General features: G+C 59.4%; 54 protein-coding genes (1 of these 54 cut by a window edge). 26 read left to right on the top strand and 28 right to left on the bottom strand.

Annotated features, from left to right (window positions below):
* Both ABRP86_RS07055 and ABRP86_RS07050 read right to left on the bottom strand, forming a co-directional pair.
* Positions 1-52, bottom strand: partial view of a catechol 1,2-dioxygenase gene (locus ABRP86_RS07055; RefSeq protein ID WP_349852938.1) — the beginning only. Its footprint begins 164 nt before the window's first position; the window shows 52 of its 216 coding nt (coding positions 1-52); the start codon lies at positions 50-52; its stop codon lies off the left edge, out of view.
* 304 nt (positions 53-356) lie between these two features.
* The gene (locus ABRP86_RS07050; protein ID WP_349863359.1) at positions 357-839 is read right to left on the bottom strand and encodes an SdpI family protein; all 483 of its coding nucleotides are present in this window, start codon (positions 837-839) and stop codon (positions 357-359) included.
* 200 nt (positions 840-1,039) lie between these two features.
* On the opposite strand from ABRP86_RS07050, the gene ABRP86_RS07045 reads away from it, so the two are divergent.
* Complete coding sequence (locus tag ABRP86_RS07045; protein WP_349863357.1) at positions 1,040-2,251, top strand: dicarboxylate/amino acid:cation symporter; 1,212 nt, start codon at positions 1,040-1,042, stop codon at positions 2,249-2,251.
* Positions 2,252-2,343: 92 nt separating this feature from the next.
* On the opposite strand, the gene trpA is transcribed toward ABRP86_RS07045, so the two are convergent.
* Genes trpA through ABRP86_RS07015 form a run of 6 tightly spaced genes read right to left on the bottom strand, consistent with a single transcriptional unit; the run spans position 2,344 to position 9,034 of the window.
* Positions 2,344-3,186 carry a tryptophan synthase subunit alpha gene (gene trpA, locus ABRP86_RS07040; protein ID WP_349863354.1) on the bottom strand — a complete coding sequence of 281 codons (843 nt, stop codon included), beginning with the start codon at positions 3,184-3,186 and terminating at the stop codon, positions 2,344-2,346.
* Positions 3,187-3,188: 2 nt separating this feature from the next.
* Positions 3,189-4,391: a tryptophan synthase subunit beta gene (gene trpB, locus ABRP86_RS07035; RefSeq protein WP_349863351.1), complete on the bottom strand. Its 1,203-nt coding sequence runs from the start codon at positions 4,389-4,391 to the stop codon at positions 3,189-3,191.
* A 2-nt stretch (positions 4,392-4,393) separates the two neighbouring features.
* On the bottom strand, positions 4,394-5,821 hold the full coding sequence (gene trpCF / locus ABRP86_RS07030) for a bifunctional indole-3-glycerol-phosphate synthase TrpC/phosphoribosylanthranilate isomerase TrpF (protein WP_349863349.1): 1,428 nt from the start codon (positions 5,819-5,821) through the stop codon (positions 4,394-4,396).
* Between the two features lie 23 nt (positions 5,822-5,844).
* Complete coding sequence (gene trpD, locus ABRP86_RS07025; RefSeq protein WP_349863346.1) at positions 5,845-6,864, bottom strand: anthranilate phosphoribosyltransferase; 1,020 nt, start codon at positions 6,862-6,864, stop codon at positions 5,845-5,847.
* Entirely contained in the window at positions 6,864-7,511 is a 648-nt protein-coding gene (locus ABRP86_RS07020) for an anthranilate synthase component II (RefSeq protein WP_349863343.1), read from the bottom strand. Before ABRP86_RS07020 ends, trpD begins: the two co-directional genes overlap by 1 nt.
* Complete coding sequence (locus tag ABRP86_RS07015) at positions 7,508-9,034, bottom strand: anthranilate synthase component 1 (protein WP_349863340.1); 1,527 nt, start codon at positions 9,032-9,034, stop codon at positions 7,508-7,510. The genes ABRP86_RS07020 and ABRP86_RS07015 overlap by 4 nt, the downstream gene beginning before the upstream one ends.
* 310 nt (positions 9,035-9,344) lie before the next feature.
* Between ABRP86_RS07015 and ABRP86_RS07010 the strand changes: the two genes are divergently transcribed.
* Positions 9,345-10,820, top strand: a complete 1,476-nt coding sequence (locus ABRP86_RS07010; RefSeq protein WP_349863338.1) for an NAD-dependent succinate-semialdehyde dehydrogenase — start codon at positions 9,345-9,347, stop codon at positions 10,818-10,820.
* A gap of 220 nt (positions 10,821-11,040) precedes the next feature.
* Positions 11,041-12,225: an MFS transporter gene (locus ABRP86_RS07005; RefSeq protein ID WP_502880309.1), complete on the top strand. Its 1,185-nt coding sequence runs from the start codon at positions 11,041-11,043 to the stop codon at positions 12,223-12,225.
* Positions 12,226-12,251: 26 nt separating this feature from the next.
* Here the strand turns inward: ABRP86_RS07005 and ABRP86_RS07000 are convergent, their stop codons facing one another.
* From ABRP86_RS07000 to ABRP86_RS06990, 3 genes are all read right to left on the bottom strand, one after another.
* On the bottom strand, positions 12,252-12,884 hold the full coding sequence (locus ABRP86_RS07000; protein WP_349863333.1) for an MOSC domain-containing protein: 633 nt from the start codon (positions 12,882-12,884) through the stop codon (positions 12,252-12,254).
* A gap of 1 nt (position 12,885) precedes the next feature.
* Positions 12,886-15,471, bottom strand: coding sequence for a hypothetical protein (locus tag ABRP86_RS06995; RefSeq protein ID WP_349863330.1), 2,586 nt, complete (start codon positions 15,469-15,471; stop codon positions 12,886-12,888).
* Positions 15,472-15,582: 111 nt separating this feature from the next.
* Complete coding sequence (locus ABRP86_RS06990; protein ID WP_349863327.1) at positions 15,583-17,136, bottom strand: alkaline phosphatase; 1,554 nt, start codon at positions 17,134-17,136, stop codon at positions 15,583-15,585.
* A gap of 321 nt (positions 17,137-17,457) precedes the next feature.
* Between ABRP86_RS06990 and leuS the strand changes: the two genes are divergently transcribed.
* The 5 genes from leuS to ABRP86_RS06965 all read left to right on the top strand — a co-directional run bounded on the left by leuS (position 17,458) and on the right by ABRP86_RS06965 (position 23,321).
* Complete coding sequence (leuS, locus tag ABRP86_RS06985; RefSeq protein WP_349863325.1) at positions 17,458-20,304, top strand: leucine--tRNA ligase; 2,847 nt, start codon at positions 17,458-17,460, stop codon at positions 20,302-20,304.
* 3 nt (positions 20,305-20,307) lie between these two features.
* Positions 20,308-21,042: a metal-dependent transcriptional regulator gene (locus tag ABRP86_RS06980; protein WP_023024532.1), complete on the top strand. Its 735-nt coding sequence runs from the start codon at positions 20,308-20,310 to the stop codon at positions 21,040-21,042.
* A gap of 135 nt (positions 21,043-21,177) precedes the next feature.
* Positions 21,178-21,666 (top strand): class Ib ribonucleoside-diphosphate reductase assembly flavoprotein NrdI, encoded by a 489-nt coding sequence (gene nrdI, locus ABRP86_RS06975; protein WP_349863323.1) that lies wholly within the window; start codon positions 21,178-21,180, stop codon positions 21,664-21,666.
* Positions 21,667-21,705: 39 nt separating this feature from the next.
* Positions 21,706-22,719, top strand: coding sequence for a class 1b ribonucleoside-diphosphate reductase subunit beta (gene nrdF, locus ABRP86_RS06970; protein WP_349863321.1), 1,014 nt, complete (start codon positions 21,706-21,708; stop codon positions 22,717-22,719).
* Positions 22,720-22,754: 35 nt separating this feature from the next.
* Entirely contained in the window at positions 22,755-23,321 is a 567-nt protein-coding gene (locus ABRP86_RS06965) for an NADPH-dependent FMN reductase (RefSeq protein ID WP_349863319.1), read from the top strand.
* A 28-nt stretch (positions 23,322-23,349) separates the two neighbouring features.
* Here ABRP86_RS06965 and ABRP86_RS06960 read toward each other — a convergent pair whose 3' ends face one another.
* On the bottom strand, positions 23,350-23,988 hold the full coding sequence (locus tag ABRP86_RS06960; protein ID WP_349863318.1) for a hypothetical protein: 639 nt from the start codon (positions 23,986-23,988) through the stop codon (positions 23,350-23,352).
* 313 nt (positions 23,989-24,301) lie between these two features.
* On the opposite strand from ABRP86_RS06960, the gene ABRP86_RS06955 reads away from it, so the two are divergent.
* Positions 24,302-24,748 carry a MarR family winged helix-turn-helix transcriptional regulator gene (locus tag ABRP86_RS06955; RefSeq protein ID WP_023024523.1) on the top strand — a complete coding sequence of 149 codons (447 nt, stop codon included), beginning with the start codon at positions 24,302-24,304 and terminating at the stop codon, positions 24,746-24,748.
* A gap of 77 nt (positions 24,749-24,825) precedes the next feature.
* Here ABRP86_RS06955 and ABRP86_RS06950 read toward each other — a convergent pair whose 3' ends face one another.
* From ABRP86_RS06950 to ABRP86_RS06935, 4 genes are read right to left on the bottom strand one after another with little or no spacing between them, the layout of a single operon-like run.
* Entirely contained in the window at positions 24,826-25,800 is a 975-nt protein-coding gene (locus tag ABRP86_RS06950) for an MDR family oxidoreductase (RefSeq protein ID WP_023024521.1), read from the bottom strand.
* A gap of 35 nt (positions 25,801-25,835) precedes the next feature.
* The gene (locus ABRP86_RS06945; RefSeq protein WP_349863315.1) at positions 25,836-26,819 is read right to left on the bottom strand and encodes an NAD(P)-binding domain-containing protein; all 984 of its coding nucleotides are present in this window, start codon (positions 26,817-26,819) and stop codon (positions 25,836-25,838) included.
* A complete protein-coding gene (locus ABRP86_RS06940; protein WP_023024517.1) occupies positions 26,819-27,436 on the bottom strand; it encodes a response regulator in 618 nt (205 codons plus the stop codon). The genes ABRP86_RS06945 and ABRP86_RS06940 overlap by 1 nt, the downstream gene beginning before the upstream one ends.
* The gene (locus ABRP86_RS06935; RefSeq protein ID WP_349863385.1) at positions 27,429-28,526 is read right to left on the bottom strand and encodes a sensor histidine kinase; all 1,098 of its coding nucleotides are present in this window, start codon (positions 28,524-28,526) and stop codon (positions 27,429-27,431) included. The genes ABRP86_RS06940 and ABRP86_RS06935 overlap by 8 nt, the downstream gene beginning before the upstream one ends.
* A gap of 153 nt (positions 28,527-28,679) precedes the next feature.
* Here ABRP86_RS06935 and ABRP86_RS06930 point away from each other — a divergent pair, with 153 nt between their 5' ends.
* Both ABRP86_RS06930 and ABRP86_RS06925 read left to right on the top strand, forming a co-directional pair.
* A complete protein-coding gene (locus ABRP86_RS06930; RefSeq protein ID WP_349863312.1) occupies positions 28,680-29,663 on the top strand; it encodes an ABC transporter permease in 984 nt (327 codons plus the stop codon).
* Between the two features lies 1 nt (position 29,664).
* Entirely contained in the window at positions 29,665-30,300 is a 636-nt protein-coding gene (locus tag ABRP86_RS06925) for an ABC transporter ATP-binding protein (RefSeq protein ID WP_023024511.1), read from the top strand.
* On the opposite strand, the gene ABRP86_RS06920 is transcribed toward ABRP86_RS06925, so the two are convergent.
* Both ABRP86_RS06920 and ABRP86_RS06915 read right to left on the bottom strand, forming a co-directional pair.
* Positions 30,287-31,879 carry a bifunctional ADP-dependent NAD(P)H-hydrate dehydratase/NAD(P)H-hydrate epimerase gene (locus tag ABRP86_RS06920; protein ID WP_349863310.1) on the bottom strand — a complete coding sequence of 531 codons (1,593 nt, stop codon included), beginning with the start codon at positions 31,877-31,879 and terminating at the stop codon, positions 30,287-30,289. The two genes, ABRP86_RS06925 and ABRP86_RS06920, sit on opposite strands and share 14 nt — an antisense overlap.
* Positions 31,880-31,896: 17 nt before the next feature.
* The gene (locus ABRP86_RS06915) at positions 31,897-32,712 is read right to left on the bottom strand and encodes an Fpg/Nei family DNA glycosylase (protein ID WP_349863308.1); all 816 of its coding nucleotides are present in this window, start codon (positions 32,710-32,712) and stop codon (positions 31,897-31,899) included.
* A gap of 118 nt (positions 32,713-32,830) precedes the next feature.
* Here ABRP86_RS06915 and ABRP86_RS06910 point away from each other — a divergent pair, with 118 nt between their 5' ends.
* Together ABRP86_RS06910 and trhO are read left to right on the top strand one after the other, a co-directional pair.
* The gene (locus ABRP86_RS06910) at positions 32,831-34,327 is read left to right on the top strand and encodes a DUF1846 domain-containing protein (RefSeq protein ID WP_023024505.1); all 1,497 of its coding nucleotides are present in this window, start codon (positions 32,831-32,833) and stop codon (positions 34,325-34,327) included.
* Between the two features lie 42 nt (positions 34,328-34,369).
* A complete protein-coding gene (gene trhO / locus ABRP86_RS06905) occupies positions 34,370-35,311 on the top strand; it encodes an oxygen-dependent tRNA uridine(34) hydroxylase TrhO (RefSeq protein ID WP_349863306.1) in 942 nt (313 codons plus the stop codon).
* A 444-nt stretch (positions 35,312-35,755) separates the two neighbouring features.
* Here trhO and ABRP86_RS06900 read toward each other — a convergent pair whose 3' ends face one another.
* The 5 genes from ABRP86_RS06900 to ABRP86_RS06880 all read right to left on the bottom strand — a co-directional run bounded on the left by ABRP86_RS06900 (position 35,756) and on the right by ABRP86_RS06880 (position 39,623).
* A complete protein-coding gene (locus ABRP86_RS06900) occupies positions 35,756-36,139 on the bottom strand; it encodes a hypothetical protein (RefSeq protein ID WP_349863303.1) in 384 nt (127 codons plus the stop codon).
* Between the two features lie 299 nt (positions 36,140-36,438).
* The gene (locus ABRP86_RS06895) at positions 36,439-36,909 is read right to left on the bottom strand and encodes a hypothetical protein (protein ID WP_349863300.1); all 471 of its coding nucleotides are present in this window, start codon (positions 36,907-36,909) and stop codon (positions 36,439-36,441) included.
* A gap of 10 nt (positions 36,910-36,919) precedes the next feature.
* Positions 36,920-37,891 (bottom strand): universal stress protein, encoded by a 972-nt coding sequence (locus ABRP86_RS06890; protein ID WP_349863298.1) that lies wholly within the window; start codon positions 37,889-37,891, stop codon positions 36,920-36,922.
* Between the two features lie 94 nt (positions 37,892-37,985).
* A complete protein-coding gene (locus tag ABRP86_RS06885) occupies positions 37,986-38,480 on the bottom strand; it encodes a MarR family winged helix-turn-helix transcriptional regulator (protein ID WP_239269609.1) in 495 nt (164 codons plus the stop codon).
* A gap of 54 nt (positions 38,481-38,534) precedes the next feature.
* Positions 38,535-39,623 (bottom strand): inositol-3-phosphate synthase, encoded by a 1,089-nt coding sequence (locus tag ABRP86_RS06880; RefSeq protein WP_239269610.1) that lies wholly within the window; start codon positions 39,621-39,623, stop codon positions 38,535-38,537.
* A 116-nt stretch (positions 39,624-39,739) separates the two neighbouring features.
* Here ABRP86_RS06880 and ABRP86_RS06875 point away from each other — a divergent pair, with 116 nt between their 5' ends.
* The 8 genes from ABRP86_RS06875 (at position 39,740) to dnaB (ending at position 47,449) form a co-directional block, all read left to right on the top strand.
* Positions 39,740-40,114: a DUF5318 family protein gene (locus tag ABRP86_RS06875; RefSeq protein WP_023024493.1), complete on the top strand. Its 375-nt coding sequence runs from the start codon at positions 39,740-39,742 to the stop codon at positions 40,112-40,114.
* A 75-nt stretch (positions 40,115-40,189) separates the two neighbouring features.
* Positions 40,190-42,448, top strand: a complete 2,259-nt coding sequence (locus ABRP86_RS06870) for a transglycosylase domain-containing protein (protein WP_349863295.1) — start codon at positions 40,190-40,192, stop codon at positions 42,446-42,448.
* A 16-nt stretch (positions 42,449-42,464) separates the two neighbouring features.
* Positions 42,465-43,856 carry a glycosyltransferase family 87 protein gene (locus ABRP86_RS06865; RefSeq protein ID WP_349863293.1) on the top strand — a complete coding sequence of 464 codons (1,392 nt, stop codon included), beginning with the start codon at positions 42,465-42,467 and terminating at the stop codon, positions 43,854-43,856.
* Positions 43,853-44,038, top strand: coding sequence for a hypothetical protein (locus ABRP86_RS06860; protein ID WP_349863290.1), 186 nt, complete (start codon positions 43,853-43,855; stop codon positions 44,036-44,038). The genes ABRP86_RS06865 and ABRP86_RS06860 overlap by 4 nt, the downstream gene beginning before the upstream one ends.
* Positions 44,039-44,160: 122 nt before the next feature.
* The gene (gene rpsF, locus ABRP86_RS06855) at positions 44,161-44,451 is read left to right on the top strand and encodes a 30S ribosomal protein S6 (protein WP_023016353.1); all 291 of its coding nucleotides are present in this window, start codon (positions 44,161-44,163) and stop codon (positions 44,449-44,451) included.
* 49 nt (positions 44,452-44,500) lie between these two features.
* Positions 44,501-45,052: a single-stranded DNA-binding protein gene (locus tag ABRP86_RS06850; protein WP_349863287.1), complete on the top strand. Its 552-nt coding sequence runs from the start codon at positions 44,501-44,503 to the stop codon at positions 45,050-45,052.
* Between the two features lie 48 nt (positions 45,053-45,100).
* A complete protein-coding gene (rplI, locus tag ABRP86_RS06845; protein WP_023024485.1) occupies positions 45,101-45,553 on the top strand; it encodes a 50S ribosomal protein L9 in 453 nt (150 codons plus the stop codon).
* A gap of 462 nt (positions 45,554-46,015) precedes the next feature.
* A complete protein-coding gene (dnaB, locus tag ABRP86_RS06840; protein WP_349863285.1) occupies positions 46,016-47,449 on the top strand; it encodes a replicative DNA helicase in 1,434 nt (477 codons plus the stop codon).
* A 5-nt stretch (positions 47,450-47,454) separates the two neighbouring features.
* Here dnaB and ABRP86_RS06835 read toward each other — a convergent pair whose 3' ends face one another.
* The 4 genes from ABRP86_RS06835 to ABRP86_RS06820 are packed head-to-tail and all read right to left on the bottom strand — an operon-like array spanning position 47,455 to position 51,658.
* Positions 47,455-47,919 carry a VanZ family protein gene (locus ABRP86_RS06835; RefSeq protein ID WP_284630582.1) on the bottom strand — a complete coding sequence of 155 codons (465 nt, stop codon included), beginning with the start codon at positions 47,917-47,919 and terminating at the stop codon, positions 47,455-47,457.
* A gap of 28 nt (positions 47,920-47,947) precedes the next feature.
* Positions 47,948-49,249, bottom strand: a complete 1,302-nt coding sequence (locus ABRP86_RS06830) for an MFS transporter (RefSeq protein WP_349863282.1) — start codon at positions 49,247-49,249, stop codon at positions 47,948-47,950.
* A gap of 3 nt (positions 49,250-49,252) precedes the next feature.
* Positions 49,253-51,448, bottom strand: a complete 2,196-nt coding sequence (locus ABRP86_RS06825; protein WP_349863280.1) for a heavy metal translocating P-type ATPase — start codon at positions 51,446-51,448, stop codon at positions 49,253-49,255.
* Between the two features lie 9 nt (positions 51,449-51,457).
* Complete coding sequence (locus tag ABRP86_RS06820) at positions 51,458-51,658, bottom strand: heavy-metal-associated domain-containing protein (protein ID WP_349863278.1); 201 nt, start codon at positions 51,656-51,658, stop codon at positions 51,458-51,460.
* Positions 51,659-51,777: 119 nt separating this feature from the next.
* Between ABRP86_RS06820 and trxA the strand changes: the two genes are divergently transcribed.
* Positions 51,778-52,149, top strand: a complete 372-nt coding sequence (gene trxA / locus ABRP86_RS06815) for a thioredoxin (protein ID WP_023024472.1) — start codon at positions 51,778-51,780, stop codon at positions 52,147-52,149.
* A gap of 91 nt (positions 52,150-52,240) precedes the next feature.
* The gene (locus tag ABRP86_RS06810; RefSeq protein ID WP_349863275.1) at positions 52,241-52,978 is read left to right on the top strand and encodes a PspA/IM30 family protein; all 738 of its coding nucleotides are present in this window, start codon (positions 52,241-52,243) and stop codon (positions 52,976-52,978) included.
* Here ABRP86_RS06810 and ABRP86_RS06805 read toward each other — a convergent pair.
* Positions 52,975-54,150 carry an NYN domain-containing protein gene (locus ABRP86_RS06805; protein WP_239269620.1) on the bottom strand — a complete coding sequence of 392 codons (1,176 nt, stop codon included), beginning with the start codon at positions 54,148-54,150 and terminating at the stop codon, positions 52,975-52,977. The two genes, ABRP86_RS06810 and ABRP86_RS06805, sit on opposite strands and share 4 nt — an antisense overlap.
* 208 nt (positions 54,151-54,358) lie before the next feature.
* On the opposite strand from ABRP86_RS06805, the gene ABRP86_RS06800 reads away from it, so the two are divergent.
* Genes ABRP86_RS06800 through ABRP86_RS06790 form a run of 3 tightly spaced genes read left to right on the top strand, consistent with a single transcriptional unit; the run spans position 54,359 to position 56,510 of the window.
* The gene (locus tag ABRP86_RS06800; protein WP_035108334.1) at positions 54,359-54,733 is read left to right on the top strand and encodes a GntR family transcriptional regulator; all 375 of its coding nucleotides are present in this window, start codon (positions 54,359-54,361) and stop codon (positions 54,731-54,733) included.
* On the top strand, positions 54,730-55,533 hold the full coding sequence (locus ABRP86_RS06795; protein WP_239269622.1) for an ATP-binding cassette domain-containing protein: 804 nt from the start codon (positions 54,730-54,732) through the stop codon (positions 55,531-55,533). Before ABRP86_RS06800 ends, ABRP86_RS06795 begins: the two co-directional genes overlap by 4 nt.
* Complete coding sequence (locus ABRP86_RS06790) at positions 55,530-56,510, top strand: hypothetical protein (RefSeq protein WP_239269623.1); 981 nt, start codon at positions 55,530-55,532, stop codon at positions 56,508-56,510. Before ABRP86_RS06795 ends, ABRP86_RS06790 begins: the two co-directional genes overlap by 4 nt.
* Positions 56,511-56,893 lie beyond the last annotated feature (383 nt).

The following is a 56,893-nucleotide window of genomic DNA, read 5'->3' as shown; positions in this document are numbered from 1 at the left end:
CGATGCTAAAAGTGGAAACGGCGATTGCGGCGAGAGCTGTTGTTTTCTTCATGCCTCCCATTGTCTACGCTTGCGTGCGCTAGGTGTAGCGGCTGAGTAGCACTGTGCGGAACCTTTATGCGAGCTCTATGAATTTCCACAGGAAATGTATTTAGTGGAATGGAACCACTATAGCTAACGCCCAATGTAGAGGGTATCCTCGAATGGTAGTTTATTTTAGTTGTGACGAAACGACTGTGACTACTTGTTAGAGTAATAACGTCACTGTGTCATAAAAAATCTCCCTCGCCTGTCTCTGAGTGTGGCGATTGCCGAACAGGGACGGGAGGGAGAAAAGTAACGCGAAAGCTAAGTATTTAATTATCAGAGTGCCGGGCGGCCTGGCGGAGGGCTCCCAGATCAACCTCCGGTTGGGTGAAGGAGTTAGTGGAGGTCTCTTCCCCACCGCAGCCGCCGGAGCCACAGTTGCAGCTATCGCCACAACCCTCGTCATCGGCATGCGCTTGCTCATAAAGAAATGCTGCGCGCGATCCAAGGTTCGAACCGACGGAAAGCGCGAGGATCGCGATGACGAAAGTGGTGACTGGAATAAGCCACATCCAGCCCTCCGCGCGAAAGGCTACGACCCCACCGAAAAGTAGCGAGACTCCGCCTAGGGCCCAGAAGGGGCCTGCAACGGCGTGCGCATTATCCCACGCTTCACGTGATTTTCGGATCTCTTGTAAGCGCAAGCCGATGTATTTATTGCCGGGCAACCGCTTGGTGGCGGCGAGTGCGCCCACTGCGATAAGGAAAACGGCAAGGATTAAAAATATGATTCCCACTGCGACCATATACATAGTTTAATCCTGCAACGCGATATTGGAAATTAAGCTACGGGGCTTGTGTCTTAAATATAAGGCGGCTCGGGTAAAATTCAATTTGGATCGATCGATAGATATTCGCTCGATTTTGCACCTGCACCACGTTGTCTCTCCTTCCGTCGAACCACACACAAGTGAGTCCCCGGACTGGGAACACCTAACCTGATTGTGATTGCATGAATCTCAAGAAAATAGCGGACTCTCTCCTTTTCCGCATCGTTCTCGCCATCGTGCTTGGCATTGTCGTCAGCTTCTTTGCGCCCGAATGGTTCGGTCGAGCCTTTGCCACCTTTAACGGGCTATTTGGTAACTTCCTCAACTTCTTCATTCCTGTGCTGATTTTCGCCCTTGTCGCCCCGGCAATCGCCGGTCTTGGCAAGGGCGCAGGAAAATGGTTGGGGGTTACGGCGGCTATCGCCTACGGTTCCACCATTCTCTCGGGGTTGATTGCCTACGGCCTGGCACAGTGGCTCTATCCTTCGATGCTGGCGGGCCAAACCCTAGTGACCAACGTTTCCGACGTGGATGAGGGCTCGCTTTCCCCTTATTTCGAGGTGGAGATGGCACCACCGTTTGAGGTGATGACGGCGCTATTGCTTTCCTTCTGCATTGGTGTCGCCATGACGACGGTGAAGTCCGATACGCTCTACACCGTCACCAAAGAACTGGAAAATGTGGTGGTTAAGGTCATTTGGGGATTCGTTATTCCCATCTTGCCGTTCTACATTTTCGGCATGTTCCTTGGCCTGGGTATGAATGGCAATATTGGTGACGTCCTTTCTGCCTTTGCGAAGGTACTGATCCTGGCAGTGGTCATGACGCTGGTGTACCTCGTGCTCCAGTATGTGGTTGCCGGTGCAATCGCAGGAAAGAATCCCTTTAAGGCTCTGCGGAATATGCTGCCGGCATACTTCACTGCATTGGGTACGTCATCTTCTGCTGCGACCATTCCGGTGTCTTTGGAATCCAGCTTGCGCAACGGCATTTCGAAGCCGGTCGCGAGCTTTGTGATCCCGCTGTGCGCGACAATTCACCTGTCCGGGTCCATGATGAAGCTGACGCTTTATGCCTTCGCCATCGTCTTTATGGCGAATATGGATATCAGCACTGGCACCGGCCTTGGCTTTATCTTCCTGCTGGGAATCATGATGATCGCCGCACCAGGCGTGCCGGGTGGTGCCGTTATGGTGGCCGTTGGTCTCTTGGCGGATATGATGGGCTTCGATGACGGAATGGTGGCGCTGATGATCGCGGCCTATATTGCGATTGACTCCGTCGGTACCGCAGCGAACGTGACCGGCGATGGCGCCATTGCGATGGTCGTCGATAAGTTCGCCCGCGATAAGGTCGATACTCTCAATGAAGAAGAGGCGGAGACTGCAGCCTAGTTTCCCGTGAAACATTTGCGCCCCCTGGCTTCCTTACCCAACAAGTATGGGAGGAAGCCAGGGGGCTTTTTGGCGCTACCGTCCGGTAGGCTCTATCCCTTGGTCGCTTCCTTCATCGCCGAGATGAAATCGGTCAGCTCTGCGTGCAACGCATTCGCGTCATCGATCGTCCCGACGGCGCCGGTTTCATGTGAAACATGCCGGTCGATGATCTTGGTGATCGCGGATCCGGTAATGGCGCCCGCGGCATTTGCGGCGATGGCATCGGCGACGTGCTTCGGCGAAGAAATACCGAACCCGAGCAAGACCGGTGCACCATTGAAGCGTTGAATGCTGGCGACCACCTCGTCGAGGCCGGTGGTCTCAGATTCTTTCTCGGTTCCCGTCACGCCATCGCGTGAGATTGCGTAAATATATCCCTGCGAATGCTGGGCGACGCCAGCAAGCGTGCGTTCTGCAGCCCGCGCGGGTGCGATGAAGATGGGGTCGATACCGGCTTCCTTTGCTGCGGCGATGAATGGGGCGCCTTCGCGCACGGGGACATCGGGAAGCAAAATGCTATCGGCGCCAGCGTCCGCGAATTCCGCATAGAATTGCTTCACCCCGCGGGCGAAGGCGACGTTGCCGTAGATCAACATGCCGATGGGCAAATCGGGGAACTCGGTGCGAATCGTCCGCACCTGATCCAAGGCACTATCAAGGGTCGCTCCCCCATGAAGGGCGCGGATGTGCGAAGCCTGGATGGTGGGACCATCCGCCACTGGGTCAGAGAAGGGGACGCCGAGCTCCAAGGCGTCCGCCCCGGCGGCGACTGCGGTGCGGATAATATCCAGGCTTGCCTCAGGCGTCGGATCACCTAGCATGATGAAAGGGACAAACGCTCCCTCATTCTTCTCACGCAACGCGGCAAAAAGCTTATCGTAACGGCTGCCCATGATTAGTTCTCCTTGAGTTGCAGTTCGGGGTGGGATTCCAAGGTGTGGCGGACATGGTCGATGTCCTTATCGCCGCGGCCGGAAAGTGATACGAGGATGGTGATGTCCTCGTCCTTGCGCTTCAGGGCGTAGGCCAAGGCGTGGGAGGATTCAAGGGCGGGAATGATGCCTTCCCTCTTGGACAAGAGTTGGAAGGCCTCTAGGGCCTCGGCGTCTGTAATTCCCACGTATTTCGCTCGACCGGTGGCGTGGAGGTGCGCGTGCTGCGGCCCCACGCCGGGGTAATCCAAGCCGGCGGAAATGGAATAGGATTCTTCCACCTGCCCCTCAGAATTGCGCATGAGGTAACTGCGCGCGCCGTGGAGGATGCCCACGGTGCCGTTGTTGATGGTGGCACCGTGTTCGCCGGAATCGAGGCCAGCACCGCCTGGTTCGGCGCCGACCAATTCCACCGCGTCTTCGTCAATGAAGTCTGCGAACATGCCGATGGCGTTGGAACCGCCGCCCACGCAGGCGACAACGAGAGCGGGTAGGCCGCCCGTCTTCTCGATTAGCTGCGCCTTGGCTTCGGTAGAAATGACGCGGTGGAATTCGCGCACGATGGTGGGAAATGGGTGCGGGCCGGCCGCGGTGCCGAGCAGGTAATGCGACTCATGGAAAGTAGCGGTCCAATCGCGCAGTGCCTCGTTGACGGCATCCTTCAGGGTTCCGGACCCGGTATCAACGGGGATGACCTTTGCGCCCATGAGCTCCATGCGGAAGACGTTGGGTTGTTGGCGCTGGACGTCCTTAGCACCCATGTAGACCACGCACTCGAGGTCGAGCAGCGCACATGCCAATGCCGTTGCCGTACCGTGCTGTCCCGCGCCGGTCTCGGCGATGATTCGCTTCTTGCCCATGCGCTTAGCCAGGAGGGCTTGTCCGAGCACTTGGTTGGTCTTATGCGCCCCGCCGTGGACGAGGTCCTCGCGCTTTAGGAAGATCCGCGCCTTCCCGCCGAGCTTCTTTACTTCGGTGACGGGGGTCGGGCGGCCTAGGTAATCGCGCAGCAATCCGGCGAGCTCTTCGCGGAAGCTGGGATCATTCTGGGCATCGACAAAAGCCTGCTCCAATTGATCCAATGCGGGGATGAGGGATTCCGGGACGTATTGGCCGCCGAATTCCCCAAAGTATGCGGGAAGGAGTGTTTCACGTGAATCGGGCATAATTAATCTCTCTTTTCAGGTTGGTTGAATAATCGGATTGTGCGGAAGGCTTGAGAAATTAGGGCGGCGTCTTTGTTCCCGGGGCGCGTTTCTAATCCTGAGTTCAGGTCGAGCCCTGCGGTTCCCACTTGGAGCGCGCCATCCAGGTTGTCGAGGTTGAGGCCACCGGCCAAGAGGCTATGGGCTTTGATATCGTTCGGGATTTCTGTCCAATCAAAGCTGCGTCCGGTCCCTCCCCTACCCGAGTCGAGCACAAGGCGGTCAACCTGTCCGGCAAGTTGTCGCGCCATCTCTACCCACTGAGGGTTGGTCATGTCGATGGCCCGCCAGACAAACCCCGCGTCGGCGTTCGCGAGTTCCGCGCGGGCGCTTTCGATCAGTGATAACTCCCCTTCCACGCTGCCTTGGAAAGGGGCGTGCAACTGGATTCCGGATAGCCCGCGGGTCGCCGCCACGGCCCGCAACTCTGCGGGGTCGTCGCTGCGGCTGACTGCTACGAAATCTAAACCGTGCTCGGCGGCGATGATTTTCTCGGCGGTTTCACGTGAAACATTGCGCGGGGAATCCGGGACAAAGATGAGACCTCCGTAGCGGGCACCGGCGGCACGGGCGGCTTGGGCCGTGAAGGTGGCGGTGAGCCCGCACACCTTATTCGCGCCGAAGAGCAGATCCCGGGCGGCGCGGTCGATGTCCTCGTGAGAGGTGAGTTGGGAGCCGACGAGGAAGGCATTGGCGTGGGCGCCCAAACGCCGGACGGTGTGGTTATCGCGGATACCGGATTCGGAGATGACGACCTTATCGTCAGGCACGTACCCGGCGAGTTGCTCGGTGCGGGAGAGGTCGATGCTCAAGTCATGGAGGTTGCGGTTATTAATGCCGATGATCTCCACCCCGAAGGACAGCGCGCGGTCCACCTCCTCCTTGGTGATGGCTTCAGTCAGTACATCTAGTCCTAATTTATCCGCCAAGGACTTCAGCTGTGCAAAGGTTTCATCATCCACGATGGACATCATCAGCAAAATCGCATCCGCGCCGTAGTAGCGCGCGGCATAGACCTGAACTGGATCGACGATGAAGTCCTTGCACAAAACCGGCAGGTGCGTGGACTGGGCTACGGTCTGGAGGTGATCGTAATCCCCGCCGAACCGCTCCGGCTCACACAGCACGGAAATGGCATTCGCGTAGCGGGAATAGACGCGCGCGATATCGCCGGGGCGGTAATCCTCGCGAATCATTCCGAGTGATGGCGATGCAGACTTGCACTCCATGATGAAGCGATTGGTGCCATTGAGCGCCGCAAAAAGCGAACGCCGAGACGGCTCAAGCTTGTCCACATCTACGTGGGCGATGCGCTCGCGAATGCCGGCAAGGTGAGTGCGGCGCTGAGCCACAATCCCCTCGAGCACCGTCGGCAGTTTCTGTTCTGTCATTTCTTTTCCCTCGTGTGGCCTTCTTAGTATTCCGCTTGCTCGTGGGTGCGCAGCCAGCGGTCCACGTCCCCGCTATCGATGAGCCCCTTGGCGTGGGCGACGCCCTCTGCAATCGAGGCCGTGGTGCCACCCAGATAAAACATTGCCCCAGCCGATGCCGCGACCGCATCATAGTGCGCCGGCTTGCCCGAGCCATTGAAGATGGCGCGCACGTGCGCGGCATTATCTTGGCCGTCGCCGCCGGCGAGCTCACTGAGCTCATGCTTGGCGATGCCCAACTCCTCCGGCGTTAGCTCATAGTCTGAAATCTCGCCGTCCTTTAGCTCCCAAACCTGCGTGGTGCCGTGGGTAGCGATCTCATCGGTACCGGCGCCGTGGACGACGAGCGCCCGCCTGCGCCCCAGCTCCCGGAAGACCTCCGCGATCATGGGGCCCTGGGCGGGGTTGGCGATGCCCATGATCTGTAGCTCGGGGCGGCCCGGGGAGAGCAAGGGACCCAAGGTATTGAAGATGGTGGAGACCCCGAGCGCCTTGCGCACCGGTTGCACGTGGGCCACCGCTGGGTTGTAGGCCGGAGCGAAGAGGAAGGTGAAATTGGAGGCCTCGAATTGGCGGACGGCGCGGTCCACGTCGAGGTCCAGCGGAATATTTAGCGCCTCGAGCACATCGGCGGAACCGGACTTGGAGGAAACGGACCGGTTGCCGTGTTTAACCATCCTTACTCCCCCAGCGGCGGCAACCAAGGAGGCCGCTGTAGTGATATTGATGGTATTCGCGCCATCGCCACCGGTTCCCGCGGAGTCCATGAGGCCCTCACCAGTAATGGGAAATGGGTGGCCAACTTTCAAGAATGCCTTGGCGGCACCCGTGATATCCGCGAGGGTCTCGCCGCGGGTGCGGATATGGGTCAGCAGCGCGGAGATCTGAATATCGTCATAATCGCCCACGGCGACCGGGGTGAAGACCTCGGTGGCCTCCTCCACGGTGGGCGCGGGATTATCCAAGAAGGCTTGCAGTGTTTTCAATGGGCTTTGATTCGGCATTAGTGCTTCGGCTCCATAGTGGGATGGGTAGATAGTCGGTGGATGCAACGGTCTAGCATGTCTGGGCCACGGGGCGAGAGGATTGACTCGGGGTGGAATTGCATCCCTAGTGCCATCCCATCGTCCGTTTCTGCCGCCATGGCGATGGTCCCGATCTCTGCCTCCGTCTCCGCGAGCACCCGCATGCCGGCTGGCATGCGCGTGCACCCCAAGGAGTGATACCGGGCCACGGGGACCTGGGTGCCGGGGACGCAGGGCTGGGCGGGATCGGCATCGGTGGCTAGGCCGGCGAAGACTGGGTGGGCGGTGCCGGCATCGGTAAGCGTCATAGGTATGGACTTGCCGTGCACGGGGCCGCACGGCCCTACCCCGCCACCGTGGTATTCCAGTAGCGCCTGGAAGCCCAAGCAGACGCCGAGGATGGGGATGGTGCCCAAGGTGGCACCGATAAGCTCCATCATGCAACCAGCATCGCGCGGGTGGCCGGGGCCTGGGGAAAGGACAATAATATCGGGCTCGGCCGCCAGCACCTCCGCGACGGAGACGCTGTTGCGGTAGACGGTGGTGCGGTAACCGGCGAGGGCATCGACGAGGTTATAGACAAAGGAATCGTGGTTATCGAGCAAGACCACGTGCGGCGAATTCATCGCTGTACCTCCAGGGTGGCGTTGTGCGCGAGGGCAATGGCGTGGAGAACGGCATAGGCCTTGTGCAGGGTTTCATCGGCTTCGGATTGCGGGATGGAATCGTGCACCACCCCGGCACCGGCCTGGACAGCGGCCGTACCGCGGTGGACGAAGGCGGAGCGAATGACAATGCAGGTATCCATGGCGCCGTCGCCGCGAAGGTACCCCACTGCGCCGCCGTAGGAGCCACGGCGCTTGTGTTCGGCCTGGCGGATGAGCTCGCTGGCGCGCAACTTGGGTGCGCCGGTCAATGTTCCCATGTTCATGCAGGCGCGGTAGGCATCGAGGGCATCGAAGTCCTCGTGCAACCTGGCGGTCACGCGGGAGACCAAGTGCATGACTCGTGAATAGCGGTCTACTTGGAGCAGGTCTGCCACCCGCCGGGTGCCGGGTTCTGCTACGCGGGCGAGATCATTGCGCGCGAGATCTACCAGCATGGTGTGCTCGGCTAGCTCCTTGGTATCCGTGCGCATTTCTAGCTCATTGCGGATATCCAATTCATCGTTGATCGTGCCGTCCGGGTTGAGCCCGCGGGGCCTAGTTCCGGCAATGGGATAGAGCTCCACCTGCCGCGTCGCGGGGTCAAACTTCAGATTGGATTCCGGTGATGCGCCGAAAAGCTCATAATCTTCTCCCCGGAGATAGAACATATACGGCGAAGGATTGGTCTCTCGGAGCTGGCGATAGGCCGCGAAGGCATCGGGGCAGTCCACCGTGAAAGTGCGGGCTGGGACGACTTGGTAAATATCGCCAGAGTCAATATTGCCCTTGAGCCGCGTTACCTGCTCGCAAAACGCGGCATCGTCAATATCCGCGGTCGCCCTCAAGGTCTCCGCGGGCTGGCCAAGCGCCGGATCCTCTATCGCGTCGATGGGCGTGGTGGCCAAGGCGTCGAGCCTGTCTTCCAAGCGGGCTCGGTCGATATCCCAGCCCTCTACCCGCGCCGTCTGCGTTAGGTGGTCCACCGCAAGGACCGTTTGGGCGACGAGGAATTCATAATCGGGAAACCTATTGGGCCCCTCGCCTACCTCAGGCAGGTTTTCAAAAGTGGCCAAATAGTCATAGGCAAAGCCGCCGGCGACGAATGGCAACAGAGGCGAGGAATAGGAATGATCGCGCTGCAGCGCGCGGAGGATATCGGCCGTCGATTCATCTAGGAGCCGTTGCCGTTCATCGGACTCGCTGGAGGGCGAGAACTCAAAGACAATTTCCGTGGTTTCACGTGAAACAATCCGGTTTGTAAAACGCGAATGCAGCATGGTGATGAGCTGTTCCCCCGCTGGGCTGAGTGCGAGGACGCGAACTCGCTGGCCGGTGCAGGTCACTCTCGCCGCGGCATCGAGCACGGCCAGGCACGTGAGGTTTTTCTTGGTTTCAATATCTGCGCTTTCCAATAACAAGGAATCGCTCGATCGCGCCAAGCTATGAAATAGCGCTGAGGCATCCCGGCAATAGGCAATATCGCGGGTGGCGGTGTATGTCATTGCAGTGCCCTTTCAGGAGTAACTGAGGAACAGAGTGCGAGGGACCCGGAGTATCCGCGAGCAGAAGGCACTGAAAACGCCGAAAGGCCCGCAGAAAGCGAGCCTAAAATGGGGTGCGAAGAAAGGCCCGCGAGTTACGCGCGCCACCACCAACGAGTAGTCATTTTCTTCATGGGCACTAGCCTAGCCTAAATTTCTATAGCGTGGAAGAAACAAGTGAAAAATATTCAATCGGTATCTAATGAGTGGTCTTCGCGCCCGTTAAGGGTAATGTGGTGCAGGTCAATATCTTCAAGAAAGGTGACGATAAGTGAGTATTAATATCGACGAGGTAATTGCAAAGGTCCCCACCCAATTGCTTATTGGTGGTGAGTGGCGCGATTCCACCTCCGGCGAGACTTTTGACGTTGAAAACCCAGCGACGGGCGAAACGCTGGCGACGCTATCTTCCGCAAACTCGGACGATGCGATTGCTGCCCTCGACGCTGCCTGTGCCGTGCAGGATGACTGGGCGCGCACCACGCCGCGCGAGCGCGCGGAGATTCTGCGTCGAGCATTCGATCTAGTACAGGAGCGGGCGGATGAATTCGCAGCACTGATGACGCTAGAGATGGGCAAGCCTTTCGCGGAAGCTAAGGGTGAGGTCACTTATGGCGGCGAGTTCCTGCGTTGGTTCAGTGAGGAAACGGTGCGCGATTATGGTCGCGCCGCAACCGTTCCCGAAGGCACGCTACGGATGATCACTCGCCGCAAGCCGGTGGGTCCCTGCCTTCTGATCACCCCGTGGAACTTCCCGTTGGCCATGGCTACTCGCAAGGTGGCTCCGGCGGTGGCAGCGGGTTGCACGATGGTGCTCAAGCCGGCCAAGCTGACTCCCCTGACTGCGCAGTACTTTGCGCAAACCATGATCGATGCTGGGCTTCCAAAGGGCGTTCTCAACGTTGTCGCCGGTAAGTCTGCATCTGCAATTTCGGAGCCATTGCTTGCCGATGACCGCTTGCGCAAGCTTTCCTTCACTGGTTCTACCCCAGTAGGCCGGACTCTTTTGAAGGGCGCGGCCGATAACGTGCTGCGTACCTCCATGGAACTGGGCGGCAATGCCCCATTCATTGTCTTTGAGGACGCAGATATTGACCAAGCGGTCCAGGGTGCGATGGGCGCCAAGATGCGCAATATCGGCGAGGCCTGCACCGCAGCTAACCGCTTCTTGGTCCATGAGTCTGTTGCTGAGGAGTTTTCCGAGAAACTCGTTGCGGAGTTTGAGAAGCTCAATTTGGGCAATGGTATGGACGAAGGTATTACCTGCGGACCTCTCGTCGAGTCCAAGGCTTTGGAGAGCATTGCGGCATTGGTGGACGATGCTGCAGAAAAGGGCGCTACCATCGCCACCGGCGGTAAGCGCGGGGACGGTGCCGGCTACTTCTACGAGCCTACGGTGATCACCAATGTTTCACGTGAAACACGCGTCGCCCAGGAAGAGATCTTCGGTCCAGTCGCCCCGATTATCACCTTCAGTACCGAGGAAGAGGCGCTCGAGATCGCCAACGATACCGAGTACGGTTTGGCATCTTACGTCTTTACCGAGAACTCCGACCGCCTGTGGCGCATCGCTGATGGCCTAGAGTTTGGCCTGATGGGCTTCAACGCCGGCGTTATCTCTAATGCCGCTGCCCCCTTCGGCGGCGTGAAGCAATCCGGAATGGGCCGCGAGGGTGGCGCGGAAGGTATCGAGGAATACACCTCCGTGCAGTACCTGGGCATCCGCGACCCTTATGCCAATGCTTAGGCCTTCAACCGGCGACGCAATCACTGTTTAGCGCGCTTATAATCGTGTTTGATTAAACATTTAAGTGCGTGCGGCGTATACTCACTCCCTGCATAATTGTGATTGCTTTCCTTCTCCCCGCACGCGGCCCTTCTGGGGCCGTGCGCGGTTGGGAGGATTTTTTATTTTTTATTTGGAGTGAGTCTTGTCAACAACGAATTCAGCGGCAGCTCAGCCGCCATTGATTACACCCACGTTCCTTTTGGCGTGGGTGGCTAATTTTGGCCAGTTCCTTGTCTTCTACCTAACGGTGACGACCATGGCCCTGTATGCCGTCGAAAGCTTCGGGGCGTCCGATACCGTCAGTGGTTTTGCCTCCAGCGCCTTTGTTTTGGGCGCGACTTTCATGCGCATCGTCTCCGGCTGGTTGGTGGACCGCGTGGGGCAAAAGGGCGCCGCGCTGACCTCGCTAGCCTTCGTCAGCATCGTGACGGTGGGCTATTTCGTGGCCCATAACGTGGCCATCCTCATCCTCGTGCGCCTGCTTCACGGCGCAGGCTATGCCTTGACCTCTACGGCGCTGATGGCCGTCGCCCAGTCCGTCATCCCCCAGCAGCGCCGCGCGGAAGGCACCGGCTACTTCGCCCTCGGCACGACCCTGGCTACCGCCTTCGGCCCGGCAGTGGGCTTGTTCTTAGCCAATAATATTGGCTATAACACCCTCTTTGCGGTCGCCCTGGGTTCCAATATCGTCTCCCTCGTGCTGGCGCTCGTGCTGCGCTACCCGGCGGAGCTCGATGAGGAAAAGCCGGCCTTCAAGCTGCGCAACGCGGTGCACCCCAACGTGTTGCCGATCGGCTTTTTCATGCTCCTGGTGGGCATCGCCTACTCCGGCGTGGTCACCTATCTCAATGCCTATGCGCGCGAAGAGGACCTGGCCACCGGCGCCGGCCTCTTTTTCATCGGCTACGCCGTAGTCATGCTCATCATGCGCTTCTTCTTGGGCCGCATCCAGGACCACAAGGGCGATAACTCGGTCATGTACCTGGGCCTGGTGTCCTTCGCCATCGCCCTTATTATCATGGGCTTTCCCAGCAATGACGTGATGCTCGTGGTCGCGGGTGCGTTTACGGGCATGGGATACGGCACGCTAAGCCCCGCCTGCCAGGCCGTTTCTGTACGCTCTGTATCGGCCGCCCAGATAGGCGCGGGCATTTCCACGATGTTCCTCTTGATGGACTTCGGCATCGGCCTCGCCCCCTTCGGGCTTGGCCCCATCGTGAGCGCCACCGGCTTCGATACGATGTACCTCATCCTCGCCGGCCTCATCGCCGTAGCGGCGGTGTACTACTACATGGTCCACGGGCGCTACCCCAAGGCGAAGGCGCCCGTCGTCAGCGCCACAGAGGGCACGCAGCCGGCTTAAAGGCGCAATGAATTCTGGCTCCGGGTTTATACCCGGAGCTTTTTTGCGTGCTGGGGCGGCAAGCACTTGGCATCGACCACGCGCCGGGCCAGCGCCCGGTCCCCCATCTTGGCCGCAAACGCCATGCGCATGGTGATATCGTGCTCGGGGGCGGGGCCGCAGGTTATGGCATCCCCCGCAGAAATGCGCCCGGGCGAGATGACGCGGAAGTACACGCCGCAATCACCGCGCGCGGTCCACCGCTTGAGCCAGCCCTTCTCCTGCACCCAGCCGGAAAAGGTAGCGCACGGCTGGCGGGGTATGGAGACCTCGAGCGTGGTCGTACCGATGTGGAGGCGTTGATTGATAAGCAGCGCGGAGAGATCAATACCGCGCGTGGTGAGGTTCTCCCCGAAAGACCCTGAAGCCAGCGTGCGGCTCAGCGAATCCTCCCAATAATCCAGTTCCTCGCGGGCATAGGCATAAACGGCTTTGTCACTTCCACCGTGGTGATCACTATCGCCGATAGAATCACCGCGCACGCCAGAACCATCGCCGTAATTGGGTCCGGGAGCGGAGATATCGATAAAGGATTGCGGGCGCTTGTCGATGCCCGAAAACTCATGCCTCTCGCTCGGATCCGGCCTGCGCACGGCGACGTTGGTGGAAATAACCTGCATATCAGTCACTGTAGTCGCGGGTAAGTGCCTCCGCAGTGAGAATATCCCGGTAAAACAGCTCCGGGGCCAGCGAAACCGCCTCCGCGAGCTGCGGGAGGGCGTTATCCAGCGCGGAGGCCACGGCTGGATCGGTGAGCTTCCCATTGGCCACCCCGCGCGCGGTGATGGCAAAAACATAGGAAATAAACGGCATCCAGGCAGAGCCGCCAAAATCCGTGTTTCCTTCCCCAAAGGCGTCCAAGGCGAGCAGGGTGTGCAATACCGACTTATCAACGCCCAATTGCTGCAGCGTCACCCGCAATTGCAGCGCGGTTGTGCGCAGATTGGACATGGTCCCCAGACGGGTCAGCGCCAAGTCGTTATCGAAGCACTCGCGCAGCGCGGCGATGCGGTGGGCGTCATCGCACAGCTGCGCGCTGTCAGTAGCGGGCGTTGGGGCCTCGCCGGTGGCGCTCATGAGCAGCATGGGGCGGGTGACATCGTCTACTCCCGTGGTGGCCGTGCGCCACAGCGAGGGGGAGCCGGAGTGTTCGACGTGGGCCTGGTTGGCATCGGCAAGCGCGGCGAGCACCGAAGAAGGTTCCGCGGCCTCTTCCCCATCGCTGCTAAAGGAACGGGTAATTAGGCCCGTGCGCACCAACGCGCGCATGCGCTGGCCGCGCTCGAAGTCCACCTGCATGAGCGCATCGAGGCTGGCGCGCGGATCGGCCTCGATGTTCCTGATAACGCCCTCAAAGGTCTCCTTGGCCTTGGGGGCAAGGCGGCGCAGGGCGGCATAGGTCTCCCACATACCGGCGGTATTCTCGCTCTCGCCGTCGTGGAAGATGATGAGCGAGCTTGCCGGTGGGTACTGCGGTGCGGCGAGATCGCTGGCCGGTTCATCCTCGCGGAAGTCCACGATGAGATCGCCAGCCTCGTGCAGTTCTTCTGGTAGCTCGAAGCCCTCCTCCACCGGCTCCAAGGGCAGCGGCTCGCTGGCGGGGTTGCCGAGCGGCCACGCCCACGCCAAAAGCTCCACTTCCTCTTCGTGGGTTTGCTCGGGTATCAAGATGCCATCTTCGATGGTGGCGCGGGCCACCAGTGGCGCCTTGCGCACCGTGGCGATGGCGGCATAAATCAGATCGCTTGCCGCGGTTGCCTCGTATTCCATCACGCGGCGGTCCATGCTGCGCTTAAGGTGCGCCGCGCGCTCCTTATCCGGCAGGCCCTCCAGGTACTCCTCATAGGACAGCGTGGACCACAGGAGGTAGAGCTCCAGCGAGGACTTCTTTGTCAGCGCTGCCTTGAGGGCGCGATTCGGCACGGAGAGGGCCGTCGTCGCCTCCGTCGAGCCATTGGCGGTGACGAGATCCCGGATCTTCTGGTTCTTATCAATGACCACGAATTTTGCCAGCGGCAGCGGCTCCGGCGAGTGCACCGTAAAGAGCGCATCCGCATCCAGCTGATCCGCCAGGATGACCTGCTTATCCATATAATCCACGGGCTCTGCCGCAGTGCGCTTCACGCGCGTGCGGATGGTCGCTGGAATGACCTCAAAGGTCAGCTCGTAGCCGGCCTCGCTGCTGATGGTCTCCTCGCGCACCGATTCGTCTTCCCCAAATACGCGCTGGCCCTTTTCCATGTGAATGGGCTTATCGGGGGACGAGGCAAGCGCATAGCTAAACGGTGAGAGGTTCCCCAGCGCATCGATGAAGCGGAAGTTGGTGCCGCGCGGTCCCTCGTTCTTGGAGCGCATGTGGAGCGTCTCGGCAAAGTTGAGGTAGAGGACATCGACAAGCTCCTCGCCCTTGTACAGGCTAAAGCGGTACCGGCCCACCCAGGGGTCTTCGAATACGTCACCGGGTAGAACCTCATGGATTCCCTCCGGCAGCTCATCTTCTAAGATTTCCTCCTCTTCCCCACCGATGGGGACATAGGTCAGTTGAAGGTGCAGAGGGGTATTGACCAAGAGGCGCGGGGATTTCGTGTACACCAGCTCGCCGTCCAGCCCGCGCGCGTTGGGCAGGGACTTGACCGCCATATCCCAGGAAAAATCCGCGCCTTCCGCGACGGTGATGGTGGCCTTGTCCTGGCGCGGTACCGCAATGGAGAAGGAATCTTCTGCCGCTACCTCAAAGATGGACCAGCCTTCCCACGCGCCATGCGGACGCGGCTGGCTATCCGGGGCAGGGGTTAGCTGCGTGCCGGTCGGTGCGATGAAGGTATACGCGCCCTGCGGGATGGGCTGCATGCTATCGACGGGCCGGTGCGCGGAATCAAGTAGCAGGCCGCCATTGGCAATACCCGCAAACTCCAGCGTCTGCTCCGCAAACGTAACGGCAAGGTGGGTAAAGGGCTGTGGCATGGACACCCACAGGCCAGGTTCTTCACCGGCGACGTAATAAAACTTGCGGGTGACCTCCGTGCCGTCCAGCAACTGTGTGGTCACGGTCCATTGGGGGTCTTCTGGTTCATAAGCCGCGCTCACGGCTGGCAGGTAAAGCTCTAAAGTATCGGTATCCGGCGAGAGGCGAAGATGCGGGACCCCCTGAAAAACCGCCGCGTCTAGAAAAGATGATAGCTGGCTACGAAACTTCTCCTGGCTCATTTACACCAGCCTAGATCATTTTTGAAAAGATGTGGATCCTGCAGGCAGAGGGCAAAAAGGCTTTCACCACCGTGGGAGATGAAAGCCTTTGCGCGAGATTAATCGCCTGGATTAGTGGAAGAAGTTCCGCCAAGCATTCGGGTTGATGGTGATGATGCCCAGCTGCTGGGCCAAGAAGGCAATGGCCCCGATAGCCAGCGACGCGATACCGGCGCCCGCGATACCGGCGAGGAGCCCGCTCTTGGAGGAGCCGTCACCGTCACCGGCGTCGGCGTTGTCGTTGCTGCCCTGGTCATCGTGCTTGACCCACCATTCATTCAGGGTGAGCTTGGCCAAGGTGGTGTTATCGATGTAGTCACCGCGCACGGGGTCGGTGTGGGTGGCCTTCGCGCGAAGGGCCTCAGAGCCAGCGCCCTTGAAGAAGAATGGGACGAGCTGGTTGGTGTGCTGCGTGGAGTACCACTGGTGGCCAGAGGGCAGGGTGTTGCCACCGCCACCATTCATGGAGTTGAACTTACCCTCAGAGCGCTCATTGGCACCGGAGAGGTATCCCGTTTCGTGGTCAGCGGTAACGACCAACAGGGTCTCATCCCAGGAGGAGTTTTCTTCTACCCAGTCGATGGCGGCATCGACGGACTTATTGAAGTCCTGTACCTCTTCGATATCGCGGGCGGATTCGTTCCCGTGGCCGCTCCAGTCGATGGCACCGCCTTCAATCATGACGTGGAAGCCCTCGTCATTTTGGCCCAGTGCGTTGAGGGCGCCGGTGGTCATGGTAGGAAGATCCACGACTTCGTTGAACGGAGTGTCATAAGGCACTGTGGACTCGCCGGAGCGTGCCTGCTGCAAGGTAGAGGCCACAGGCGCTAGGCCGAAGTACTTCTCCCCCGCCGCGACATCGCCTTGGGCCAAGGCCTCAAATTGCTCCTTGGTTTCGGCGTAGTTCCAGTCGGACTCGCCGGAAGACAGCTTGTTGTAGACCTCTTCAGACAGGTACTTGTACTTGGCCTCATCCTTCTTCTTATTGTCATCGTCGTAGAACGGGTGGCCGGCACCCATGATGACATCGAGATCAGAGTTGAACATCTCATCCGCAATCTCCAGGTAATTATTGCGGGAGATATTGTGCGCGGCCCAGGCAGCTGGGGTGGCGTGGCTAAACGGCACGGAGGAGACCACGCCGGCGGACTTTCCGGCCTTCTTGGCGCGCTCGGAGGTGTTTTCCTGCTCGTGGCCGTAATCGTTAACGCCTAGCTTGCCGTTATCGGTCTTCACACCGGTGGACATGGCGGTGCCGGCGGCAGAGGAATCGGTGTATCCCTTATCCACGTACTCGTGGGTTGCCCACGCCTTTTGTGGGTCGTAGGAAGAGTCATTGGGGTAGGTGGTCATGGACAGGCGGTTGAAGTCCTCGAAGCGCTGTACGGAATCGCCATCGAGTTCCTCTGGGCCTTCGGCGCTAAATGCGCCATCGACCAGGTACTTGGACTGGCCAGTTTCGTAGAGGTTATTAAACGCCACGTGGCCGTAGCCCATTCCATCACCAATCATGTAGATGATGTTCTTTGGGCCCTGGGATTCGGCGGCGGTGGCTGGGGCAATTGCGCCAGCGGTAGCTACGGTCGCGGCTACGGCAGCGGCGCCAATGCGGAGAGAAGTGCGCATGAATTGTCCTTTGTGGAGGTGAGAGACGAAGAGATGGTGGCCCTGCAAACAAGAGAGAAGTAACCCAGACATAGCTGGGCGCAAAGCCTTGAGTTGAAGATAAAGGCGCGATTCAACTACGAAAGGAACTGCGCGTTAATAGCTCCTAAACACTGCCAGAACATCCCGAGGCACTCTTTGTTCTTTGCCTTAGCCCCCCTCACTCACCGCAGGAGTCATGGCGAGGAATTGCGGCCGACTACCGGTACGGCGCCGAATTAGTGAAGCAAAACCCACCTCTGCCTACCCCGCGCCGGGCTGGGGCTATTACACTGTGTGTTTATGACTAAACCGAGCGATTCCACGTCGTACCGCTACACCCCTGAGCTGGCGAACCAGATCGAAAAGACTTGGCAGCAGTATTGGAAGGACCACGAGACCTTTAACGCGCCGAACCCGGTCGGTTCGCTAGCCACGGGTGCGGGCGAGCTGCCCAAGGAAAAGCTCAACGTGCAGGACATGTTCCCCTACCCTTCCGGTGCGGGCCTGCACGTGGGGCACCCGTTTGGTTATATCGCCACCGATACCTATGCCCGCTATAACCGCATGCTGGGCAAAAATGTGCTGCACACCATGGGCTACGATGCCTTCGGCTTGCCGGCCGAGCAGTACGCCATCCAGACCGGTACGCACCCGCGGACCACCACGATGGCAAATATCGACAACATGCGCCGCCAGCTGGGCATGCTGGGCTTGGGCCACGATCCGCGCCGCTCGGTGGAATCCACGGATCCTGAGTTCTTTAAGTGGACCCAGTGGATCTTCCTGCAGATTTATAACTCCTGGTTCGATGAAGAGCAGCAAAAGGCCCGCCCCATTGCTGAGCTCATCAAGGAATTGGAGGCCAATAAGCGCACCACTAAGGACGGGCGCTACTACGAGGACTTGTCCCCGCAGGAAAAGGCCGAGGCCGTCGATGAGTTCCGCTTGGTGTACCTGTCCAACTCCACGGTGAACTGGTGCCCGGGCTTGGGCACCGTCTTGGCCAACGAGGAAGTCACCGCGGAGGGTAAGTCCGAGCGCGGCAATTTCCCGGTCTTCCGCAAGAACCTGTCCCAGTGGATGATGCGCATTACCGCGTATTCGGATCGCTTGCTCGATGATCTGGAGCTGCTGGATTGGCCGGAAAAGGTCAAGTCCATGCAGCGCAACTGGATTGGTCGCTCCCGCGGCGCGGAGGTAACTTTCCCCGCGGAAGGCTACGGCATCGACGTGTTTACCACGCGCCCAGATACGCTCTTTGGCGCGGAATACGTGGTCTTGGCACCGGAGCATGAGCTTGTCGATGCCCTCTTGTCCCCCATCCCCTACGACGATGACGTGGACGAGCGCTGGACCTACGGCAACGATGATCCGAAGGAAGCCGTCGAGTCCTACCGCGCGGATATCGCGGCGAAGTCGGATTTGGAGCGCCAGGAAAACAAGGAAAAGACCGGCGTATTCTTGGGTACCTATGCCACCAACCCGGTCTCCGGCAAGCGCATCCCAATCTTCATCGCGGACTACGTGCTGACCGGTTACGGTACCGGTGCCATCATGGCGGTTCCCGCGCACGATACGCGTGACTATGAGTTTGCCCAGGCTTTTGGCCTGCCGATTACTGAGGTCGTCTCCGGCGGCAATATCGAGGAAGAAGCCTGGACCGAAGACGGTGCGTTGGTAAACTCCGCCAACGATAAGGGCTTGGACCTCAATGGCCTGAATAAGGCGGAGGCCATCGCCCAGGCCATCGAATGGCTGGAAAAGGACGGCTCCGGCCGCGGCAAGATTCAGTACAAGCTGCGCGACTGGCTCTTCGCTCGCCAGCGCTACTGGGGCGAGCCCTTCCCCATCGTCTATGACAAGGACGGCATGGCGCACCCGCTACCGGAGTCGATGCTGCCGGTTGAGCTGCCCGAGGTGGAAGACTACAAGCCGGCCTCCTTCGATCCTGAAGATAAGGACTCGGAGCCACAGCCGCCGCTGGCCAAGGTTCGCGACTGGGTAGAGGTGGAGCTGGACTTGGGCGATGGCCCGCAGACCTACTACCGCGATACCAACGTTATGCCCCAGTGGGCCGGTTCCTCCTGGTACCAGCTGCGCTATATCGATCCCCGCAATAGCGAGGCCTTCTGCGATATCGAAAACGAGCGCTACTGGACCGGCCCGCGCCCAGATGAGCACGGCGAGAACGATCCGGGCGGTGTAGATCTGTACGTCGGCGGCGTCGAGCACGCCGTGCTGCACCTGCTCTACGCCCGCTTTTGGCACAAGGTGCTCTTTGACCTGGGATTTGTCAGCTCGCAGGAGCCGTATCGCCGCCTGTACAACCAGGGCTATATTCAGGCCTACGCCTATACCGATTCCCGCGGCGTGTATGTCCCTGCCGCAGAGGTAGAGGAAAAGGACGGCAAGTTCTACTACAACGGCGAAGAGGTCAACCAGGAGTACGGCAAGATGGGCAAGTCCCTGAAAAACGCCGTGGCCCCGGATGATATCTGCCGCGACTTCGGCGCCGATACCCTGCGCGTGTACGAGATGTCCATGGGTCCGTTGGATACCTCCCGCCCGTGGGCGACCAAGGACGTCGTCGGTTCGCAGCGCTTCCTGCAGCGCCTGTGGCGCCTAGCCATCAATGAGGACACCGGTGAATTGGCTACTACCGATGCCGAGCTCACCCAGGATGACCTAAAACAGCTGCACCGCACCATCGCGGGCGTGCGCGATGATTACGAGAACCTGCGCCTGAACACTGTCGTGGCCAAGCTCATCGAGTACGTCAACTACCTGACCAAGACCTACCGCACCGAGGCACCGCGCGCGGCGGTGGAGCCCATCGCGCAGCTGGTCTCCCCCATCGCCCCGCACATTGCGGAGGAACTGTGGCAGCGCTTTGGCCACGATGAGACCATCACCTACGAGCCACTCCCCTCCTTTGAGGAGAAATACCTGGTAGATGATGAGATCCAGGTACCGGTCCAGATCAACGGCAAGGTTAAGTCCCGCATTAACGTCGCAGCCGATGCTGACCAAGACGCCGTATTCGAGGCCGCTTTTGCCGATGCCAAGGTGGCTGACCTCACCTCCGGTAAGAACGTGGTGAAGAAGATCTACGTTCCTGGCCGGATGGTGAACTTGGTGGTTAAGTAACCAATGAGCGTGGACGTCTCGGGCCTCTCGCCGTCCAATCAGGACTATCTCAAGGCCCTGTTTAAGCTGGGCGAATGGCATGACGAGCCCGTGACGGTAAAGATGCTCGCCCAGCACATAGGCGTACGGCTCTCCAGCGCGTCGGATGCGGTGCGGCGGCTGGAGAAAAAGGGTCTCGTCACCCATACGCCGTATGGTGCCATCGGGCTGAGTACCGAGGGGCGTGCCTTTGCCCTTGCCATGGTGCGGCGGCACCGCCTCATCGAGACCTTCCTGGTGGAATCCCTGCACTACCGCTGGGACCAGGTCCATGCGGAGGCTGAGCAATTGGAGCACTGCGTCTCCGATTTCTTTCTAGAGCGCATAGACGCTGAACTGGGTTTTCCGAGCCGCGATCCGCATGGAGACCCCATCCCCAGCGCCACGGGTGACTATCCGGCGGACTATGCCGCGACCCCCGCGTCCGAGCCAGGGGATCTGCGCAAACTCAGCGATCTGGAGCCCGGTGAGGCCGGTGTAGTCGATCGCATAAGTGATGCAGACGCCGATCTGTTGCGCTTTTTCAGCGAGAATAATGTGACCATCGGCGCTGTCGTGAGCGTGCGCGATAGCCAGCCCTATTCCGGCGGAATGGCTGTGCGCGTAGAAAACAACGAGAATGAGCGTGCCCAAGATGAGCATTCCGCGGCGTTTTCTTTGAGCTCTCACGCAGCCCGCGCCGTGTGGGTGCGCATGTAACTTTCCTGCCCTTCCTCTTTTGGAAGGTGGGGTATTTGCGCATGTCAACGGTGGTGAGTTGCGACGTAGTTAAAAGTACGTTAAATCTGTAGTTGAAGCAGAAAGTGCGCTTCGGCGCAGCCACTAAGGAGCGAAATGACTACAGCCTCGACGCCACCCTGCGGCATTAATACCGCCGCTAATCTTGTGTATTTTTCTTCGGTTAGTGAAAATACCCACCGTTTCGTCCACAAGCTGGGGTTTCCAGCGGCACGCATTCCTCTGCGTCCGAAGCGCGAAGGAATGCTCTATGTCACCGAGCCTTTTGTGCTCATCGTCCCCACCTACGGCGGCGGCAATATCAAGGCGGCAATTCCGGTGCAGGTGCGCCAATTCCTCAACGTTCCGGAAAACCGCGCGCTCTTGCGCGGCGTCATCACCTCTGGAAATACCAATTTTGGTGAAGCGTATTGCTGCGCCGGGCCACAGATAGCCCGAAAGTGCGGCGTGCCTGAGCTCTACCGCTTTGAACTGCTTGGCACCGACCGCGATGTTGCCCGCGTACGGGAGGGGTTGCAGGACTTCTTTGCGCACCACCTCTACCCCACCGCACACGCATCCACCGCACACGCGTCCATTGCTTGATGGCTAGGACGCATAAGAAAAAGAAACGAGAAAATATCGATGAAATATCAAGAGCTCATTGAGCGATCCCAAACCCCGCCACATTTTCGCCACGATGCTTCCACCCCGTTGCGCCCGGTGAATTGGAATCGCATCTGGGATGACAAGGACCTGGAGGTGTGGAACCGCCTGACCTCGAATTTCTGGTTGCCGGAAAAGGTCCCGCTCTCCAATGACCGCAACGATTGGTCGCGCATGGATCCAGCCGAGCGCGATCTCACCATTCGCGTCTTTACCGGCCTGACGCTACTGGATACCGTGCAGGCCACCGTGGGTGAAATTAGCCAGATTCAAGATGCCCGGACGGAGCATGAGGAGGCCGTTTATACCAATATCGCCTTCATGCAGGCGGTGCACGCGCGGAGTTATTCCTCCATCTTTTCTACCCTGGCCAGCACCGAAGAGATCGAAAAATCCTATGCGTGGGCCGTGGATAACCCAGTGCTGCAGCAGCGCGCGACCAGCGTCATGGTGCATTACTATGGCGATGACCCACTAAAGCGCAAGGTTGCTTCTACCCTCTTGTCTTCCTTGCTGCTGTACGCCGGTTTCTATCTTCCACTGCACTTTAGCGTGCACGGAAAGCTGACAAATACGGCAGACATGATCAGGCTCATCCTGCGGGATAAGGCGGTCCACGGCTACTACTCCGGATACAAGTTCCAGCGGGGCTTGGACCATGCCACGGAAGCTCGCCGCGAGGACATGCGGGAATTTACCTTTGACCTGGTGCGCAAGCTCTATGACCTGGAGATGCGCTATTCCGGTGAGCTCTATGAACCATATGGGCTTATGGATGATGTCGCGACGTTCGTGCGCTACAACGCCAATAAAGCCTTGATGAATCTGGGCTATCCCAACCTCTTCCCGTACGAGAAATGCCAGGTCAACCCGAAAATCCTCGCGGCACTCACGCCGGGTTCGGATGAAAACCACGACTTCTTTTCGGGTTCGGGGTCCTCTTATATCATCGGCAAAGCCGTAGAGACCTCTGATGCCGACTGGGATTTCTAAAAGCTAACAAATCTCCACACGAAAGGACACACATCATGAAACTTCTTGTACTCGTCGGCAGCCTACGGCGGGAAAGCATTGCGAAAAAGATCGCCAACCATGCCATGGAACTGGTCCCCGAGCACGTAGAGTGCCAGCGCTATGACCTGCGTGACCTCCCGCTCTATGATTTCGACTACGACGATCCAGGCGTGGAGGATAAACCCACGCCGGAAGCGTACACCGATTTCCGCAATGCAATTAAGGATGCGGACGCGATTTTGTTCGTCACCAGTGAAAATAACCGGACCATCCCGGCGTGCTTAAAAAATGCCATCGATATCGGATCCAAACCCAATTCCGATGTGGCCTGGAAGAATAAGCCGGCTGGCATCATCAGTCACTCCGTTGGCCGCATGGGTGGGTATTCCTCCCACAAGAACGTGCGCCTAGCCCTGTCCTACTTCGACATGCCGATGCCCGGTCAGCCCGAGGTATTCTTGGGCAATTCTCCCCAGCTCCTTGGTGAAGACGGAAAGATTGAGCCGTCCAGCACCATCGATTTCGTGCGGGACTACCTCGAGCGCCTTGTAGCCCTAGTACCTGCAGCTTCGCAACGCTAGGAGCTACCTCCTCCTAGCAGCGAGGCGGTTAATCCCAGTATTCCGTGGCGCAGAGCGCGATGCCGTGCGCCCGGATTCCCTGGCCCGCCTCAACTGGGGCATCAACGATGAGCGGGAGCCCGTCGATTTCGCATACCCAGAACTCCCCTCCCCCAAACTCATTGGTCTTTTTCTCGACATTATTCACGGTCCCCGCTAGCTCCACCTGCGGGTTGAGCAGGCTGGGCTTGTAGTTTTTATAAAACCGTTCGGTCGCGGGGGATCGCAGCGAAAACTCCGCCGGTTCCGTTAATTCATAGTCCAACGCAACGACTGCGGGTCGCACGCGGCCGCGCAGTTTTTCACCGCCTACGGGGTTGCCGGTGGGAAGCGTGAAGGGGGCATCGCTAAGCACCGCCCACCGGAGATCCTCCATGTCTAGGATGCCAATAAATGGCATGGCGCGATATAGCGTTGCCTCTACGTCTTCCCCGCCTCGGAATGATGGCAAGACGGTCCACTCCCCCTCGTACTCCATCGCCGTGACAGCTATGCCGGAGGGATCCGCATAGTAGAGAACTTGATCAAAAGCAGGTGCGTCCCACAGTGTCCGGTCTGCAGGAAGCTCCGCGATGAGTTCCTCCGTGTCCAGGAAGTCGAATCCGCAGGCGCCAAAAAGTTTATCCATGCCCGCCATCATAAACAGCCGCTTACCCGACGGGGGACGCAGCCGACTCGAAATCCGGCCGGTAGTTACTTAGCAAGTTCTAATGATAGATAGTATCCAGCACACGTTAGTACCAATACATAGCTTTTAAAAAGCAAAGGAAATGCGTTTAAACTGGCAAAAATATGGCAATTATGAATGATCGGAAGTTAAAATCCCGCGCCTTAATAAATGGTGGGGGTTGATGGATCAACCTCTCCTCTCAGTTATCGGTTGAGTAATCAACTGCGCAGTATATAATGCTATTTAAGTCAAAGCCTAAGGGGGAGATACTGTGCGCCCAGAAGAAAGTGCGGCGTGGGCGGACTTTGTAGCGATGCAGCGCGCGCTGCATAGGGAGTTGGCCAATGCACTGCACGCAGCCGCGAATGTGAGTGAGGCCGACTATGCTGTGCTGGCCGTCCTGCTGCGTCGCCGTGGGCAGAGCACCCGGCCGCATGAGCTGGCTGCGGAACTGGGGTGGGAGAAATCGCGGCTGCATCGACAACTCGTCCGGATGGAGCGGCGCGAGTTGGTGATAAGGCGGAACGCGGAGGAGCTAGGCCCCCGGGCAATTGAAGTCACAGTGACGAAAAGCGGCGAGGAGTCGTTCGCCACCGCCTTGGGGAACCATACCGCGAAAGTAGATGAAAAAGTGGTCTCTGTCCTGACGGAAGAGGAGCTGCGGCAGCTGGGGTCCATCTCGAGGAAAATCACGCGGCACTTGGCGGGCGGCGCCTAGGCCGGAGGAACATGAAAGGCACCCCGCCAGGAGTGACGGGGTGCCTTTCTAGCTGTAGGCCCTAAAGGACTAAGGCTTTAGGAAATCTTCAGCACCGTGCGGCCGTGGTGGCTGCCGTTGATGAGGGATTGTGCTTCCTCCACCGCATCTTCCAGCGGAAGGGTATTGGTCAAGGACTCTAGGATGGACAGGTCCAAGGTGCGGGCAAGGAGCTGCCAAGCATTCTGACGGTAGTGCAGCGGGGCATCGACGGAGTTCACGCCAGCCAGGTGCACGTTGCGCAGGATGAAGGGCATTACGGTGGCGGGCAGGTCGGGGCCGCTTGCCATACCGGTAGCGGCAACGGTGCCGCCCCACTTGGTGCGGGCCAGGACGTTGGCCAGCTCTTGGGAACCGGAGGTGTCTACGGCGCCGGCGTAGACGGCCTTTTGCAGGGGCTTGCCCGGCTCGGTGAATTCCGCGCGGTCAATGATCTCATGTGCGCCGAGCTCGTGGAGGTAGTTGGCGTAATCATCGGGGCGGCCGGTCATGGCGTGGACCTCGTAGCCGGCATTGCGCAGAAGGTTGACGGCGATGGAGCCAACGCCGCCGGTGGCACCGGTGACGAGGACTGGGCCATCGGGAAGCCCACGCAGCGAGTTAACGCACAGCGCCGCGGTGTAGCCGGCAGTACCGACGGCAGCGGCCTGCTCCGCGGTGAAATCTGCAGGCAGGGCAACGGTGGCGCGGGAATTGACGCGCTGCTTCGGGGTGTAGCCGCCGTGGCGGAATTCGCCGAGGCCATCGCCAAAGGAGGCAACCAAAGTACCCACCGGCAAGCGCTGCACATTCGAATCGGATACGGTGCCGACCACGTCGATGCCGGGCACCAGCGGGTTGGTGCGGACGACGCCGGGATCGCCGGTGATCGCCATCGCGTCCTTGTAGTTCAGCGAGGAATAGGAGACATCAACGGTCAGGTCGCCCTCGCCGAGGAATTCTCCCTCCTCAAAGGAGGTAGTGACGGATTTGTCTTCGTTACGGGTAACAAGTAGCGTGCTCATGCTCACCATGGTACGTGAATTGTGATGCAACCATTTTTGGGCAGCTAAAGGTTGGGGGAGCAGAGCTTGGCTATATCCCCCGCGGCCTGCTTGGCAAACGGGCTCACCCCGGTAATCGTTGCGGATCCTGGTCCCGTCCAAGTGCCGTAGCCAACGAGGAACAGGCCCTCGACGGTGGGGGTGCGGCCATCGAGAAGCGCGCGGAAAGGACCCAGCGCAGGTCGGAACCCGGTGCACCAGATGAGGTGGTCTGCCTTCACCTCATCGAGACTGGAAAACATGGGGGAGGCCTCCAGCAGGCCCTCATCGCGGGCGCGTTTGACGGGAGGAACGACGACGATATCGCCCAAGTTGGTATCCGCGCCGGGGTCGGGCTCGCCGCGCATCATGGCATTAAGGCGGGCGCGATTGCGCTGGAAGAGCACGCGGCCGTCGACGTCATCGGGCATCCACCGCGGCGGCTTCGCCGTAAACCACGTGGTATCTACGCCGGAAAGCACGAGCTCCGCGGCTATTTGGGCCCCGGAGTTGCCCGCCCCAACGACGGCGACGGACTCGCAGCGGAAAGGATCGGGCCCGGGGTAGAACGCCGAGTGCCACTGCCGCCCGGCAAAGGAGCCGGGGTAGTAGGGGATAAACGGCGAGGACCACGTGCCCGTGGCCGCTACCACCGTGCGCGCGTTAAGAAGCTCGTCATCGGTGGTGACATGAAAGTTCTCGCCATCGTGGCTGACTTCCTGGACCCGCACCGGCCGACGTACGAGCAGGTCATAGCGCTGTTCGTAGCGGGCGAAGTAATCAATGACGTGGCTGGCGGGCGGGAAACCGTCGTGGTGGGGCATCGGCCAGCCGGGCAGGTTGGAAGACGCGCTATTGCTAAATAGCGTGAGCGACGGCCACGCGTGGCGCCAGGCCGCGCCGGGGGAGGGCTCGGCATCGAGGATCTGGAAGTCGAGTCCCTTCCTGCGCAGGTAATAGCTGGTGGCCAGGACCGCTTGCCCGGCACCGATGACGATGCAGTCCAGCATTAAATGAGCTTCCTCTCGCGGGCCACGGTTACCGCAGCAGTGCGGGTATCTACGCCCAGCTTCTGATAGATGTGAATGAGGTGCGTCTTCACGGTGGCCTCAGAAATGAAGAGCTGGTTGGCCAGCTCCTTATTGGAAGATCCGGTCGCGAGCGCGCGGAGGATCTCCAGCTCGCGCGTGGACAGGGACTGCTCCGGCTGGCCCACGCGCTGGGCCAAGAGGTTGACCACCTCTGGGGCGAGGGTGCGCCGGCGCGCGGCGGTATTGAGCACCGCCTCGTGCAGCTCTTCCTCGGGCGAATCCTTGAGCAGGTAGCCCATCGCGCCGGCCTCGACCGCAGCCAGGATATCCGCCTGGGTGTCATAGGTGGTGAGGATAAGCACGGGCGGGCCACCGGCCTCGGACAGCTTTTTGGTGGCGGTGATGCCATCGACTCCTGGCATCTGGATATCGCAGACCACGACGTCGACCTCGGGGGAGCCATCGGCAAAGAGCTTGTCCACGTCCGCGCCATTATCGCCTTCCATGACCACGCGGACATCGGAAAAGGTATTGAGTATCGCGCGCAGCCCGGCGCGGACGACGGGGTGATCATCGATAAGCATGACGTTAACCATGGGGCTGCTCCTTGAGGGGGATTCTAATGGCAAGGGCGGTGCCATCGCCGGATTCGAGGCTCAGGGAGCCACCGACGCTCTCCACGCGCTGGGACAATCCTTGCAAGCCAAAACCGCTGTCATCGCCGTGGCGCGGGGGCGCAACTACACCGTGCCCATTATCCACGACGTCCAGGGTGACTGCATCCTCGAAAAGGCCCAGGGTGACCACCGCGCGGGAGGCGTGCGCGTGCTTGATCACGTTATTAAGGCCCTCTTGCGCGGCGCGCACGACCACTTGCTTGATATCGCTGGGTACGCTGCCGCTGCCGGAAACCACAAGGTCAAAGGTGGTGTCCTCACCAAGGGCCTCCGTGCGCCGGCGCATCTGGGACAGGATGGAATCCAGCTGGGTCTCCAGGCGCTCATCGGGCCCGCCGAGCTCGCGCACGAAGCGGCGCGCCTCGGCCAGGTTCTCGCCTGCGGTGTCCTCGATGACGGCGAGCTGCTCGTTCTTGGTCTCTAGGTCATCGGTATTCCGGGCGGCGCGCGAAAGCAGCAGGATGGAGCTCAACCCTTGGGCCACGGTGTCATGGATATCCCGGGACAGGCGCTCGCGCTCTTCCAAGCGCCCGGCCTGGTGCTCGCTGGCGGCCAGCTCGGCCTGGGTTTCTTGCAGCTGCTTGGCGATGTCCCTGTGGTGCGCCGCCTCCGCCTGCAACCGGCGCTGGATATAAAACACGCCCGCGGCAAAGGTCGTGCCGATAAGCGGCCCGATGGCCGCGGCGATGGACCAGCCATCCGGATGCAGCCACGCGGGAATGAAGGTGGCCGCCGCCCACAGCACCGTGATGGAGATAAGCCCGGGCCACTTGGGCAAGGCGCGCAGGAAGACGAAGATGAGCGGGAACTCGAGCCACATGAAATCTTGCGCGTGGACCATCAGCCCCAACCAGAGCAGGCACAGCCCGGTGAGCCAGAGCCAGGTGGGAAGCCAGCGCGCGGCCGCGTACACCGCGGCTAGGGCGATGGCCAAAAGGATGGCGCGGGCGTCTAGGCGGTCATCGATGTAGGCGCGGGCCACGCCGAAAAGCAGCAGGAACGCGAACATGGCGTATAAGCCCCAGAGCCATAATTTCTGTCCGGAAAACACAATTTCCTACAGTATCTGCCGGAGGGTGGATGAGGGATCAACCAGTTGGTTGACTGGAGGTTCAACTAGGCCGCCGATTACTTCTGAACTGCGCAAAGGGACTATAGAAGTATGTTCTTAGCTATTCGTGAAATCACCGCAGCGCGCGGCCGCTTCGGGCTCATCGGCGGCACCGTGGCGCTTATCACCCTGCTTTTGGTTATGCTCTCCGGCCTGACGGAGGGCCTGTCCAAACAAAATACCTCGGCGCTTGAGGCCGTGGCGCAGGATCACCCCTACGTCACCTTTTCTACCGAAGAGCCCGCCTACAACGAGTCCGAGATCCACGAGAAGGATCTTTCAAGCGATGCGATTGCCTTAGGCACCGCGCAAACCAAGCTGGAGGGCGAGGGCGCGGTAGGCGTGATGGGCCTGCCGGCTGGCACGACCATCCCGAATACCAACGCCACCGTCCCGGAAGATGGCGCCGTCCTCTCTGACACCATTGAGGCCTCCGGCACCGTGAATATCGGTGGGGTAGACCTTTCCGTAGAGGGCACCGTTCCGGAAACGCAGTTCTCCCACTCGCCGGTGGTATGGGTTTCTACCCAAACCTGGCAGAAGGTAAGCCACGCCCCAGAGGGCGTAGTCGGCACGGTTGCCCTGCATACCGAAGAGGTGCCCGGTTCGGTCGAGATGTCTGATTCCTTCTCCGGCCTGCCCGCTTATCAGTCCGAGCGCGGTTCGCTGTTGACCATGCAGGGCTTCCTCTACGGCATCTCCGCATTAGTCACCGTCGCCTTCCTGACAGTGTGGACCCTGCAGCGCACCCGCGATCTTTCCATCCTGCGCGCCCTGGGATCCTCGGTGCGCTACCTGCTGCGCGATGCCCTGGCCCAAGCCGCACTGATTTTGGCAGCCGGCACCATCCTCGGCGCGTTCGTCGGCTGGCTGCTTGGCCTGCTGGCCTCCGGCACCGTCCCCTTCGACGTATCCGTGCGCACCATCATCGTTCCCGCGGTGGGCATCTGGATCCTGGGCATGGCCGGTGCCTTGGTTTCCACCCGCCGCGTAGCCAAAGCCAACCCCCTCGATGCATTGGGAGGAAATGCCTAAAATGTCCACCATCCTTGATATTCGCAACGCCACCGTCACCTTTCAGGACGGTACGACGACGACCACGGCGCTTGATAATGCCACCTTTAGCGCCGACTCCGATACCCTCACCGCGATTGTGGGCGAGTCCGGTTCCGGTAAGTCCACGCTGCTCTCCGTCGGGGCAGGGCTCATCACGCCGGACTCCGGCACCGTCGAGGTCAATGGCACGAATTCCATCATCTTCCAGCAGTCGAACCTGTTGTCCTCGCTCAAGGTGCGCGATCAGCTGCTCATCATGGACCACATGGCCGGGCGCAAGCTGCGCAAGGATCGCGCCGATGAGTTGCTAGAATTCGTCGGCCTTAAGGGGATGGGCAATCGCCGCATCGGCCAGCTTTCCGGCGGCCAAGGCCAGCGCGTCAATATCGCGCGCGCCTTGATGGATGAGCCGAACCTGCTGCTTGCCGATGAACCCACCTCCGCCCTCGACTCTCACCTTTCGCAGGAAATCATCCGCCTGCTGCGCGATATTACCCAGGAGATGCACACCGCCACCGTGCTGGTCACCCACGATCGCTCCTTGCTCACCTTCGCCGACCACGTGGTTGAGGTCAAAGACGGCCGCGTGAGCAAGCAAGACGTTAACGGTGCATAACTAGCAGGCGGGCGATGGACTGGGGCATCGCCGCGGCGATTTGGGAAGCGGAGCAAATGCCGAAACCATCGGGGGTATGTGCCGCAATGGCCGCGGCGTGCTGGTGTAGGGCGGCGGCGTGGAGGATCTCCATGATGATGTACTCGGTATCGGCCTTCGCGTGGTCTACCTGCGCAATGGTGGCGCCGAGGATGCCCGATAATACGTCGCCGGAGCCGGCGGTGGCCGCATAAGAGTGGCCGGCATTCATCCCGTAGATGGCCTGGCCCGGCGCGGTCACCGTGGTGATCCGGCCCTTGTGCAGGATAAAACAGTCCAAGTCCTCGGCCAGTTCGCGCTGGCGCGGGCCCACGCCCTCGCTGAGATCGAGCTCGCGGCCGAGGGTGGCCTCGTAGAGTCGGCGGAACTCGCCGGCGTGTGGGGTAAGGATGACCCGCGGGTGGGCGCGGACGCGATCGCGCAGCTCAGCGCTCTGGGCGAGCAGCGTCAGGGCATCGGCATCCAAGATGGTGGGCAGCTCGCGATCTAAGACGGTGCGGAGCTCGCGGGCCGCCGCCTCATCGGTGCCGCGGCCGGGACCAACCACCCACGCCTGGGCATGCACCTTATCCTCGGCGCTGCGGTGAGGAACCACCTCGGGCAGGAGGGGGACCACGGCATCGTTATCTATCACCCGCACCATGGACGGCGTGGCGCGCACCGCGCCGGTAGCCGCCAGGATGCCCGCGCCGGGATACTCGCTGCTGCCAGCGCAAATGGCGGTGACCCCGCCGGTGTATTTCGTGCTCGAAGCGTGGGGAGTGGGATCCACGATGGGCCCTGTGCAGCCCACGGGCTTGGGGGCGGTGACGTGGCCGAGGTGGGCATCGGCAAGCACGGGCTCCGCGGGCCACTGGAAGGGGAGATCGATGGTGGGCTCGTTGGCGATATAGCCCGCCGGCTCTGCCGAGGCCGTTAGTTCCTCCGCAAAGGACCGCGGCGCGTTGGGCAAGTGCAGATCGCACAGGACCACCGTGCCGCATTCCGGGGCGAAGATATGGCCGGCGCGCGCCCAACCAAAGCTCACGGTAATCGTAGCCTCGACGGCATTTTCCGCGGCCACGCCCGTATCGGCGTTGATACCAGAGGGGATATCCACCGAAAGCACCGGGATATCGTGCTGCTTGGCCGCGCGGTACGCGGCAAGCCCAGCACCGCTAAGGCCGCGGGTGGAGTTGAGGCCAGCGACGGCATCAATGAGCAGGCCCGTAGCCTCCGCGCGCGGTTGCTCCGTAATGGTCCCGCCGGCGGCTTTAAAAGCCTGCAGCGCTGGGCCGTGCGCGGAGCCGGCAACGAGAAGCGCGTCGACGCCATAGCCCTCCTCGGCAAGGAAAGCGCCTGCATAAAGGCCATCGCCGCCATTGCCGCCGGGCCCGGCCAGGATGGAGATGCGGCGGGGCGCTGGGCCTGTCAGCATGGATTTCGCCGTGGCGGCAACGCCCCGAGCGGCCAAGCGCATGAGCTCATCATCGTGACTCTGCTGCGCGAGGAGCGCGGACTCGGCGGAACGTACGGCGGATACACTATAGGCTGGTCGCATGCCCGCCACTATAGGCCCTAAGCTGCGGATTGGCAGGTGGGGCACCAGAAGAGGTTTCTGCCCTCCATTACTTGTTCCGTAATCGGCGTGCCGCAGACATAGCAGGGCAGGCCCGCGCGCCGGTAGACGTAGACTTCGCCACCGTGATCATCCTTGCGGGGCTCACGATCCATGGCCTCTGGCGAGTGCTCGGCGCGCACGGTATCAATGCGGCCGTGCTCCACGCCGTAGTTCATGAGCTCTACCAGGTCTTTCCAGATAGCGAAGAATGTTTCACGGGAAACATCTTTGCCAGGGGTGAAGGGGGAGAGGCCGGCGCGAAAGAGGGCCTCCGCGCGGTAGATATTGCCCACACCGGCATAAAGGTGCTGGTCCATCATGAGGGAGCCTATGCTGCGGCGGGATTTGTGCACCTTGGCCCACAGGGCTTCAGGATCGGCATCGGCGCGGAGAGGATCCTGGCCCACCTTAGTGAGCCGCGCCCGGTAATCCTCCTCCGTAAGCAGCAGGCAAAATTGGGGCCCGCGCAGCTGTGCGGCCTGCGTCCCATTGTCTATGCGTATGCGGATCTGCCCACGGGTTTCCTCACGCGGTTCGAAGCTCAGCTTGCCGATGAGTCCCAGATGAATATAGAGGATATGCGCCGGGTCCGCGGCGGTGAAGTGCACGAAGAGGTGCTTGCCAAAGGCCTCTGCGTGGTCGATTTCTGTACCGTCCAGAATGGCCGCCTCGGTGGCGAAGCGGCCTTGCGGGCTGGTCACGCTGAGTGGCGTCCCGCGATAGTCCGCGTTGAGTGTGAGGGCTAGGCGGTGGATCACGTGACCTTCAGGCATAGCTTCAGTGTAGTGAAATAGTTGGTCGACCCCAACTAGGGCGCGTGGCGCCGGGGAATGAAAAAGAGTAAACTCGAAGCGCGGATTGATTTTATTTCTATTGAAGGGTCGATAAATCATGACGCATGAAATCGGTTTTGACCGTGAAAAATACATAGAGCTGCAGTCAAAGCACATCCAGGCCCGCCGCGAAGAAATCGGCGGAAAGCTCTATCTGGAAATGGGCGGCAAGCTTTTCGATGATATGCACGCCTCCCGCGTGCTGCCGGGCTTTACCCCGGATAACAAGATCGCCATGCTGGAGCGCATCAAAGAGGAAATTGAAATCCTCCCGTGCATCAACGCCAAAGACATTGCCCGCCACAAGGTACGCGCTGATTTAGACATCCTGTATGAAGATGACCTCTTGCGCTTGGTGGACGTATTCCGCAGCCGCGGCTTCTTGGTTGAAAACATCGTCATGACCCAGGTGGAAGACGGAAATGCGCAGGCAGAAGCGTTCATCGAAAAGCTCGAGCGCCTCGGCCTCAAGGTAGCCCGCCACCGCGTTATCCCTGGCTATCCCACGAATACGGACCTCATTGTGTCTGAGGATGGCCTTGGCAAGAACGAGTTCGCGGAAACCTCCCGGGACTTGGTGGTTGTCACCGCCCCAGGCCCTGGTTCCGGCAAGCTTGCCACCGCACTATCGCAGGTCTACCACGAGCACCAGCGCGGCAATAACGCTGGTTACGCCAAGTTTGAGACCTTCCCCATCTGGAACCTGCCCCTCGAGCACCCGGTCAACCTCGCTTACGAGGCCGCCACCGTGGACTTGAACGATTCCAATATTATTGACCACTTCCACTTGAGCGCCCACGGCGAATCCACGGTGAACTACAACCGCGACGTTGAGGCCTTCCCGCTGCTGCGGACCCTGCTGGAAAAGCTCACCGGCACCACGCCGTACGAATCGCCCACGGACATGGGCGTGAATATGGCCGGCTACTGCATTACCGATGATGCGGTCTGCCGCGCCGCCGCCCAACAGGAAATCATCCGCCGCTACTTCAAGGCCAAGGTGGAAGAAGCCCGCGCCGGGCTGGGCGATGAGCAGTCTGAGCGCGCCGCCGTCGTCATGGCGAAGGCCGGCATCAAAGCCGATGACCGCCCTGTGGTTGGCCCGGCCCGCAAGCGCGCGGAGGAAACCGATGGACCCGCCTCCGCGATGCAGCTTCACGATGGCACCATCATCACCGGCCGCACCTCGCCGCTGCTGGGCTGCTCCGCGGCGATGCTGCTCAATGCCCTTAAGTACTTGGCCGGCATCGATGACGATACCCACCTGCTTTCGCCGGAATCGATAGAGCCAATCCAAACGCTGAAGACGAAGCACCTGGGCTCTTCCAACCCCCGCCTGCACACCGATGAGGTGCTCATCGCGCTATCCGTATCCGCCGCGAAGGACGAGGATGCCCGCAAGGCGCTGGAACAGATCAAGGAACTCGCCGGCTGCGACGTCCACACCACCACCATCCTGGGCTCGGTGGATGAGGGAATCTTCCGTAACCTCGGCGTGCTCGTGACCTCGGATCCGGTCTTCGCCCGCAAGAAGGCGCTCTACCAAAAGCGCTAAGGAATTGGGGATCTTGCCGGTAGCGCGCCTAAGATTATGGGCGTGACTATCGGCAAAGTTCTCCTGTATTACTGCTTTACCCCCATCGAGGATCCCACCGCCGTCATGCTATGGCAGCGCACCCTGTGCGAGTCCCTGGGCTTGAAGGGGCGCATCCTCATTTCGGAACACGGCATCAATGGCACCGTCGGCGGCGACATGGATGCCTGCAAGCGCTACGTGCGCCAAACCCGTGAGTACCCGGGCTTTAAGCGCATGCAGTTCAAGTGGTCCGATGGCGGAGCCGAGGATTTCCCGCGCCTATCGGTCAAGGTGCGCGATGAAATCGTGGCCTTTGGCGCGCCGGGCGAGCTGAAGGTGGATGAAAACGGCGTCGTGGGCGGCGGCACGCACCTCAAGCCGGAAGAGGTCAACAAGCTGGTAGAAGAGCGCGGCGATGACGTCGTCTTCTTCGATGGCCGCAATGCCATGGAAGCAGAGATTGGCAAGTTCAAAAATGCCGTCGTGCCGGATGTGCGCACCACACATGACTTCATCGAGGAACTGGAATCCGGCAAATATGACTGGATGAAGGACAAGCCTGTCGTCTCCTATTGCACCGGCGGGATCCGGTGCGAGGTCCTTTCCTCTCTAATGAAGAACCGCGGCTTCAACGAGATCTACCAGATTGACGGCGGCATCGTGCGCTACGGCGAAAAGTACGGCAATGATGGGCTGTGGGAAGGCTCCATGTACGTCTTTGACAAACGCATGCACCAGGAGTTTGGCCAAGGACTAGAGGACCCAGGCTTTATCCAATTGGGCCACTGCGTGCACTGCGACAAGGGTACTAATACCTTCCACAACTGCATTAATGAGGATACGTGCCGCCAACAGGTGCTCATCTGTGATGACTGCATCCAGCATGTGGAAACCCAGCATTGTGGGCGACCGGATTGCGCCGAGGTAGCTGCGAATCTCGTCGATCAAAATTCGAAGTCTTGATTATGGATTGTTAGAAGTTGCCGAAAAAGGCCCAGCCTACTGGATTGACGTGGTCTACAACCGTCGACGCAGGCACTGAAGCACTCGGGATGGTCAGCCTCGTCTACTTCAAGAATGACATCACCCAAACCAGACACGAACCCGTAAGTATCTGAGTACTGCGGTGTCAGCTTCCATCCTTACATCGGGGTCCGTTGTCGCTTCAGCACAAGAATCAACACCTTCTCGTACTCCCGTGCGATCTGTTGATTCAGTTCAGAAACTTCCTAACGCGACCTCTATTGATTAGGTTCAGATTGAGTCAGGACAGGGTTCCGCTGAGGCTGACGAGCAGGGAAAATTAAACTTGCCATCAAGGCGGGTCTCGAAGAACTTAAGCGGATCAACAAGGATTGGTATGACGAGGTCATTTCAAAGAGTAAAGAAGGAAAGGCTGCTGCGGGCTCAGACGTTTCGATATCTTGCGAAATCTATTCCCATTCCTACAGGTATCAGCAGGAGCGGGGTAAATTTCACCAGTTGACCGGTATTCTCAATGTTGGCGTGGTCAAGGTATATATGGAGGCCAATAAAGCCAGCTACAGCCAGAATCATTCCTAGGAGGGTGAATAGGTAAAACTGTCGTTGAGAACTATCTGGATAGAGCGTATGGGCGTATTCTCTGGCCGGGCCAAACTCATCTTCGGCTCGGACACCCTTCTCATGGATTACCTCTTTGACGGATGACAGGGCTTGGTCGAGCTCTAGCCCATTGATGTTGAGTAGGCGTAACTCTCTGGCGAGATTATCCAAGTATCTTGCATTTGCATCCTTAGACGTTGTATTCATTTAACCTTCTTCCATGGGTTTGACAGTTTTGGAGCTCTTCTAGTCCATTTCTGAATAGAAGCTCACCTTCGCCACTGATGTAATACTCCTTTTTGGCAGCTCCAGAACTGGGAAATACCCATTTGGATGAGACGGCTCCTAACTTTGCTAGCCGGTCGCGAACTTCGTACCCGTGATGCGCGCCTTATTGTGCACCGGCACGAGGCTTACCACGGGTTACAGATACACCATACTAGCGGACGCAACCGCGCGCCTGGTTACCTCCGCGATAAGGTGGGTGCGATATTCTATGCGGAAGCCTAGTTCACCAGAAAAAGCTGAATATCGCTGATGGCCCAAATCATGAAGTTGAAGGCCACCACCCAAAAGATCGCCATCCAGCTGCGCCAGCGCAGGTAGCGGCGCAGCTTGCGCACCATAATGATCGCGCAGCCAATCATGCCCAGCAGTGGGATGATCATGGTGGAGATGGCAAAGAAGTTTCTTTGGCCCTCGGTACACAGCCAGCTTGCGGTGCCGTCCTCGCACAGGGGGCCGCCGGTAAGGCGCGAAAAGAGCGCGACGCCGAAGCCATATAGCGCGGAGATGATCAGCACGGACACCATGTACCAGACGGCTTGGCGTGTGGAGCGCCGGTTGGCGGCGGCTACCTCGACGGGATCGGGCTCGTCTGCCAAATCATCGAAGCTTTGCGGCTCGGGCCGGCGCACGTTGGCATAATCGGCGTCGGTCGTCAGGTCGTTTTCGGGGTGCTCTGGGCGCGAGCTCATACATCAAAGCTTAGTCGGTCGCGGGGTGAATGAGTACCGGTACGCGAATATGAGGGAGCAACTCGGTTGCGTTAGAACCCAAAAAGACCCGCGCGATGGGGCCTTGTGGGGTAGAGGCCATCAACATTAGATCGCCCTTTTTCCACTTGAGTGAATCAACGGCACCGGACCACCCGGCCCCGGAACCGATCTCAGAGGAGACCTCGAGCTCCGGGTAAGCATCTTGGATGCGGTCGCGAGCCCGGTCGAGCATTGCTAACGAATCCTCGTGCCACTCGGCGGTGAGCTTTAGCGCAATATCGCTTTTATCCTTCGACGGGGAATTCAGCAGGTCATTCGCTGAGAAAGCCAAGATGCGCAGGGGTAGATCCCAGCGATCCGCCAGCGCGGCTGCACCCAATAATTCCCTATCCGCACGGTCACCGCGCTCCGTAATGACAAAATTAAAGCGGGTCACGCCGTGTTTCGATAATTTGGCCTTGCGCGGGATAAGCCCTAAAGATTGTGGCGAGTAGTGCAGGAGGGTATCCGCAGTTGAACTGGGGAAAAAGCGGCCCTTGGGCGCGGCCTGGTTGGGGCCTAAAAGTATGAGATCGGCCTGAAAATCCTGGGCCATCTCGGTAAGAAGCTGGGGGCGGGAAGGGCCATCGACAAGCACGGAGGGCGTATCGTCCCAGTACTTTTCCGGGATACCTGCCTCCGTCAGGGCCGCAGCCGTGGCTGATGCGCACGCTTGCTTTTGCTCTTTAAACCACTTCTTGTATTTCCCGCCTAGCTTGGACAAGGACGTCGTGGTCCACGGTTGGAAAACCGTGGAAATAACGCGCACCTCTATCACCGCGGTGCGCGATAGCCATGCGGCGAAGTCGAGGGGTTCCGTACCGGAAGAGGAAGGACTCCACGAAATGAGGATGCGCAACGGCTCTTTGGCCGAGCCTTTATGCAGGGTCGGCAGCAGCGGTTGGTTAGATTTTTTGCCCATAGAATGAATAAGTATGCGAAAGCTTAATGAGTACTAAAGCTCATTATCGTCTGTTGCGACCGCAAAACTAAAATTGCATGTGGCCGTAAGCTCGCTACTCGCTATCCATGGTGGGGCGGTAGACATCCGCAAGCTTGGAAATGACCGCGCCCATCTCGCGCGCGGTGGCCAAGTCTTCGGGCTCGAGCCACCGCATAATCTCCGCAAGGGCCGCGGCGCGTTGCCCGGAAACAATGGCCAATTCGGACTCGCCCAGTTGGGTGAGCGCGACCAGCACGCCGCGGCGATCTTCTTCATCGCGGTGGCGTTCCACGAACCCGCGGCGTTCTAGTTGATAGAGCGCGTTGGACGCGGTGGGCATGCGGATAAGCTCCGCCTGGGCGATGGTGGATACGCGGGAAGGCCCGCGCAAGCGCAACTGGTTCATGATGGAGACCTGCGAGGTAGTCAGCGATGAACCCTCTGCAGTGCGCTGGAAAATAAGAATTAACTTATTGAGCGCCGGTTGGATGTCCCGCGCTACCTCTACCGCGTCCTCGTAGTTGGACGGGGACTTCGTTGGGTCCGTCTCATCATGGTGTTGCGTCATAGAACTAAATTCTATCGTGCCCTACCGTCTGGCGGTAGTATCGCGACGAAAAAATTAGCTTCCCTTAATAAAATCTTCCAGCTCATTGCGCGCGACATCGTCGCCCTTCTGCACTGGAGGGGACTTCATCAGGTAGGAGGAAGCGGAAAGTACCGGTCCGGCAACCTTGCGGTCCAAGGCGATCTTGGCGGCACGGACGGCATCGATAATGATGCCGGCGGAGTTAGGGGAGTCCCAGACCTCGAGCTTGTACTCCAGGTTCAGCGGGACCTCGCCGAATGCGGAACCCTCCAAGCGGACATAGGCCCACTTGCGGTCATCCAGCCACTCCACGTAGTCCGAGGGGCCAATGTGGACGTTGCGGTCTGCGCGCTTGCCAGCAATAGGGGAATTGTGCACGTTGGAGGTCACGGACTGGGTCTTGGAAATCTTCTTAGATTCCAGGCGCTCGCGCTCCAGCATGTTCTTGAAGTCCATGTTGCCGCCCACGTTGAGCTGCATCGTGCGGTCCAAGCGCACGCCGCGGTCTTCAAAAAGCTTCGCCATAACGCGGTGGGTAATGGTGGCGCCAACCTGGGACTTGATGTCATCGCCCACGATGGGCAGGCCGGCGTCTTCAAACTTCTTGGCCCACTCTGGGTCAGAAGCAATGAAGACCGGCAGGGCGTTCACGAATGCGCAACCAGCGTCGATAGCGGCCTGGGCGTAGAACTTATCCGCCTCTTCGGAACCAACCGGCAGATAAGAAACAACAACCTCGGCACCGGCCTCGCGGAGGGCAGCTGCGACATCGGCAGGAGCTTCATCCGATTCCGTGATGGATTCCTGGTAGTAACGGCCCAGGCCATCCATGGTGGGGCCGCGCTGAACGGTGACCCCGAGGTCTGGGACGTCTGCGATGGTGATGGTGCAGTTGCGGGAGCTGCGGGTAGCCTCCGCAAGATCCTTGCCCACCTTGTCCCCATCGACGTCGAAGGCCGCGACGAACTCAATATCGCCGACGTGGTAAGGCCCGAACTGGGTGTGCATCAGGCCAGGAATATTTTCCTCTGCTGCGGCGTTGCGATAAAACTCCACGCCCTGAATAAGGGACGTGGCGCAATTGCCGACGCCGACGATGGCGACCTTTACTTTGTCAGACACACTATGCTCCTTTATAAATTCGTTGCTGTGTGGTGCCTGCGCAACGTTAGGCCAGAAATTATGCCTGGTGGTAGCACGACGGCATATGGATCGATCAAGAAGAGGAAATTAAGATAATGCGGGTGAATTCCGTTGCCTTTAAGCACGAGCTTTCCCACGAATGGGAGCGCACCCAACACGTCCGCGAATACCGCGCCGGGCACTTGGGGCGCGATGAGGTGTGTGACGCGGACTTCCTCCTCCGGGCCGCCGCCGAGCACCACGGGCGCACCATGGATAAGCCTTGCCCGGTCTGCGGGGAGAACCTGCGCCTAACCCGGTGGGTGTACGGCGAGAGCCTGGGTCGGCGCGCCGGAAGCGCCCGCAGCGAGAAAGAAATAGCGGAATTTGTCGGCGAAGGCCTGGAATTTACCGTGCACGAGGTGGAGGTCTGCCGGCACTGCCGCTGGAATCATTTGTTGCGTTCTGCAACGGCTTTTAACGCGTGTTAGTTTTCGACGCACCGCCTTAGGCAGTAAGCTGCAATTATTTAGATTGTTACCAGGGATGAATGAGGACACGAATCAGTGACCGAGAAGGAATCTACTGGCGAGTCCACTAAGGTGGACCGCCGTAAAGAAGGCGAAGAACCCAAAAAGCGCCGCATCTGGCCGTGGGTCGTTGTGGCTCTCCTAGTGGTTTTTGTGGCACTGCCTGCAGGCCTTTTTGCGTATGCCTATTCGCAATACACCGTTCCGGAGCCCAAAGAGCTGGCCAATAACCAGGTCTCTACCATCTATGCCTCCGATAACGACACCCAGTTGGCGCGTTTGGTTCCGCCGGAAGGCAACCGCACGCACGTGACCTTGGATGAGGTCCCCGTCTTTGTGCAGGACTCCGTGCTCGCCGCAGAGGACCGCGACTTCTGGGATAACTCCGGCTTTTCCTTCACCGGTTTGGGCCGCGCGGTGCTGGGTAAGGTCACCGGCAATGACACCGCCGGTGGTGGTTCCACGATTACCCAGCAGTACGTGAAAAACACCCTGGTGGGCAACGAATACTCCTACGTGCGCAAGGCGCGCGAGCTCATCTACTCCATCAAGATGACCAACGAGTGGGAAAAAGAGGACATCCTCAACGCCTACCTGAATACGGTCTACTTCGGCCGCAATGCCTACGGCATCCAGGCTGCATCCAACGCCTACTTTGATAAGGACGCCAAGGACCTCACCCCTGAGGAAGGCGCCATGCTCGCCGGTCTTATCCAGTCGCCTTCTGGCCTGGACCCGCGCGTGAACCAGGAAGGTTCCGAAAACCGGTGGAACTACGTTCTTGACGGCCTCGTGGACATGGGCGATCTCAGCAAGGAAGAGCGCGATGGAATGGTCTTCCCGGAGACCCGCGACCCCTCTGAGTATTCGGCATATACGGAAGCCCCGGGTGCTAATGGCCACATTAAGGACCAGGTCATCCGCGAGCTTGAAGAGGTAGGAATTACGGAAAATCAGGTCTCTACCGGCGGCCTGCGCATTACCACCACCATTGATATGAACGTGCAAAACAATACGGTGCAGGCAGTCGATGACCAGCTGGCGCCGCTGCAAGAAGACGCCCGCGCAGCTTCCGTGACCATCGACCCGAAGACGGGTGCGGTGCGCGGTTACTTTGGCGGGCATGATTCCAACGGTTGGGACTACGCCAATTCGCCGCTACAGACCGGCTCGACCTTCAAGATTATGGCGCTTGCCGCTGCACTGCAGCAGGGCATTAGCTTGGATACCAACTACTCCTCGGCGCCGTACCAGCTGCCGGGCTCCGATCTGGTCACCAACGTGGGCGGCGGCTGTGGCGTATGCGACCTGCGCGAGGCCACCAAGCAGTCCCTGAACACGTCTTACTTGCGCCTGCAGAGCGATCTGAAGAACGGTACCCAGGACACCGCGGATATGGCCCACGCCTTGGGCGTTGCTCGCTCGCTGCCGGGTATCGAAGAGACGCTGACCGAAAACGGCAAGCAGCCTTTCGAAGGCGTGGTCTTGGGCCAGTACCAGTCCCGTCCGCTGGACATGGCAACCGCGATGTCTACCCTTGCGAACCAGGGCGTCTGGCACAACCCGCACTTTGTGCAGCGCGTAGAAAATGCCGCCGGTGAAGTTCTGTATGAACACCCAGACGATGAGGGCGAGCGCCGCGTTTCTGCCAATGTGGCCAATAACGTCCTTGAGGCCATGGGGCCGGTGGCGGCATGGTCCAACGGCTCGCTGGCGGGCGGACGTGCTTCGGCATCCAAGACCGGTACGACCCAGCTGGGTGATTCGGGAACTAATAAGGATGCGTGGATGGTCGGCGCCACCCCGCAGCTTGCCTCCGCCGTGTGGGTCGGTACGGCCGATAACACCTCTGCCATTTTCGATCAGTATGGCGGCATCATGTACGGTGCGGGCGCACCGACGAAGATCTGGAAGTCCGTGTTGGATAACTCCTTGGCGGACCAGGAATTCCAGCAATTCCCCTCTGCTTACCCCGTACGCTTCGGCACGGTTTCTGCCGGCGGTGGCGCTCCGGCCTACAACCCAGGTGGTAGCGCCGGCGGGCAAAGTACCCAGAACTACACTGGTCCAGCGCAAAATGGCGCTCCTGAAGAAGAGACCAGCCCAGCACCTGCGGAAAGCCCGGAAGCGGGTCGCGATGCCCCATCGCAGCAGCCGGAGACCCAGGGAGGCAATAATGGTAACGGTGGCAACCGGGGCAACGGCGGCGGCAATAATGAGCCGGCCCCACCCGAAGCTCCGTCTTTAGATGACATCCTTGACCGCGAAGGCGGCCTGGCTGACCTCTTAGGCTAAGCAAGGAGCGGTACGCGTGAGCCAAGATCAGCGCTTGTCCGCAGCAGACGAACCGATGGCGCGGGGCGTCATCGAGTTCCTGGGCGGGCCGAGGGGACGCTTTGCCCGGGGTAGCCGCGCGCAGTGGTGGACCCCGTTGCGCGCGTTGATCGCGGTAGCCTGGGTTTTCTTAGCCGGCGGGTTCTTAACCAAGGCAAATTGCGCTGCTGGTACTCGCGGCGAAGACGGCACCATCAACCTGGATTGGTCCGCCAACCGCCAGTACACCTCTTTTTGCTATAACGACATCGTCCCGCTGTATGAAGGCCGCGGTTTAGATCAACCGGGCTTTCCCTACGCCTTTTCCTGGCAGGAAGATGGCCTGACCCGCTACATGGAATACCCGGTATTGGCGGGCATGTTCCAGGGCCTGATGGGCTGGATTGCGCGCCATACCTATGGGCTCGTGGAGTGGGCCGGGGTGCCCGCCGCTGGTTGGTACTTTGGGCTAACCGCCATGGTCATGGCCTGCATCTGGGTCGGCGTCATCTACATGGTCTACCTTTTGGTGGGAAATCGCACGTGGGACACCATCCTGGTGGCCGCCAGCCCGTTGATTATCATCCATGCCTTTAGCAATTGGGATATACCTGCCATCGCCTTTGCCGTCGGCGCGCTGCTGGCCATTAGCCGCCACCGCCCCTGGCTCGCCGGCATCCTCATCGGCCTTGGAACCGCATTCAAATTATGGCCGGTATTCCTGCTTGGTGCGTTTTTCGTCCTTGCCTGGCGCAATCGCCGCTGGGACGCTTTTGCCAAGGTCGCCGTCGCTACGGCCGCCGCGTGGCTCGTGGTCAACCTTCCCGTCGCCTTGAAATACCCGGCGGCTTGGGCGGAATTTTTCCGCTTGAACCAGGAGCGCGGCGCGGAATGGACCACCCTGTATGCACTGATTAGCCGGAATTCGGGCATTTCTTTCAGCCAGGACTTTTTGAATACCTTCTCCCTCGTGGCATTCATCTTCTTGTGCGTCTGTATTGCCTTGGCCGGCTGGCGCAGCCCGCTTACCCCGCGGGTGGCGGAGTTGGTATTCCTCATCGTTGCGGCTTTCCTGCTGTTCAATAAGGTATGGTCCCCGCAGTATTCGCTCTGGCTGCTGGTCCCAGCGGCCTTGGCCGTGCCGCGTTGGCGGTTGGTTTTGGGCTGGGCGCTTGCCGATGCCCTCGTATGGCCCCTACTTATGTGGCACATGCTCGGCATTGATAATAAGGGCATTCCCCACGAGCTTTTGGACATGGCGATCCTCGTGCGCGATGGATTCATTATCGCCATGGCGGTGATTGTTCTGCGGCAAATGTGGAATAACACGGAAGATAAAGTGCGTGCTGCGCATACGGGCCGCGACCCATTGGCGGGAGTATTTCAATGATTGTGACCTTAATCGGCATGGTGTCGATCTTGTTGGGCTTTATCTGCGTCATGGCTGCCTTTTGGCTGTTTCATAACCGGGAAGATAGGCGCGGGCCCATCTTGGGCGTCCTCGCCATTGTTTTTCTCACCATCATCCCTGCGACGTGTGCTATCTTTTTTGCCGCCACCACGACGGGATAGATTTCTTTTCGCCGGTCATATGCGGTACTGTGGTGGGGTTGCTTGACGCAACGTACCCTCCTGCTGCATCCGCAAAGGTGATGCAGCCGAAAACGACTAGACCATAGGAGGTGATGAGGTCCGTGCGTCACTACGAAGTCATGATCATTCTGGATCCTAATCAGGATGAGCGCACCGTAACCCCGTCCCTAGATAAGTACCTCGACATCGTCCGCAAGGACGGCGGCAAGGTTGAGAACCTCGATGTATGGGGCAAGCGTCGCCTTGCATACCCCATCGAGAAGAAGGAAGAGGGCATTTACGCCGTCGTTAACCTGGAGTGCGAGCACCCTTCGGTTTCCGAGCTCGACCGCCGCCTGAACCTGAACGACACCATCCTGCGTACCAAGGTTCTGCGCACCGACAGCAAATAGCGGATACTGGGATCAGGCACAATCCACGTAACCGATAAGGAGTAAAGACATGGCACAGGGAGATACCAATATTACGGTGGTGGGCAACATGGTTGCTGACCCCGAGCTTCGCTTCACCCCAGCGGGTGCGGCGGTAGCTAACTTCCGCGTCGCCTCCACGCCTCGTCGCTATAATTCGCAGACGAACCAGTGGGAAGACGGCGAAGCTATGTTCCTGACCTGCAACGTATGGCGCCAGGCGGCGGAGAACGTCGCCGAGACCCTGAGCAAGGGCATGCGCATCATCGTTACCGGCCGCTTGAAGCAGCGTTCCTTCCAGACCCGCGAGGGTGAAAACCGCACTGTATTTGAGATCGACGTCGATGAGGTCGGTCCGTCGCTCCGCTACGCCACCGCACAGGTAAACCGCAATCCCCGTGAGGGCGGCGGCAACTATGGCGGCGGCCAGCAGCAGCGCTCGAATAACAATAATCAGGGCGGCTTTGGAGGACAACAACAGCAGCAGTCGCAGCAGCAGAACCAGGCTCCTGCAGAGGATCCGTGGAACTCCGCACCGCCCGCTGGCGGCTTCGGAGGCGCTGATTCTGAACCCCCGTTCTAAGTCTGTCACCCGCAACTATTCAACTAACTCAATTGAAAGGCAGGGATCATGAAGCTGATCCTCACCGCTGCCGTTGAGAACCTCGGCGCCGCTGGCGAAATTGTTGAGGTTAAGGACGGCTACGGACGTAATTACCTGCTTCCCCGCGGCTTGGCTATCGTGGCTTCCCGCGGCGCTGAGAAGCAGATTGAGGGCATCAAGCGCGCCCAGGAAGCTCGCGAAATTCGCGACCTGGACCACGCACGCGAGGTCCGCAACCAGCTTGAGCAGCTGACGAACGTTGAGGTCAAGGTTAAGACCTCCACTTCCGGCAAGCTCTTCGGTTCCGTTACCGCAGAAGACATTGTCAAGGCCGTCTCCAAGGCCGGTGGCCCTAACTTGGATAAGCGTATCGTTGATATGCCCAAGGGCCTGGTCAAGAAGACCGGCAACTACCAGGTCGAGCTGAAGCTGCACGCTGACGTGCTCGGCAAGGTGAACTTCTCGGTCGTCGCTGCCTAAGCAGCGCTCGACGGTCCACAGACCCAAAGACAACAGCACGGCTTAAGGCCCCAAGAATTCTCTATGTGAGGTGGAGAATTCCTGGGGCCTTTTGCCTACCCAACTGGCCTGTGGATAACTGTGAAAATCTGTGGATGAATGTGGAATTCAGGGTTCGGGGACACCACGATTTTGTCACGACTTTACCGCTGGTCACGGCCTATTTTCCGCTACGCTGTGGGAATTTTCACACTAGCAAATAACGGCTCTGACCAGCGGTTATTATCGCTGCAGGTCAGGGCGGTGTTGAGTTATCCACACCCGTGACCTCGGTAAATGAAATGCAAGGATCGGCCTACCAGGTAATTCCACAAGCCCCTGTGGATAACTGTGGAAGTTATGCCCAGGCGGGTAGTGTCCAGGCCCTCGTCTACACTTGGACAACGTTACGCTAGGTCGCTTCACGGACACCAAGGGGAACACATGACCAACGCAAGTTTTGATGATGAACAGCTTCCACCGGAACCACCTGCGCCGGATAACGCCGTAGCGCGCCGGCCGCGGTACCGACAGGATCAACCGCAGCGTTATGAAGAGTATCGCCAGCCGCCATCGGACCGGGAAGCCGAGCAAGGCGTATTGGGTGCAATGCTGCTCAGCCCCAATACGGTCATGGAAGTTATTGAAGAGCTCGAACCCGATGACTTTTATTATCCGGCCCACGCGCTAATTTATGGCGCGATGCTGGACCTTTATGCAGCGGGCCAAGACATTGACCCGCTTATCCTTTCCTCGCGGTTGGATAGGTTCAATAACCTTGAGCGCGTTGGCGGAGCGCCCTACTTGCACACGCTTTTGGCTACGGTTCCCACCGCTGCCAACGCCCGCTATTACGCGGAGATCGTGGCGGAAAAGGCCGTCCTGCGCCGGCTAGTGGATGCCGGTACGCGCGTGGTCCAACTGGGCTTTTCGGGCACGGAGGATGCTGAGATCGAATCGGTGATCGACCGGGCCCAGCAGGAAGTTTTTGCCATCGCCCAGCGCAAAACCGCCGAGGACTACCGCGTGCTGGGGGATCTGATTGACCCGACCATTGATGAGTTGGCGGCGCTGCAGCAGGCTGGCGGCGTTGAATTGGGTGTGCCCACAGGATTTATTGATCTGGATAAGCTCACCAATGGTTTGCACGCAGGCCAGATGATCATCGTGGCGGCGCGACCCGGTGTGGGTAAGTCCACGCTAGCGATGGACTTCATTCGCTCGTGCTCGCTGCAGCATGGCAAGTCCTCGGTCATCTTTTCCCTGGAAATGTCCGCCTCAGAGATCGTGATGCGCCTGCTCTCCGCGGAATCCGAGGTCAAGCTCACCGATATGCGCAGTGGCGGGGTGTCCACGGAAGACTGGGCGAAGATCGATGACACGCTTAACCGCATTCAAGATGCGCCGCTTTTCATCGATGATTCCCCAAACCTGACGATGATGGAGATCCGCTCCAAGGCCCGCAGGCTCAAGCAGCAACATGGCCTCGACCTCATCGTTTTGGACTACCTGCAGCTGATGTCCTCGGGCAAAAAGGTAGAGTCACGTCAGCAAGAGGTGTCGGAATTTTCGCGCCAGCTCAAGCTCTTGGCCAAGGAACTTGAGGTGCCGGTGATTGCCATTTCGCAGCTGAACCGTGGACCTGAAGCCCGAAACGATAAGAAGCCGCAATTGGCTGACCTGCGTGAGTCCGGTTCCTTGGAGCAGGACGCCGATATGGTGATGCTGCTTTACCGCCCAGACTCGCAGGACCGAGATAACGAGCGCGCCGGTGAAGCGGATATTATCTTGGCCAAGCACCGCGGCGGGCCCATTGACACCGTGCAAGTGGCCCACCAGCTGCACTACTCCAAGTTCGTCAACATGGCGCACGGATAAAAGGATTAAAGGTCCACGACGGCGGCGGGGTCTCCTAATCGGGGACCTAGAATCACCAACACGATAAAGACCGCGGCCGCGGCCAGAGAGAGCCACCGCCAAACCGGGAAGAAGCGTTGGCCGCACCAGTAGGCGATCGCTGCACCGATGAGCGCGCCGAGGGTATTAAACAGCAGATCGTCGATATCCGTACGGCCCAGCGCGAAGGCATATTGGGCCGTCTCTAGCGTTAAGCTCAGCGCGAACCCCCAGGCCGTGGATACTTTTACGGAACGGCAAAGGGTAAATACTAGGAGCCCGAAGGGGATGAAGAAGGCGGTATTACCGGCGTATTCAAAAAGCGGGGCGAACCAACTATTACCGGAGAATTCATCGAGGGGAACTAAATGGAGCTCGCGGACGCGTTGATTTTCGGGTTTCCATAGGTAACCGATCTGGAAGAAGGCCTTCAGGGTGGTCAGTGCCACCATGACGCTTATCCAGGCGCTTAGGGCTAATTTATCGAGCAAGGGCCTCACCCTTCAGCTCAGGCAAAGTAAATGCCGCTACGGCGGCGATGGCGAATGCGGCCGCAAATAACACAAAGAGGAATCCAGCACCGGTCGCCGCGATCAATGGCGGCACAATAAGCGGTGCCACGATGGAGGCTATGCGGCCAAAACCCGCCGCGGCGCCCGTACCGCGACCGCGCAGCGCGGTGGGGTAGAGCTCCGGACCAATGGCATACAGGGCACCCCAGGCGCCGAGGTTGAAGAAGGACAACAGGCACCCGGCGATGATGATGAATACCTCGGAGCTTGCGGTTCCATAGAGCCCGGCGGAGACGGCGGAGCCGACCAAGAACACGGCGAGGGTGATTCGCCGGCCCCAGACCTCAATGAGCCAGGCGGCGGTGGCATAGCCCGGCAACTGCGCCAGGGTAATGATGAGGGTGAAGCTGAATGATTTTACGAGCGAGAAACCATCGGCAACCAGCAGGGACGGAATCCAGATGAAGGCGCCGTAATAGGAGAAGTTGACGCAAAACCAAATGGTCCACAGCGCCGCCGTGCGCCGGCGCAGGCCCGGCCCCCAAATGGAGGTCTCGGTGGAGGCGGTGGGTTCCGGGTGGGCATCGTCAAGCGGCTGGCCCGCGGCGGCCTCTTCGAAGGACGCCACAATCTCTTCGGCCTCCTCGTGGCGGCCCTTGGACTCGAGGAAGCGCACCGATTCCGGCAAGCCCAGGCGCACGTAGACCGAATAAGCGGCGGGGATGAGACCCACGGCAAAACCCCAGCGCCAGCCGTTTTCGCCGGCGCCCACGATGAAGGTGCCGATGAGCGCGGCGAGGATCCAGCCGAGCGCCCAGAAGGCCTCGAGGAGGACCACCATGCGCCCGCGGATGCGGCGCGGCGAGAACTCGGAGATGAGCGTGGAGGCGACCGGCAGCTCCGCGCCCAAGCCCAGCCCGACGATGAAGCGGAAGATGATAAGCATGGTCAGCCCACCGGCCAGGGCGGAAGCGCCGGTGGCCAGGCCATAGACCAAGAGGGTGAGGGAGAAGATGTGGCGGCGGCCGTATTTATCCGCAAGGAGCCCGCCGAATGTCGCGCCCAGAGCCATGCCGAGGAAGCCAACAGAGGCGAGCCAGGAGGTTTGGGTGCTGCTCAAATCCCAATGCACGGCCAGGGCGGCCATGATGAAGGAAATGAGCCCGACATCCATAGCATCGAGCGCCCACCCTAGGCCGGAGCCCAAGAGTAGGCGCTTGTGTTTGCTGGTGACCGGAAGCCGGTCTAATCGTTCATTGCGGCTGAGCATGCGCTAATCATAGCGCTGGCTAGAAAATTTCCGGAGACGCAGGGAATTAGAGACGACGAATACGGAACTCAATGCCATGGCAATGCCGGCAAATAGCGGGTTGAGCAGGCCAAAGGCCGCCACGGGGATGAGAATAATATTGTAGGCAAAGGCCCAGAACAGGTTGCCCTTAATGATCTGCAGCGTGCGGCGGGATAGGCGAATGGCATCGGCGGCAGACCGCAGGTCCCCATTCATCAAGGTGATATCGGAGGCCTCGATGGCAACGTCGGTACCGGCGCCCATCGCCAAGCCAAGGTCCGCTTGGGCCAAGGCCGCGGCATCGTTGACGCCGTCACCAACCATCGCCACATTGTGCCCCTCGGACTGCAGCTTCTTGATGACGTCGACCTTTTCCTCCGGAATCACGCCAGCCGTGACCTCGGTGATGCCAACTTCCTCTGCCACGCGCTTGGCCGCGCCCTCATTATCGCCGGTCAGCAGGTGCGGGGTCAGGCCCAGCTTCTTCATCTGCTGGACGGCCTCGGCGGAGGTGGGCTTGACGGTGTCCCGGACCTCAATGAGCCCAGCGAGGTCATCGTCTAGGTACACCGCCACCGGGGTAGCGCCCGCGGTCTCTGCCTCGCGGAAGGCCTCAGCGTATTGGCCTAGGTCTCCACGCGGCTTGCCGACGCCCACGCGCACCCCATCCACCGTTGCTTCCACGCCAGCGGTGCTGGTGGAAAAATCGGTGCCGGGCTCCACGTCGCGCTCACGGGCAATAGCCTGGGCGATGGGGTGCTCGGAGTTCCGTTCGACGGCGGCGGCGTAATCGAGGACATCGCCATGCACGGCCGTAACGGACATTTCCCCGGCGGTCACCGTGCCGGTCTTATCCATCACGATGGTATCGACCTGCTTGGTGGACTCGAGGATCTCCGGGCCCTTAATGAGCAGGCCCAGCTGGGCACCGCGCCCCGTGCCGACCAAGATGGCGGTCGGGGTAGCAAGGCCCAGCGCGCAGGGGCAGGCGATAATCAGCACGGAAACAGCGGCGATAAACGCCGGTGCCACGCCGCCAAAGATGAGGTGCACTAGCAGCGTAAGGACGGAAATGCCGATGACTACCGGTACAAAGACCTGTGCGATGCGGTCCACCAGGCGCTGCACGGGCGCCTTGGATGCCTGTGCGTTGGTGACCAAGGTGGCCATTTGGGACAGCACCGTGTCCTCGCCCACCTGGGTGGCCTTGACTTCCAACTTGCCGGAAGCGTTAATGGTGGCGCCGGTAACGGTATCGCCCACGCCTACTTCTTCCGGGACGGATTCACCGGTGATCATGGAGGCATCCACGGCAGAATTGCCGGAGACGACCTCCCCATCGGTGGCAATCTTTTCGCCTGGCCGCACGACGAAGACATCGCCCACCTGCAATTGAGAGATGGGGATGCGCGATTCCTTGCCATCGCGCAGCACGGAGGCTTCCTTCGCGCCCATGGATAGCAGGGTGCGTAGCGCCTCGGACGATTGTCCCTTGGCCTTGACCTCGAACCAGCGGCCGAGGAGCAGGAAGGTAATGACCATTCCCACGGACTCAAAGTAGATATGGTCCATCTCGGCCGAGCTGGAGGACCACGACATGCTCATGGTCATGCCGGGCTCGCCGGCGTTGCCAAAGAATAGCGCGTACAGGGACCACAGGTATGCGGCCGAAGTGCCCATGGAAATTAAGGTATCCATGGTGAACGAGCCGTGCTTCAGGTTGGTCCACGTAGCGGAGTGGAAGGGGGCGCCACCAAAGATGAAGACGACGGTGGCCAGCATGGCGCAGGCCCACTGCCAGTTCTGGAACTGAAGGGCGGGCACCATGGAGACAGCCATGATGGGGGCGGACAATACCGCGGAGATGATGGTACGCCGCAGCAGGCTCTGTTGTTCGGCAGCGCGGGCATCATCAACCGGCGTGCCCTCTGCGTCTGCGTCCCCGTCTTGGTCGCTGTCATCGCTGCCGGACATATCGAAAGCGCTGTATCCGGCGCCTTCGACGACCTTGATCAGATCCGCGGGCGTAGAAGTCTCCGGATCGAACTCAATAGAGGCGGATTCGGTGGCAAAGTTTACGCTCGCCTCAACGCCGTCTACCTTGTTGAGCTTTCGTTCTACCCGGGAAGAGCAGGACGTGCAGGTCATGCCCGAGACCCCGAGATCAACGTGTGACATAGTATTCGCCTACTTAAGGGTGTATCCGGCTTCGGCTACGGCGGCTGCCACTTGCTCATCGGTGAAATCGCTACCGGAGACAGACACTCCGCCGGTGGTGTGGTCTGCAGAAACTGCCTCAACACCGGCGATTTCGCCTACCTCTTCGCGGATGGACATTTCGCAGTGTCCGCAGCTCATTCCTTCTACGGTGTAGTTCTTCGTTGCCATGACTATCATCCTTTCTCGGTTGCTTATGCTTCCATTCTATACCCCCTAGGGGTATCAGGCAAGGGAGGAATTTAGGTACGGTGGGGAATAAACCACAATGTAAAGGAGTTACAACGAGTATGGCTACTATCGACGTCACTGAAGAGAACTTTGAACAGACCGTAACCGGCGAAGGCATTACGCTTGTCGATGCCTGGGCGGACTGGTGCGGCCCATGTAAGCGCTTTGCCCCTGTCTACGAGAAGGCATCCGAGGAGCACACCGATGCTACCTTTGCCAAGCTGGACACCGAGGCAAACCAGGGCCTTGCTTCCGCGCTGCAGATTCAGTCCATTCCTACCCTGATGATCTTTCGCGATGGCATCCTCGTATTCCGCGAGGCCGGCGCACTGCCGCCCGCAGCGTTGGAGGATCTGCTCAAGCAGGTTAAGGACCTTGATATGGCTGATGTTCGCCGCCAGGTTGAAGAGCAGAACGCACAGCAGGCATAGAATCTGAATTTTCAGAGCTTCCACGGCGCTTTCTGGTGAGTATCGCTAAACTCGCTAGAAAGCGTCTTTTTTATGACCAAAGGAGATAGTGATGGCTAACCCCTTCAGCAAGGGCTGGAAGTACGTGATGAGTTCTCTCGATCAAAAGATTGATGAGAACGCCGATCCAAAGGTCCAAATCCAGCAGGCGGTCAAGGCCGCCAAGGAACAGCACCAGGAAATCTCGGATCATGCGGCAGAGATCATCGGGCACAAGTCTCAGTTGGAAATGCAGATGAACCGCCTGGTGAAGTCCCAGCAGGATTACCAATCTCAGACCGAGCGCGCACTGGAGCTTGCGGATTCCGCCGAGGACCCGCAGAAGGCGAACGAGTACAACCAAGCCGCTGAGGTAGTGGCCTCTCAGCTCGTTGCGGTGGAACAGGAACTGGAAGACGTCAAGCAGCAGTACGCGGCGGCGGAGCAGGCGGCTGAACAGGCCAAGAACCAGCAAAAACAATCCGAGGCTCGCCTGAAGGAGCAGTTGGCCCAGGTGAGCCAGCTAGAAGCGCAGGCGGATCAGGCTGCTATGCAGGAGAAGAACGCGGAAGCGCTCGATTCCATGAACGAGCTCAAGCCCGATGATTCCGTGCCGAGCCTGGATTCCGTCCGCTCCAAGATCGAAAAGCGCTACGCCGATGCCCTTGGTGCACAAGAATTGCAGCAGGCAACCGGCGGCGACCGCATGAGTGAGAATCAAGCGGCCGGCAACGACATGAAGGCCAGCGCGCGGCTGGATGCGCTGCGCGCCGATATGGCCAAGAAGAAGGAAATCGAATCCGGGGATTAATTCTCGCGGCGGATATTAATAAGCACGCCGCGAATCCCTGAGTGGAACCCATCGCGCAAGTTCACGCGCTGGGTTTCCGTCAGCGTGTATTCATGCAGGGTTTCGCAGGCGAACTGTAGCAGCGGGCGGTCGATCTCCGGTGGCAATCCGCCGCCAGACAGTAAGTGGGCTTGGTCGCGCTGCTCTGAGTTGGCGGCATTATCAAACCACCACGATGCGTATTGCTGGCCTACATCGAATGGGGACTGGAACCCAGCAGAGCTCCAGACCTCTTCTGGCAGTGGGACGTACTTCGAGCGCAGCTTGCGCCGCGGTGCCATCATTGACGGTTTCGGCGCAGGCTTTGGTGCTGCTTGATCGGTAGCCTCGGCCTCTTCGGCAGGGCCCTTCTCCGCTTCTGCAGAGGGCTTTTCCTGCTCTTGTGGGGCTGGGGTTGCGGCCTGCTGTGCGCTTTGGGGCGGCGCAGGCTTTGGGGCGGGCGCCGGCGTGGGCTTTTCCGGGGTGCCGAATGCGGTTTCCACCTCGGAGGGCTCCTCGCACTCGTCGCAGTGCTCGGTGCCTGGAAGCTCCTCTTCTGCTCCCTCTGCCTTCTGCGCCGTATCGCGCACCACCGGGGGAAGCGGGCCTTCGAGGACCTGTAGCTCCATGGAATCCGCGAAGTCCTCGCGCGGATCCAAGATGGTGGTGGAATCACACGTATGGCGCAGCGCTGCGGACATGGAATCCCAGCCAAAGCCGTACAGGTGCACGCGGATGCCATTGTCCACGGCGGTCTGCGCGCCGGGGATCATGTCAGCATCGCCGCTGACCAGAACGAAATCGGTGAACTGGTTCTTCATAGCGGCCATGACCATATCGGCCACGAGCCGAGTGTCGACGCCTTTTTGGGTGCGTCGCTCACCCCATTCAATGAGTTGCCCTGTGCGCAATTGCACGCCCTCGCAGGTGCGAAGGGCGCGTTGGTAGCGGTGTGGACCGGTATCCGGGATTCCGTCGTACCAGTATTGGCGCTGAATCGGGTTGCCTAATTGCTCCTCGATCATCCCGCCCATGGTGCTGACCACCTCGGGCAGATCGATTTCTAGCTGCGCGCGAGCCCCCGTTTCCCAGGAGTTATAAAAGCTCGCGAGCAGGTATGAGGTATCGACAAAGACAAGTGTGCGTTCAAGCATGGCTCCTAAGTTCCGTTCTAATTGTTCTAAATAAAATTCTTTGTTACCTCCAGTGTGCCTTATTCACCCCGAAACGTCGATCACAATTCGCTAATTCCCAGCATATTGGCCGCAAATGAAAAGATTTCGGTGACCATTGCGGCGTCGGCAAGCGTGTTATATGGTTAGTTACACAACTAACTAAGTAACTAACGAGCCGAAGGTGATGATGGATAACTCCACGCAGCCGCTCTTTCGGCAGATTGCGTCCTTGGTGGAAGACACCATTGTGGACGGCACTCTGGCGGAGGGCGATAAGGCGCCTTCCACCAATGAGTTGGCGGATTTCCACAACATCAACCCCGCAACCGCGCGAAAGGGGATCACCCTCTTGGTGGACTTAGGGGTGCTGGAAAAGCGGCGGGGCATCGGCATGTTTGTGGCCGAGGGTGCTTCGCGTGCCATCCGCGAGCGCAGGCGAGGCGACTTTGCCGCGGAGTATATGGCCCCGCTTGTCGATGAAGCAGTGCGCCTGGGCTACAACCGCGCCCAGCTCCATGACCTTTTCGATCGGGTTGCAGAAAGCAGAGGAATGTACTCATGATTACTACCCGCGATTTCACCTTTTCCGCAGGCCTTACCCATGGCTTGGTCGGCCGCAACGGAATTGGCAAGACCACCTTATTGCGAAAAATCGCCGGCCAAATTCAATCCGGCCGCATCACGGTCTTTGACCGCCAGCCCTTTGATAACCAATCCGTGCTCAACCGGGTAATCCTCATGGGCATCGACAATCCGCTGCCGGATTCGTGGGGTAGCAAGAAACTCGGTGCCGTCGGCCAGGCCCGATGGCCCAACTGGAATGCGGAGCGATACGACGACCTCATCGCGCGCTTTGACATCCCAAATAAGGCGTATTCCGCGCTCTCCCGCGGGCAGAAATCGGCGTTGGGATTTGTTTTCGCCGTTGCCTCTGGCTGCGAAATAATGCTTTTGGACGAGCCTTATCTGGGCCTCGACCTGCCGCGGCGCGAACTCTTTTACCAGGTCCTCCGGGAAGAACACGGTCGCACCATCGTGGTATCCACCCATCACCTCAACGAGATAGAGGGCTTACTGGACACCATTTCCCTCATGGGGGAGCACCCCATTAGCGGCCCCGTAGACGAATTTGTCGATTCTTTCCTGGAAATCAGCGGGCCCGAAGAAGCGATCTCCGCGGCCATTTCCGCACTGGACCTGCCGGTATTGGAGCGCGCTTCAACCAGCCTGGGAGACCAGGTGCTTGTCGATGCCCGCACTACCTCGCCCGATCCCGTCTTCCGCTATGCCAACGAACATCACCTCCGGGTAACAGAGGTATCACTTGAAAAGGCTGTCCGATCATTGGAGGAGCAGTCATGAAACTTCTATGGCACACAACGGAATGGGTTTGGGTTACAGTCCTATTCTTCATCGCGCTTTACCCCGTACTTTTTGGCGAAAAGTGGGGAACTGTCACCTTGCTCTTGCCCCTTGTGCCCATCCTGACGTATCAACCCAGTTTTGATAAGTACCAAGTACTTGGCTTGAGCTCACAGATATGGAATGAACACCGCCGGATTATCGTCACGGTTTTTGCTGTTGTAGCCATGGCAGGAACGGCTGCACGGCAGGGCTGGTGGGCGTTGGCCGTTTATGCGGCGGCATTGGCATGGGCACTGTGGCGCAAACCAACCCCAACCAGGACGGGGTACTCGACGACCCCTTTGGGAATTGCATCCAAGCTTGGGCGTTTCCCGCCGACGCTCGACGCACAGGCTGTATACCGCCGCCAGGTCCGAATGTGGCTGATGGTCGTCGTATTTTTATCCATCAACGTTGTGCTTTCGCTAATGAGCACGCTGTGGGAACCGATGGAATTCATCGCTTTCATTGCTTGGGTGCTCTTCTCCTTTTTCCTCAGCCAAACCATGGGCATATTGCGGGATACGCTCAGGGACTATGTCACGCTCGGCGGCACGCGCCGCCGCTGGGCGACCATGACTGCAGCGACTGGGCTCATCTTCGTCCTTGGTTGTGCCGCCGTGGGCTTAGCCCTTTCCTTCTGGGGGAACACAATCGAGGTCGCCGCCGGCATCACCGCAATCGCGGCCGTCACCGTACCTGGTCTTACGTACCTCGAGTTCCTAGAGAAGAGGACTCTTGGAGTTTTTGTGGCGTACCTCCTCGGTATCGCACCGCTGGTTTGGCTTTTCGTCCAAGGCTATGTCTCGGCCGCGGTGGGGATGTTTATAAGCCTCGGCATCTACGCCGTATGGGCCGCAACCCTGCCGATATACGCAAGCCGCATAAGCAGCCTGTGGGAGAAAGGCCTTGCGGGCTGGTTTGGCATGAAATAGAAGTGTCTGAAATCCGTGCTGACCAGCAAGTTTGTGAAACTTTAAAGCGGTGTGTAACTTAATACGAGTCAGCGCGACCGACAGCGCCCCACAGAGACAAGACATTGTCTCTGGCTGAAGCGGCGACAGGAAAACAGGCCCTGACAAAAACAATTTTTTACTCGCAACGAGTTCCATGCTTTTGAGTATGTAGCTGTTGTGTGGTGACGATGTCTGAGAACTCAATAGTGTGCCAATGTACTTATTTTTTATTTTTGTGTGCATGGTTGTGTGTTGATTGGTCTGTTGGCCAGCAAGCTTAAAGTAGGTTTGTTGGTTGGTGTGTGCCGGTAAGGTGTTGGAATACGCATCTTTTTGAATACTGTTTAGTGTTTCGGCTGCAT

The sequence above is a fragment of the Corynebacterium sp. KPL3927 genome, assembly GCF_040225835.1.
Lineage (GTDB): Bacteria > Actinomycetota > Actinomycetes > Mycobacteriales > Mycobacteriaceae > Corynebacterium.
Note: the sequence above shows the minus strand (reverse complement) of the source record. Positions and strands in the feature narration are given on the sequence as shown.

Coding starts and splice junctions, on each gene's coding strand:
- ABRP86_RS07050 (WP_349863359.1), bottom strand. CDS start 839: ATGTATATGGTCGCAGTGGGAATCATATTTTTAATCCTTGCCGTTTTC.
- ABRP86_RS07045 (WP_349863357.1), top strand. CDS start 1,040: ATGAATCTCAAGAAAATAGCGGACTCTCTCCTTTTCCGCATCGTTCTC.
- trpA (WP_349863354.1), bottom strand. CDS start 3,186: ATGGGCAGCCGTTACGATAAGCTTTTTGCCGCGTTGCGTGAGAAGAAT.
- trpB (WP_349863351.1), bottom strand. CDS start 4,391: ATGCCCGATTCACGTGAAACACTCCTTCCCGCATACTTTGGGGAATTC.
- trpCF (WP_349863349.1), bottom strand. CDS start 5,821: ATGACAGAACAGAAACTGCCGACGGTGCTCGAGGGGATTGTGGCTCAG.
- trpD (WP_349863346.1), bottom strand. CDS start 6,864: ATGCCGAATCAAAGCCCATTGAAAACACTGCAAGCCTTCTTGGATAAT.
- ABRP86_RS07020 (WP_349863343.1), bottom strand. CDS start 7,511: ATGAATTCGCCGCACGTGGTCTTGCTCGATAACCACGATTCCTTTGTC.
- ABRP86_RS07015 (WP_349863340.1), bottom strand. CDS start 9,034: ATGACATACACCGCCACCCGCGATATTGCCTATTGCCGGGATGCCTCA.
- ABRP86_RS07000 (WP_349863333.1), bottom strand. CDS start 12,884: ATGCAGGTTATTTCCACCAACGTCGCCGTGCGCAGGCCGGATCCGAGC.
- ABRP86_RS06995 (WP_349863330.1), bottom strand. CDS start 15,471: ATGAGCCAGGAGAAGTTTCGTAGCCAGCTATCATCTTTTCTAGACGCG.
- ABRP86_RS06990 (WP_349863327.1), bottom strand. CDS start 17,136: ATGCGCACTTCTCTCCGCATTGGCGCCGCTGCCGTAGCCGCGACCGTA.
- leuS (WP_349863325.1), top strand. CDS start 17,458: ATGACTAAACCGAGCGATTCCACGTCGTACCGCTACACCCCTGAGCTG.
- ABRP86_RS06980 (WP_023024532.1), top strand. CDS start 20,308: ATGAGCGTGGACGTCTCGGGCCTCTCGCCGTCCAATCAGGACTATCTC.
- nrdI (WP_349863323.1), top strand. CDS start 21,178: ATGACTACAGCCTCGACGCCACCCTGCGGCATTAATACCGCCGCTAAT.
- nrdF (WP_349863321.1), top strand. CDS start 21,706: ATGAAATATCAAGAGCTCATTGAGCGATCCCAAACCCCGCCACATTTT.
- ABRP86_RS06965 (WP_349863319.1), top strand. CDS start 22,755: ATGAAACTTCTTGTACTCGTCGGCAGCCTACGGCGGGAAAGCATTGCG.
- ABRP86_RS06960 (WP_349863318.1), bottom strand. CDS start 23,988: ATGGATAAACTTTTTGGCGCCTGCGGATTCGACTTCCTGGACACGGAG.
- ABRP86_RS06950 (WP_023024521.1), bottom strand. CDS start 25,800: ATGGTGAGCATGAGCACGCTACTTGTTACCCGTAACGAAGACAAATCC.
- ABRP86_RS06945 (WP_349863315.1), bottom strand. CDS start 26,819: ATGCTGGACTGCATCGTCATCGGTGCCGGGCAAGCGGTCCTGGCCACC.
- ABRP86_RS06940 (WP_023024517.1), bottom strand. CDS start 27,436: ATGGTTAACGTCATGCTTATCGATGATCACCCCGTCGTCCGCGCCGGG.
- ABRP86_RS06935 (WP_349863385.1), bottom strand. CDS start 28,526: ATGTTCGCGTTCCTGCTGCTTTTCGGCGTGGCCCGCGCCTACATCGAT.
- ABRP86_RS06930 (WP_349863312.1), top strand. CDS start 28,680: ATGTTCTTAGCTATTCGTGAAATCACCGCAGCGCGCGGCCGCTTCGGG.
- ABRP86_RS06925 (WP_023024511.1), top strand. CDS start 29,665: ATGTCCACCATCCTTGATATTCGCAACGCCACCGTCACCTTTCAGGAC.
- ABRP86_RS06920 (WP_349863310.1), bottom strand. CDS start 31,879: ATGCGACCAGCCTATAGTGTATCCGCCGTACGTTCCGCCGAGTCCGCG.
- ABRP86_RS06915 (WP_349863308.1), bottom strand. CDS start 32,712: ATGCCTGAAGGTCACGTGATCCACCGCCTAGCCCTCACACTCAACGCG.
- ABRP86_RS06910 (WP_023024505.1), top strand. CDS start 32,831: ATGACGCATGAAATCGGTTTTGACCGTGAAAAATACATAGAGCTGCAG.
- ABRP86_RS06900 (WP_349863303.1), bottom strand. CDS start 36,139: ATGAATACAACGTCTAAGGATGCAAATGCAAGATACTTGGATAATCTC.
- ABRP86_RS06895 (WP_349863300.1), bottom strand. CDS start 36,909: ATGAGCTCGCGCCCAGAGCACCCCGAAAACGACCTGACGACCGACGCC.
- ABRP86_RS06890 (WP_349863298.1), bottom strand. CDS start 37,891: ATGGGCAAAAAATCTAACCAACCGCTGCTGCCGACCCTGCATAAAGGC.
- ABRP86_RS06885 (WP_239269609.1), bottom strand. CDS start 38,480: ATGACGCAACACCATGATGAGACGGACCCAACGAAGTCCCCGTCCAAC.
- ABRP86_RS06875 (WP_023024493.1), top strand. CDS start 39,740: ATGCGGGTGAATTCCGTTGCCTTTAAGCACGAGCTTTCCCACGAATGG.
- ABRP86_RS06860 (WP_349863290.1), top strand. CDS start 43,853: ATGATTGTGACCTTAATCGGCATGGTGTCGATCTTGTTGGGCTTTATC.
- ABRP86_RS06850 (WP_349863287.1), top strand. CDS start 44,501: ATGGCACAGGGAGATACCAATATTACGGTGGTGGGCAACATGGTTGCT.
- rplI (WP_023024485.1), top strand. CDS start 45,101: ATGAAGCTGATCCTCACCGCTGCCGTTGAGAACCTCGGCGCCGCTGGC.
- dnaB (WP_349863285.1), top strand. CDS start 46,016: ATGACCAACGCAAGTTTTGATGATGAACAGCTTCCACCGGAACCACCT.
- ABRP86_RS06835 (WP_284630582.1), bottom strand. CDS start 47,919: ATGGTGGCACTGACCACCCTGAAGGCCTTCTTCCAGATCGGTTACCTA.
- ABRP86_RS06830 (WP_349863282.1), bottom strand. CDS start 49,249: ATGCTCAGCCGCAATGAACGATTAGACCGGCTTCCGGTCACCAGCAAA.
- ABRP86_RS06825 (WP_349863280.1), bottom strand. CDS start 51,448: ATGTCACACGTTGATCTCGGGGTCTCGGGCATGACCTGCACGTCCTGC.
- ABRP86_RS06820 (WP_349863278.1), bottom strand. CDS start 51,658: ATGGCAACGAAGAACTACACCGTAGAAGGAATGAGCTGCGGACACTGC.
- trxA (WP_023024472.1), top strand. CDS start 51,778: ATGGCTACTATCGACGTCACTGAAGAGAACTTTGAACAGACCGTAACC.
- ABRP86_RS06810 (WP_349863275.1), top strand. CDS start 52,241: ATGGCTAACCCCTTCAGCAAGGGCTGGAAGTACGTGATGAGTTCTCTC.
- ABRP86_RS06805 (WP_239269620.1), bottom strand. CDS start 54,150: ATGCTTGAACGCACACTTGTCTTTGTCGATACCTCATACCTGCTCGCG.
- ABRP86_RS06800 (WP_035108334.1), top strand. CDS start 54,359: ATGGATAACTCCACGCAGCCGCTCTTTCGGCAGATTGCGTCCTTGGTG.
- ABRP86_RS06795 (WP_239269622.1), top strand. CDS start 54,730: ATGATTACTACCCGCGATTTCACCTTTTCCGCAGGCCTTACCCATGGC.
- ABRP86_RS06790 (WP_239269623.1), top strand. CDS start 55,530: ATGAAACTTCTATGGCACACAACGGAATGGGTTTGGGTTACAGTCCTA.